General features: G+C 73.1%; 59 protein-coding genes (2 of these 59 cut by a window edge). 29 read left to right on the top strand and 30 right to left on the bottom strand.

From position 1 onward, the window contains the following. The 4 genes from N912_RS0119240 to N912_RS53075 form a co-directional block, all read left to right on the top strand. A protein-coding gene (locus N912_RS0119240) for an amino acid permease (RefSeq protein WP_051580476.1) crosses the window boundary here: on the top strand, positions 1 to 369 show its end. The gene continues 1188 nt to the left of window position 1, outside the view; only the last 369 of its 1557 coding nucleotides appear in the window; its start codon lies off the left edge, out of view; the stop codon is at positions 367 to 369. A 162-nt stretch (positions 370 to 531) separates the two neighbouring features. After that, positions 532 to 1902, top strand: a complete 1371-nt coding sequence (locus N912_RS0119245) for a glutamine synthetase family protein (RefSeq protein WP_028923692.1) — start codon at positions 532 to 534, stop codon at positions 1900 to 1902. Between the two features lie 69 nt (positions 1903 to 1971). Further along, complete coding sequence (locus tag N912_RS0119250) at positions 1972 to 2736, top strand: 3-oxoacyl-ACP reductase (protein ID WP_028923693.1); 765 nt, start codon at positions 1972 to 1974, stop codon at positions 2734 to 2736. Further along, on the top strand, positions 2733 to 3452 hold the full coding sequence (locus N912_RS53075; RefSeq protein WP_064745318.1) for a gamma-glutamyl-gamma-aminobutyrate hydrolase family protein: 720 nt from the start codon (positions 2733 to 2735) through the stop codon (positions 3450 to 3452). Before N912_RS0119250 ends, N912_RS53075 begins: the two co-directional genes overlap by 4 nt. 55 nt (positions 3453 to 3507) lie before the next feature. Here N912_RS53075 and N912_RS0119260 read toward each other — a convergent pair whose 3' ends face one another. Further along, complete coding sequence (locus N912_RS0119260; RefSeq protein WP_084211005.1) at positions 3508 to 3957, bottom strand: YybH family protein; 450 nt, start codon at positions 3955 to 3957, stop codon at positions 3508 to 3510. Positions 3958 to 4023: 66 nt separating this feature from the next. Here N912_RS0119260 and N912_RS53080 point away from each other — a divergent pair, with 66 nt between their 5' ends. Then, positions 4024 to 4452 (top strand): MarR family winged helix-turn-helix transcriptional regulator, encoded by a 429-nt coding sequence (locus tag N912_RS53080; protein ID WP_051580426.1) that lies wholly within the window; start codon positions 4024 to 4026, stop codon positions 4450 to 4452. A gap of 71 nt (positions 4453 to 4523) precedes the next feature. On the opposite strand, the gene N912_RS0119270 is transcribed toward N912_RS53080, so the two are convergent. Genes N912_RS0119270 through N912_RS53090 form a run of 6 tightly spaced genes read right to left on the bottom strand, consistent with a single transcriptional unit; the run spans position 4524 to position 10403 of the window. Further along, a complete protein-coding gene (locus tag N912_RS0119270; RefSeq protein WP_028923695.1) occupies positions 4524 to 5435 on the bottom strand; it encodes a cation diffusion facilitator family transporter in 912 nt (303 codons plus the stop codon). Positions 5436 to 5448: 13 nt separating this feature from the next. Then, positions 5449 to 6687 carry a mannose-6-phosphate isomerase, class I gene (gene manA / locus N912_RS0119275; RefSeq protein WP_028923696.1) on the bottom strand — a complete coding sequence of 413 codons (1239 nt, stop codon included), beginning with the start codon at positions 6685 to 6687 and terminating at the stop codon, positions 5449 to 5451. Between the two features lie 31 nt (positions 6688 to 6718). Continuing rightward, on the bottom strand, positions 6719 to 7876 hold the full coding sequence (locus tag N912_RS53085) for an SIS domain-containing protein (RefSeq protein WP_084211040.1): 1158 nt from the start codon (positions 7874 to 7876) through the stop codon (positions 6719 to 6721). Between the two features lie 5 nt (positions 7877 to 7881). Beyond that, the gene (locus N912_RS0119285; RefSeq protein ID WP_028923697.1) at positions 7882 to 8136 is read right to left on the bottom strand and encodes a Trm112 family protein; all 255 of its coding nucleotides are present in this window, start codon (positions 8134 to 8136) and stop codon (positions 7882 to 7884) included. A gap of 23 nt (positions 8137 to 8159) precedes the next feature. Continuing rightward, positions 8160 to 9533, bottom strand: coding sequence for a phosphomannomutase/phosphoglucomutase (locus tag N912_RS0119290; RefSeq protein WP_028923698.1), 1374 nt, complete (start codon positions 9531 to 9533; stop codon positions 8160 to 8162). Between the two features lie 9 nt (positions 9534 to 9542). Continuing rightward, positions 9543 to 10403 (bottom strand): alpha/beta fold hydrolase, encoded by an 861-nt coding sequence (locus N912_RS53090; protein ID WP_037065368.1) that lies wholly within the window; start codon positions 10401 to 10403, stop codon positions 9543 to 9545. Positions 10404 to 10464: 61 nt separating this feature from the next. On the opposite strand from N912_RS53090, the gene N912_RS0119300 reads away from it, so the two are divergent. Then, positions 10465 to 11058, top strand: coding sequence for a TetR/AcrR family transcriptional regulator (locus N912_RS0119300; RefSeq protein ID WP_028923699.1), 594 nt, complete (start codon positions 10465 to 10467; stop codon positions 11056 to 11058). Positions 11059 to 11081: 23 nt separating this feature from the next. On the opposite strand, the gene N912_RS0119305 is transcribed toward N912_RS0119300, so the two are convergent. Next, on the bottom strand, positions 11082 to 11423 hold the full coding sequence (locus N912_RS0119305) for a DUF3499 domain-containing protein (RefSeq protein WP_211261295.1): 342 nt from the start codon (positions 11421 to 11423) through the stop codon (positions 11082 to 11084). A gap of 59 nt (positions 11424 to 11482) precedes the next feature. On the opposite strand from N912_RS0119305, the gene N912_RS0119310 reads away from it, so the two are divergent. Beyond that, positions 11483 to 11965, top strand: coding sequence for a metallopeptidase family protein (locus N912_RS0119310; protein WP_084211007.1), 483 nt, complete (start codon positions 11483 to 11485; stop codon positions 11963 to 11965). A gap of 106 nt (positions 11966 to 12071) precedes the next feature. On the opposite strand, the gene N912_RS0119315 is transcribed toward N912_RS0119310, so the two are convergent. Continuing rightward, a complete protein-coding gene (locus N912_RS0119315) occupies positions 12072 to 12317 on the bottom strand; it encodes a WhiB family transcriptional regulator (protein WP_028923702.1) in 246 nt (81 codons plus the stop codon). Between the two features lie 321 nt (positions 12318 to 12638). Between N912_RS0119315 and N912_RS0119320 the strand changes: the two genes are divergently transcribed. Continuing rightward, positions 12639 to 13409, top strand: coding sequence for a site-2 protease family protein (locus N912_RS0119320; protein WP_245645333.1), 771 nt, complete (start codon positions 12639 to 12641; stop codon positions 13407 to 13409). Positions 13410 to 13512: 103 nt separating this feature from the next. Here N912_RS0119320 and N912_RS53095 read toward each other — a convergent pair whose 3' ends face one another. The 9 genes from N912_RS53095 to rfbB all read right to left on the bottom strand — a co-directional run bounded on the left by N912_RS53095 (position 13513) and on the right by rfbB (position 23100). After that, entirely contained in the window at positions 13513 to 14085 is a 573-nt protein-coding gene (locus tag N912_RS53095; protein ID WP_051580427.1) for an NUDIX hydrolase, read from the bottom strand. Between the two features lie 67 nt (positions 14086 to 14152). After that, positions 14153 to 15610 (bottom strand): coenzyme F420-0:L-glutamate ligase, encoded by a 1458-nt coding sequence (locus N912_RS0119330; RefSeq protein WP_245645351.1) that lies wholly within the window; start codon positions 15608 to 15610, stop codon positions 14153 to 14155. A 115-nt stretch (positions 15611 to 15725) separates the two neighbouring features. Further along, entirely contained in the window at positions 15726 to 16709 is a 984-nt protein-coding gene (gene cofD / locus N912_RS0119335) for a 2-phospho-L-lactate transferase (RefSeq protein WP_028923705.1), read from the bottom strand. Between the two features lie 73 nt (positions 16710 to 16782). Beyond that, positions 16783 to 17613, bottom strand: a complete 831-nt coding sequence (locus N912_RS0119340; RefSeq protein ID WP_245645334.1) for a DNA-3-methyladenine glycosylase family protein — start codon at positions 17611 to 17613, stop codon at positions 16783 to 16785. 221 nt (positions 17614 to 17834) lie between these two features. Beyond that, a complete protein-coding gene (gene manB / locus N912_RS0119345; RefSeq protein WP_028923707.1) occupies positions 17835 to 18905 on the bottom strand; it encodes a mannose-1-phosphate guanylyltransferase in 1071 nt (356 codons plus the stop codon). Positions 18906 to 18934: 29 nt separating this feature from the next. Then, complete coding sequence (locus N912_RS0119350; protein WP_028923708.1) at positions 18935 to 19810, bottom strand: glycosyltransferase family 2 protein; 876 nt, start codon at positions 19808 to 19810, stop codon at positions 18935 to 18937. A 23-nt stretch (positions 19811 to 19833) separates the two neighbouring features. Further along, on the bottom strand, positions 19834 to 20730 hold the full coding sequence (locus N912_RS53100; protein WP_051580428.1) for a tetratricopeptide repeat protein: 897 nt from the start codon (positions 20728 to 20730) through the stop codon (positions 19834 to 19836). 349 nt (positions 20731 to 21079) lie between these two features. Beyond that, positions 21080 to 22111, bottom strand: coding sequence for a dTDP-4-dehydrorhamnose reductase (gene rfbD, locus N912_RS53105; protein WP_051580429.1), 1032 nt, complete (start codon positions 22109 to 22111; stop codon positions 21080 to 21082). Next, positions 22108 to 23100: a dTDP-glucose 4,6-dehydratase gene (gene rfbB / locus N912_RS0119365; RefSeq protein WP_028923709.1), complete on the bottom strand. Its 993-nt coding sequence runs from the start codon at positions 23098 to 23100 to the stop codon at positions 22108 to 22110. The genes rfbD and rfbB overlap by 4 nt, the downstream gene beginning before the upstream one ends. A gap of 141 nt (positions 23101 to 23241) precedes the next feature. Between rfbB and N912_RS0119370 the strand changes: the two genes are divergently transcribed. Next, complete coding sequence (locus N912_RS0119370; protein WP_169747906.1) at positions 23242 to 24750, top strand: LCP family protein; 1509 nt, start codon at positions 23242 to 23244, stop codon at positions 24748 to 24750. Continuing rightward, entirely contained in the window at positions 24738 to 25514 is a 777-nt protein-coding gene (locus N912_RS0119375; protein ID WP_028923711.1) for a TIGR03089 family protein, read from the top strand. The genes N912_RS0119370 and N912_RS0119375 overlap by 13 nt, the downstream gene beginning before the upstream one ends. A gap of 51 nt (positions 25515 to 25565) precedes the next feature. Here the strand turns inward: N912_RS0119375 and N912_RS53110 are convergent, their stop codons facing one another. Next, positions 25566 to 26879, bottom strand: a complete 1314-nt coding sequence (locus tag N912_RS53110) for an HNH endonuclease signature motif containing protein (RefSeq protein ID WP_169747907.1) — start codon at positions 26877 to 26879, stop codon at positions 25566 to 25568. A 325-nt stretch (positions 26880 to 27204) separates the two neighbouring features. Here N912_RS53110 and N912_RS0119385 point away from each other — a divergent pair, with 325 nt between their 5' ends. Then, the gene (locus tag N912_RS0119385; RefSeq protein ID WP_028923712.1) at positions 27205 to 27651 is read left to right on the top strand and encodes a nitroreductase family deazaflavin-dependent oxidoreductase; all 447 of its coding nucleotides are present in this window, start codon (positions 27205 to 27207) and stop codon (positions 27649 to 27651) included. Positions 27652 to 27697: 46 nt separating this feature from the next. Here the strand turns inward: N912_RS0119385 and N912_RS0119390 are convergent, their stop codons facing one another. Next, the gene (locus tag N912_RS0119390; RefSeq protein ID WP_028923713.1) at positions 27698 to 28576 is read right to left on the bottom strand and encodes an NmrA family NAD(P)-binding protein; all 879 of its coding nucleotides are present in this window, start codon (positions 28574 to 28576) and stop codon (positions 27698 to 27700) included. Between the two features lie 282 nt (positions 28577 to 28858). Between N912_RS0119390 and N912_RS0119395 the strand changes: the two genes are divergently transcribed. The 3 genes from N912_RS0119395 to N912_RS0119405 all read left to right on the top strand — a co-directional run bounded on the left by N912_RS0119395 (position 28859) and on the right by N912_RS0119405 (position 31750). Further along, entirely contained in the window at positions 28859 to 29281 is a 423-nt protein-coding gene (locus N912_RS0119395; protein WP_064745320.1) for a hypothetical protein, read from the top strand. Continuing rightward, positions 29278 to 30213: an NAD-dependent epimerase/dehydratase family protein gene (locus tag N912_RS53115; RefSeq protein WP_037065373.1), complete on the top strand. Its 936-nt coding sequence runs from the start codon at positions 29278 to 29280 to the stop codon at positions 30211 to 30213. Before N912_RS0119395 ends, N912_RS53115 begins: the two co-directional genes overlap by 4 nt. A 73-nt stretch (positions 30214 to 30286) precedes the next feature. Then, positions 30287 to 31750: a carotenoid oxygenase family protein gene (locus N912_RS0119405; RefSeq protein ID WP_028923715.1), complete on the top strand. Its 1464-nt coding sequence runs from the start codon at positions 30287 to 30289 to the stop codon at positions 31748 to 31750. Positions 31751 to 31789: 39 nt separating this feature from the next. On the opposite strand, the gene N912_RS0119410 is transcribed toward N912_RS0119405, so the two are convergent. Further along, on the bottom strand, positions 31790 to 33001 hold the full coding sequence (locus tag N912_RS0119410; RefSeq protein ID WP_028923716.1) for an MFS transporter: 1212 nt from the start codon (positions 32999 to 33001) through the stop codon (positions 31790 to 31792). A 55-nt stretch (positions 33002 to 33056) separates the two neighbouring features. On the opposite strand from N912_RS0119410, the gene N912_RS0119415 reads away from it, so the two are divergent. Next, on the top strand, positions 33057 to 33830 hold the full coding sequence (locus tag N912_RS0119415; RefSeq protein ID WP_028923717.1) for an AraC family transcriptional regulator: 774 nt from the start codon (positions 33057 to 33059) through the stop codon (positions 33828 to 33830). A 40-nt stretch (positions 33831 to 33870) separates the two neighbouring features. Here N912_RS0119415 and N912_RS53120 read toward each other — a convergent pair whose 3' ends face one another. After that, positions 33871 to 35175 (bottom strand): oxygenase MpaB family protein, encoded by a 1305-nt coding sequence (locus tag N912_RS53120; RefSeq protein ID WP_245645335.1) that lies wholly within the window; start codon positions 35173 to 35175, stop codon positions 33871 to 33873. Between the two features lie 102 nt (positions 35176 to 35277). On the opposite strand from N912_RS53120, the gene N912_RS0119425 reads away from it, so the two are divergent. Then, positions 35278 to 35919 carry a TetR/AcrR family transcriptional regulator gene (locus N912_RS0119425; RefSeq protein WP_028923718.1) on the top strand — a complete coding sequence of 214 codons (642 nt, stop codon included), beginning with the start codon at positions 35278 to 35280 and terminating at the stop codon, positions 35917 to 35919. 172 nt (positions 35920 to 36091) lie between these two features. Here N912_RS0119425 and N912_RS53125 read toward each other — a convergent pair whose 3' ends face one another. After that, entirely contained in the window at positions 36092 to 37069 is a 978-nt protein-coding gene (locus N912_RS53125; protein WP_064745321.1) for a LysR family transcriptional regulator, read from the bottom strand. Positions 37070 to 37144: 75 nt separating this feature from the next. Between N912_RS53125 and N912_RS0119440 the strand changes: the two genes are divergently transcribed. Next, positions 37145 to 38428, top strand: a complete 1284-nt coding sequence (locus N912_RS0119440) for an MFS transporter (protein ID WP_051580432.1) — start codon at positions 37145 to 37147, stop codon at positions 38426 to 38428. Here the strand turns inward: N912_RS0119440 and N912_RS53130 are convergent. Next, positions 38409 to 38861 (bottom strand): MarR family winged helix-turn-helix transcriptional regulator, encoded by a 453-nt coding sequence (locus N912_RS53130; protein ID WP_051580433.1) that lies wholly within the window; start codon positions 38859 to 38861, stop codon positions 38409 to 38411. The two genes, N912_RS0119440 and N912_RS53130, sit on opposite strands and share 20 nt — an antisense overlap. A 102-nt stretch (positions 38862 to 38963) precedes the next feature. Between N912_RS53130 and N912_RS0119450 the strand changes: the two genes are divergently transcribed. The 5 genes from N912_RS0119450 (at position 38964) to N912_RS0119470 (ending at position 44366) form a co-directional block, all read left to right on the top strand. Beyond that, entirely contained in the window at positions 38964 to 40601 is a 1638-nt protein-coding gene (locus N912_RS0119450; RefSeq protein WP_028923720.1) for an FAD-dependent monooxygenase, read from the top strand. A 103-nt stretch (positions 40602 to 40704) separates the two neighbouring features. Continuing rightward, positions 40705 to 42834 carry a DEAD/DEAH box helicase gene (locus tag N912_RS61560; protein ID WP_156993766.1) on the top strand — a complete coding sequence of 710 codons (2130 nt, stop codon included), beginning with the start codon at positions 40705 to 40707 and terminating at the stop codon, positions 42832 to 42834. Then, positions 42831 to 43376, top strand: coding sequence for a hypothetical protein (locus tag N912_RS0119460; RefSeq protein ID WP_028923721.1), 546 nt, complete (start codon positions 42831 to 42833; stop codon positions 43374 to 43376). Before N912_RS61560 ends, N912_RS0119460 begins: the two co-directional genes overlap by 4 nt. A 67-nt stretch (positions 43377 to 43443) precedes the next feature. Further along, entirely contained in the window at positions 43444 to 43935 is a 492-nt protein-coding gene (locus N912_RS0119465) for an Hsp20/alpha crystallin family protein (RefSeq protein WP_028923722.1), read from the top strand. A 185-nt stretch (positions 43936 to 44120) separates the two neighbouring features. Further along, a complete protein-coding gene (locus tag N912_RS0119470) occupies positions 44121 to 44366 on the top strand; it encodes a helix-turn-helix domain-containing protein (RefSeq protein WP_028923723.1) in 246 nt (81 codons plus the stop codon). Positions 44367 to 44426: 60 nt separating this feature from the next. Here N912_RS0119470 and nicT read toward each other — a convergent pair whose 3' ends face one another. Next, positions 44427 to 45575, bottom strand: a complete 1149-nt coding sequence (nicT, locus tag N912_RS53140) for a Nickel transporter NicT (RefSeq protein ID WP_064745323.1) — start codon at positions 45573 to 45575, stop codon at positions 44427 to 44429. Between the two features lie 50 nt (positions 45576 to 45625). Beyond that, on the bottom strand, positions 45626 to 46903 hold the full coding sequence (locus N912_RS0119480) for an FAD-dependent oxidoreductase (protein ID WP_028923724.1): 1278 nt from the start codon (positions 46901 to 46903) through the stop codon (positions 45626 to 45628). Positions 46904 to 47005: 102 nt separating this feature from the next. Between N912_RS0119480 and N912_RS0119485 the strand changes: the two genes are divergently transcribed. Next, positions 47006 to 47626, top strand: a complete 621-nt coding sequence (locus N912_RS0119485) for a TetR/AcrR family transcriptional regulator (RefSeq protein WP_245645336.1) — start codon at positions 47006 to 47008, stop codon at positions 47624 to 47626. Between the two features lie 80 nt (positions 47627 to 47706). Here N912_RS0119485 and N912_RS0119490 read toward each other — a convergent pair whose 3' ends face one another. Both N912_RS0119490 and N912_RS0119495 read right to left on the bottom strand, forming a co-directional pair. Further along, entirely contained in the window at positions 47707 to 48237 is a 531-nt protein-coding gene (locus tag N912_RS0119490) for a hypothetical protein (RefSeq protein ID WP_156993768.1), read from the bottom strand. 105 nt (positions 48238 to 48342) lie between these two features. After that, the gene (locus tag N912_RS0119495; protein ID WP_037065377.1) at positions 48343 to 49110 is read right to left on the bottom strand and encodes a class I SAM-dependent methyltransferase; all 768 of its coding nucleotides are present in this window, start codon (positions 49108 to 49110) and stop codon (positions 48343 to 48345) included. 111 nt (positions 49111 to 49221) lie between these two features. Here N912_RS0119495 and N912_RS0119500 point away from each other — a divergent pair, with 111 nt between their 5' ends. The 4 genes from N912_RS0119500 to N912_RS53145 all read left to right on the top strand — a co-directional run bounded on the left by N912_RS0119500 (position 49222) and on the right by N912_RS53145 (position 52160). After that, entirely contained in the window at positions 49222 to 49830 is a 609-nt protein-coding gene (locus N912_RS0119500) for a TetR/AcrR family transcriptional regulator (RefSeq protein ID WP_028923728.1), read from the top strand. Then, entirely contained in the window at positions 49820 to 50689 is an 870-nt protein-coding gene (locus N912_RS0119505) for an SDR family oxidoreductase (RefSeq protein WP_028923729.1), read from the top strand. The genes N912_RS0119500 and N912_RS0119505 overlap by 11 nt, the downstream gene beginning before the upstream one ends. A 57-nt stretch (positions 50690 to 50746) precedes the next feature. Then, entirely contained in the window at positions 50747 to 51091 is a 345-nt protein-coding gene (locus tag N912_RS0119510) for a VOC family protein (RefSeq protein ID WP_037065379.1), read from the top strand. 70 nt (positions 51092 to 51161) lie between these two features. Beyond that, positions 51162 to 52160: an NAD-dependent epimerase/dehydratase family protein gene (locus N912_RS53145; protein ID WP_156993770.1), complete on the top strand. Its 999-nt coding sequence runs from the start codon at positions 51162 to 51164 to the stop codon at positions 52158 to 52160. Positions 52161 to 52162: 2 nt separating this feature from the next. Here the strand turns inward: N912_RS53145 and N912_RS0119520 are convergent, their stop codons facing one another. Then, a complete protein-coding gene (locus N912_RS0119520) occupies positions 52163 to 53164 on the bottom strand; it encodes a phosphotransferase enzyme family protein (protein WP_028923731.1) in 1002 nt (333 codons plus the stop codon). A gap of 108 nt (positions 53165 to 53272) precedes the next feature. Here N912_RS0119520 and N912_RS0119525 point away from each other — a divergent pair, with 108 nt between their 5' ends. Beyond that, positions 53273 to 54022 carry a hypothetical protein gene (locus N912_RS0119525; protein WP_028923732.1) on the top strand — a complete coding sequence of 250 codons (750 nt, stop codon included), beginning with the start codon at positions 53273 to 53275 and terminating at the stop codon, positions 54020 to 54022. A gap of 6 nt (positions 54023 to 54028) precedes the next feature. On the opposite strand, the gene N912_RS0119530 is transcribed toward N912_RS0119525, so the two are convergent. Beyond that, positions 54029 to 54922 (bottom strand): LysR family transcriptional regulator, encoded by an 894-nt coding sequence (locus N912_RS0119530; protein ID WP_028923733.1) that lies wholly within the window; start codon positions 54920 to 54922, stop codon positions 54029 to 54031. Positions 54923 to 55025: 103 nt separating this feature from the next. On the opposite strand from N912_RS0119530, the gene N912_RS0119535 reads away from it, so the two are divergent. After that, positions 55026 to 55096, top strand: the 5' end (the start) of a protein-coding gene (locus N912_RS0119535) for an inositol monophosphatase family protein (RefSeq protein ID WP_028923734.1). Its footprint extends 739 nt past the window's final position; the window shows 71 of its 810 coding nt (coding positions 1–71); it begins with the start codon at positions 55026 to 55028; its stop codon lies beyond the right edge, outside the window.

Here is a 55096-nt window from a genome sequence, read left to right on the forward strand (position 1 = left end):
ACGGCGTACGCGGCGGTCACCTCGATCGCGGTGATCGGGTTGTACATCGCCTACGTGATCCCGTCCTACCTGCGGCTGCGCGCGGGCGCGGGGTTCACGCCGGGGCCGTGGAACCTGGGCCGCCTCGGCCGCCCGGTCGCGGCGGTCGCGGTCTGCTGGGTCATGGTGATCAGCGTGCTGTTCATGCTGCCGACCAGCAGCCCGGTCACCGCGGAGACCTTCAACTACACCCCGCTGGCGGTGCTCGCGGTGCTGGGGTTCGCCGGCATCTGGTGGCTGGTCTCCGCGCGCAGGTGGTTCACCGGGCCACGCCGGCAGGGCAGTATCGAGGAGCTGATCCAGTTGGAAGCCCAGGAGGGGTATACATAGTGTCCGGCGAGCGACGGCGGGCCAGCGGTCCGCCCGAGCGCCGGACGCGCGCCGAACCGACGTGATCATGTGATCGACGCGACGGCGCGCGACCGCCGGCGGCGGTCTCGATGGATGACCCGACCCGAATAAGACGCAGGCCGGAGGAGACGGGTGAGTTCGATGCACCAGCGCGAGGGCATGCTCGGCGTCGGCGAGCTGCGCTCGGCGGTGGACACCGGCGCGATCGACACCGTGCTGCTGGTCCTCGTCGACATGCAGGGCCGGCTGCAGGGCAAGCGGTGCAGCGCCCGGTACTTCCTGGAGGAGGTGCTGCCGCACGGCGCCGAGGCGTGCAACTACCTGCTCGCGGTGGACGTGGACATGAACACAGTGGACGGCTACGCGCTGACCTCGTGGGAGCAGGGCTACGGCGACTTCGAGCTGGTCCCCGACCTGACCACGCTGCGCCGGGTGCCCTGGCAGCGGGGCACCGCGCTGGTCTTCGCCGACCTGCGGCTGCTCTCCGGCGAGCCGATCGAGCCGTCACCCCGCCAGGTGCTGCACCGGCAGCGCGAACGCCTGGCCGCCCGGGGCTGGCGCGCGCTGGCCGGCACCGAGCTGGAGTTCATCGTCTACCGGGAGTCCTTCGAGGAGGCCTGGCGCGCCGGCTACCGGAACCTGACGCCGGCCAACCAGTACAACGTGGACTACTCCATCCTGGGCACCTCCCGAGTGGAGCCGCTGCTACGCGCGATCCGCTCCGGGATGTCCGGCGCCGGCATGTACGTCGAGTCCGCGAAGGGCGAGTGCAACCTCGGCCAGCACGAGATCGCGTTCCGCTACGACGAGGCCCTGGTGACCGCCGACAACCACGCGCTCTACAAGAACGGCGCCAAGGAGATCGCCGCCGAGCACGGTTGCTCGCTGACGTTCATGTCCAAGGTCGACGAGCGCGAGGGCAACTCCTGTCACATGCACGTCTCGCTGCGCGACGGCGCCGGCAAGGCGGTGCTGGCCGGGCCCGAGTCCACGCCCGGTTCGCTGTCCCCGATCGGCGAGCACTTCCTGGCCGGCCAGCTGGCCGCGCTGCGCGAGTTCACCCTGCTGCTCGCGCCGAACATCAACTCCTACAAGCGGTTCGCCCCCGGCAGCTTCGCGCCCACCGCCGTGTCCTGGGGCCTGGACAACCGCACCTGCGCGCTGCGCCTGGTCGGGCGCGGCCCGTCGCTGCGGGTGGAGAACCGGGTGCCAGGCGGGGACGTCAACCCTCACCTCGGCCTGGCCGCCATCATTGCCGCCGGCCTGCACGGCATCGAGCACGAACTGCCGCTGCCACCTCCCTGCGAGGGCAACGCCTACACCTCGGGCGCGCCGAGCATCCCGCTCACGCTGCGCGAGGCGCTCACCGTCTGGGAGGAGTCCGAGCTGGCCAAGGACTGCTTCGGCGAGGACGTGGTAGCGCACTACGCGAACATGGCCCGCGTCGAGCTGGCCGCCTTCGACGCCGCCGTGACCGACTGGGAACGCGTACGCGGCTTCGAGCGCCTCTGAAGCGGTCCGGGGCGGTTCCGCGGAACCGCTTTTCGGTGCCGACGCCGGGCCGGAGGTAGGTTGACCGGCATGGGACGGCTGGATGATCGGGTAGCGGTGGTGACCGGGGCGGGCAGCGGGATCGGGCTGGCCGCCGCGCGCCGGCTCACCGCCGACGGTGCCCGGGTGGCGTGCGTGGACATCGACGGCGACGCGGCGAAGCGGGCCGCCGACGAGCTCGACGGGCTGGCGATCACGGCGGACGTGACCTCACCGGAGGACGTCACGCGGATCTACGCGAGCACCGACGAGCGCTACGGGCGCATCGACATCGCGCTGCACAACGCCGGCATCTCGCCGCCCGAGGACGACTCGATCCTGACCACCGGGCTGGACGCCTGGCGTCGCGTGCAGGAGGTCAACCTGACCTCGGTGTACCTGTGCTGCCAGGCGGTGCTGCCGTACATGCAACGCGCCGGTCGGGGCTCGATCGTCAACGTCGCGTCCTTCGTGGCCGTGATGGGCTCGGCCACCTCGCAGATCTCGTACACCGCGTCCAAGGGCGGGGTGCTGGCGCTGTCGCGCGAGCTGGGGGTGCAGTTCGCCCGGGAGGGAATCAGGGTGAACGCGCTGTGCCCGGGCCCGGTGAACACGCCGCTGCTCACCGAGCTGTTCGCCAAGGACCCGGAGCGGGCGCAGCGCCGGCTGGTGCACGTGCCGATGGGCCGGTTCGCCGAGGCCACCGAGATCGCCGCCGCCATCGCGTTCCTGGCCAGCGACGACGCCTCGTTCATCACCGCCTCGGAGTTCCTGGTGGACGGCGGCATCTCCGGCGCGTACGTGACGCCGCTGTGAACAGGCCGCTGATCGCACTGACCGGCTATCACGAGCCGGCGAGCTGGGGTGTCTGGCGGGACGTGCCGTGCGCGCTGCTGCCCTGGGACTACGTGCGGCAGGTCGCCGACGCGGGCGGGGCGCCGGTGCTGCTGCCCCCGGTTCCGGAGGCGGTCCCGGACGTGATGGCCCGGGTGGACGGCCTGCTGCTGGCCGGCGGCCCGGACATCGACCCGGCACGCTACGGCGAGGTCCGCGCGCCCGAGACCCAGCCGGCCCGCCCGGCGCGCGACGAGGCCGAGCTCGCCGCCCTGGCCGCCGCCGAACAGCGCGGCCTCCCCGTCCTGGCGATCTGCCGGGGCGCGCAGTTGGTCACCGTGGCGCGCGGCGGCACGCTGCGCCAGCACCTGCCCGAGCACACCCCGACCCGCCCCGGCCACTACGACCCCTACTCCGTACACATCACCGCCGACTCAAAACTGGCCACCGCCCTCGGCCCCGAGTTCACCGTGTCCTGCGCCCACCACCAGGGCATCGACAAGCTCGGATCCAACCTGACCGCCGTGGCCTGGGCCGAAGACGGCACCATCGAAGCCATCGAAGACCCCACCGCCCACTACCTCGTAGGCATCCAGTCCCACCCCGAGGTCGACCCCGCCACCGCCGCCCTGTTCCGCACCTTCGTCTCCGCCACGTGCCCCAAACCGGCCCGCGAGTCGGGCGTCTCAGCACACTGAGTCGGGCGCCTCAGCACACCAGGCCGCCGCCAGGGCAGGCGCGCGCCGAGGTCCCCTAAGCCCCGTAACCCGGCGGCGGCTCGAAACCGGCCGGGAAGTCCTTGTCCCGCCAGACGACCACGCGCCACTCGCCACCCTCGTCACGCCGCCACACCGTGGTATTCGTCCCCCGCCGGTCCGGCCACTCGACGCCGTCCACCGTGCCGCCGTGCTGGGTCCACGCCCAGTCCACCACCGCCACGTTCGCGCCGACCATCCGGACCGACTGCACCCGGCCGGTCGCCCGCGCGGACGCGAAGCTGGGGAACCCGGGCGGCGGATGCGGCGAGTACAGCTTCTCGTGCAGCGCCCGGATCTCCTCCCGCCCGCGCAACACCATGCCGATCGGGTTGTGGAAGTCGGCGTCCGCGCTGAAGTGACCGACGAAGCCGTCCACGTCCAGCCGGTCGGCCGCGGCCATCAAGCCCTGGACGCGCTCGCTCACGTCGCGTTCATTAGTCAACATGTTGACGATATTCCGCCTGTCCGTGCGCGTTAGTCAAGGGCTTGACGAATCGGCTAGCCTCCGTCCGTGACCAAACCGGTGCCGACCCACGACCTGATGGCCCAGGCGCAGCGCGAGCTGGCGGCGGCGTTCGACCGGCACCTGACCGCGGCCGGGTTCGCCGAGCTCTCGCTGCCACTGGGCGGGAACGTGCTGCGCTGGCTCGGCGACCACGGGCAACGGGTCGGCGACCTGTCGCGGCTGTCCGGAGTGTCCAAGCAGGCCATCAGCCAGCAGGTCCGCTACCTGGCCGAACACGGGTACGTGCGCCTCGCGTCGGACCCCGGCGATGCACGGGCCAAGGTCGTCAGCCTGACCGAGCGGGGCCATGCGTCACATCGCGCCGCGCTCGCGGCGTTCACGGCCATCGAGGAGGAGCTGGCTCGCCGGCTCGGTCACGGGCGGCTGGGCGACCTGCGCGCCGCGCTGACCGCGATCGGCGGCGCGCCCGGCTGACCGTGACCGTGTGCTGAAACGCCCGACTCAGTGTGCTCAGACGCCCGACTCGCGGGCGGTGAGTGCGGGCGCTAGCGGGAGCGGTCGAGGTCGGGTTCGAGGTAGATGATGCGCGCGGTGGGGACGGCGGTTCGGACGCGGTGTTCGGCGTCGTCGATGGTCTTGGCGACGTCCTCGACGGTCAGGCCGGCGGTGAGGGCGATCTTGGCGCCGATCAGGAGCTCGTCGGGGCTCAGGTACTGGGTCTTGATGTGGATCACGCGCTCGACCCGGTCCCGCTCCAGGGCGGCGGTGATGCGGGCGAGCGTCTCGGAGTCCGCGCCCTCGCCGATGAGCAGGCTCTTCATCTCGACGATCAGGATCGCGGCGATCACGGCGAGCAGCACGCCGATGCCCACCGTGCCGATGCCGTCCCAGACGCCGTTGCCGGTGGCCACGGCCAGGCCCACCCCGAGCAGGGCCAACACCAGGCCGAGCAGGGCGCCGAAGTCCTCCAGGAGCACCACCGGAAGCTCGGGCTCCTTGGCCTGCCGGATGAAGCCCCACCAGGACCGGGCGCCCTTGAGCGGGCGGGACTCGGCGATGGCGGTGCGGAAGCTGAACGCCTCCAGCACGATGGCCACCCCGAGGATCACGAACGCCACCACCGGGGTCTCCACCGGGTGCGGGTCGAGGATCTTGTGCACGCCCTCGTACAGCGAGAACACCGCGCCCAGGGAGAACAGCAGCAGCGCCACCACGAACGAGTAGAAGAACCTGTCCCGGCCGTAGCCGAACGGGTGCGTCGGCGTCGCCGCCCGCGACGCCCGCTTCTTGCCGAGCAGCAGCAGGCCCTGGTTCGAGGTGTCGGCCACCGAGTGCACGGACTCGGCGAGCATGGACGACGACCCGGTGACCAGGAACCCGACGAACTTGGCCAGCGCGATGCCCGCGTTGGCCACCAGCGCGGCGATGATCGCGCGCGTACCCCCACCAGCTGACACGCCCGGTATTCTCCTACAGCCCGTCGGTGGCCAGGAACAGCTGGGCCGGCTCGTCCAGCGAGGCGGCCTTGACCTCGCAGTCCGTCGCGTCCAGCCACAGCGACTCGCCCCGGCGCAGGGTCAGCGAACGCCCGGACCCGGCCGAGACCTTGGCCGCGCCGGAGGTGCACAGCAGGATCCGGGGGCCGCCGTCGGGCAGCGAGACGACATCGCCGACGTTCGCCTCCGCCCAGTCCAGCCGCCACAGCCGGAACTCCTCGGCGACGGTGTCGTACCTGGTCAGCGCGCCGTCGGTGATGCCGTGCACGATTGGCGGCCGGCACGAGCCGAAGTCGAGCAGCCGCAGCAGCTCGGGGACGTCGACGTGCTTGGGGGTCAGCCCGCCGCGCAGCACGTTGTCCGAGTTCGCCATCAGCTCGATACACGCCCCGGACAGGTAGGCGTGCAGCACCCCGTCGCCCTGGTACAGCGCCTCGCCCGGGGCCAGCGTGACCCGGTTGAGCAGCAGCGCGGCCAGCACGCCGGCGTCCCCGGGGTAGCGCTCGGAGAGCTCGAGCACGGTGCGCGCGACGTCGCGGTGTCCGGCCGGGTCGGGATCGGCGCGGCGCAGCAGCCGCACGCAGCCCTCCTGAACGGCCGGGACCAGCCGGTCCAGCACCTGTTGCGGCAGGGTGATCCAGGTGCTGAACAGCGCCCGCAGCCCGCGCTCGTCGGGCTGGCCGGCGAGCAGCTCGACGTGACCGGCCAGCTCGGGGACGGCCAGCTCGCGCAGCAGCGCCACGGTGGCCGCCGGCTCGCGGAACCCGGTCAGCGCGTGGAACTCGGTCAGCGCGCAGACCAGCTCGGGCTTGTGGTTGGGATCCTTGTAGTTGCGGCGGGCGTCGTCGAGCGCGATGCCCGCGTCGTTCTCCCTGGCGTAGCCCGCCTCGGCCAGCTCCGCGCTGGGGTGCGCCTGCAGGCTCAGCGGCTCGTCGGCGGCCAGCACCTTGAGCAGGAACGGCAGCCGTCCGCTCCAGCGGCCGGCGCACCGGGAGCCGAGCCGGGTCTCCGGGTCGCCGGTCAGCTCGTCGAGCAGGGACAGCCGCCGCTGCTCCTGCCCGTCACCGACCAGGTAGGAGGGGTCGCCCGGATGCGCGCCGAGCCACAGCTCTGCCTCGGGGTGCGGGGACGGCACCGGGCGGCCCTGCAGCCCGGCGATAACCGTCCGCGAGCCCCAGGCGTACCTGCGCACGGGGTTGTCCAGGAACTCCATCTTTCTCCGAAACTCGTCTCTAGGGAGAACGTCAGGCCGGGCCGGAGAGTTGCCGGGGTGTGCCCGGGCCGGCGTGTCGGTCGTCGGGGTGGTCCGGACCGAGCACCGCTCCGGCCAGCCCGAGGTAGAGGGCGGCCAGGTCGAACCGGGTGGCGAGCAGGGCCGCGCGCCGCAGCGACGCGTACGGCGTGCCCAGGGGGATCTCCTCCACCGGGTGCAGTGTGTCGGCCGAGGGCCATTCCCGTCCAGCTCGCCGCAGCACCGCCGCCGAGGGGTCGTCGTCCTCGGTGGCCAGCAGCACGACGCGAGGCGGCGCCGGCAGGGTGGTCGCGCCGGTGCTCGCCTCGATCGGGTCGTCGAACGGGTCGTGGAAGACGTCGTCCTGGCCGGTGGTGGCCAGCGCGCGCTGCAGGGCCGGCGCCCTGGCCGCCTCGGCGGCGTCGGCGGCGTGCGCGATCACGGCGGCGTGCGCGGCCAGGGTGGCCGCCGCGTACCTGGCCAGCGCCACGCCGGCCGGGTCGGTGCCCCACAGCAGCGGGGTGCGGTCGGCCAGCCGCAGCGCCAGCGCCTTGGCCGGGTTGACGAACGACTCGTGTGAGGGATGATCGCGCTCGGACTCGCGGTCCAGCTCGGTGGCCAGCACGTCCAGGTCGGGGGTGAGCAGGTCCAGGGCGGCGACGGCCACGAGCACGGCGGCCAGCGCGCGCGGGAAGTCCAGCCCGGGCGGTACCGGGACGCGCGGTTCGAGGATGCGGGCGGCACCGGCTCCGGCGGCCGCGATCGGGCCCTCCATCGGCGCGGACAGCACCACCTCGCAGCCCCGGCGGACGGCGCGGCCCACCGAGTCGGCCAGCTCGCGGTCGGTGGCGTCGGCGGTGTGCGCGACCAGCACGTCCAGCGGCCCGATCCAGCTCGGCGCGGCGTCCACGGCCACCACCGGGATCGGGCACTGCGGCCCGAGCAGCGCGCAGACCAGCGGCACCGCGTACACCGAGGCGCCCGGCCGGCGCAGCAGCACCAGCGCGCGCGGGCGGTGGCCGGCCAGCGCCCTGGGCGGGATCCCGGCCTCTTCGGCGGCCTGCGCGGCCGAGCGCAGCTGCGCCCCCGCGGTCGCCGCCGACCGGAGCAGGCCGCCGGTGTCCGCCTCGGCCAGCGCCGCCGGGTTCTCCAGCAGGCTGTCGTTGAGCACGGCGATCACTTCTCGCCCGGCGAACCGTCCGCGCCGGTCGCGTCGTCGGCCCGGTCATCGCCGGCGTCATCCGTGGCTGGCTGTGCCTCGTCCAGGAGCAGCACCGGCACGCCGTCCACCACCGGGAACCGGCGGCCGCAGGCGGTGCAGGTGAGCACGTCGGCGCCGGGGTCGTCCTGGGTGCCCGGGCGCAGCGGGGCATGGTCCGGTGACGGGCAGGCGAGGATCTCCAGCAGCCGCGGATCCAGCTCGACAACCATGGCCGACCTCTCTCTCATCCCTCTCACCGCCTGACCAGCGCGAGAACGTCGTCCCGCAACGCCGCCACCGTCTCGGCGTCGGCCGCCTCCACGTTGAGCCGCAGCAACGGCTCGGTGTTGGACGGACGGAGGTTGAACCAGGACCCGTCGGGCAGCTGGACCGTCAGCCCGTCCAGCTCGTCGAGGTGAACCCCGTCCCGCCCGCCGTAGTGCCCCCTGACCGCCGCCAACCGCGCCGCCGGGTCGGCCACCGACGAGTTGACCTCGCCGGACATCGCGTACCGACCATAGTGGGCCATCAGCTCGGACAGCGCCCGGTCCCTTTCCCCGAGCGCGGCCAGCACGTGCAGCGCGGCGAGCAGCCCGGAGTCCGCCCGCCAGAAGTCCCGGAAGTAGTAGTGCGCGGAGTGCTCGCCGCCGAAGATGGCACCGGTCTCGGCCATGGTCCGCTTGATGAACGAATGCCCCACCCGGGTCCGCACCGGCCGGCCGCCGTGCTCCCCGACGATCTCCGGCACGGCCTTCGACGTGATCAGGTTGTGGATCACCGTGCCGCCCGGCTCGCGCTCCAGCTCGCGCACCGCGACCAGCGCGGTGATCGCGCTCGGGCTGACCGGCCGGCCGCGCTCGTCCACCACGAAGCAGCGGTCCGCGTCGCCGTCGAAGGCCAGCCCGATATCGGCTTCCTCCGCGCGCACCCGCTCGCACAGGTCGACCAGGTTGGCCGGGTCCAGCGGGTTCGCCTCGTGGTTCGGGAAGCTGCCGTCCAGCTCGAAGTACAGCGGCACCAGCTCGACGGGCGGGACCAGCACCGATGGGACGGTGTGCCCGGCCATGCCGTTGCCGGCGTCCACCACCACCTTCAGCGGCCGCGACCCGGACAGGTCCACCAGCCCGCGCAGGTAGCGGGCGTAGTCGCCGAGCAGGTCGCGCTCGGTCACGGTGCCCGCCCGCTCGGCCGGCTTGACCGGCAGCCCGCGCTCGGCGTCGGCGCGCAGCCCGGCCAGCTCGTCGGCGATCGGGACGGCGCCCGCGCGGCAGAGCTTGAAGCCGTTGTAGCGGGCCGGGTTGTGGCTGGCGGTGACCATCGCGCCGGGCAGCTGGAGGGTGCCGGCCGCGAAGTACAGCAGGTCCGTGCTCGCCAGGCCGATGTCGATGACGTCGAGCCCCTGGCCGGTGACGCCCTCGGCGAACGCGGCGGCCAGCTCCGGCGAAGTGGCCCGCATGTCCCTGCCGACGGTCACGCCGTTCGCCCCTGTGCCGGTATCAGCGGCGACCAGCTTGGCGAACGCGGCGCCGAACCGGCGGGCCGCCTCGGCGGTGAGCTGGTCGCCGACCACGCCCCGAATGTCGTAGGCCTTGACGATCTCGGAGAGGTCAACTTCCAGCTCGGACACCCGGAGAGCCTATCGGCTCGCCGATGCCTCCCGCATAAAGTGCGCCACCAGCTCGGACAGCTGCTCCGGCGCATCCACCGGTACGAAGGTGGCCGACTCGACCCACTCCAGCCGGACGTCCCGCCACTCGTCGACCAGCCGCTGCGCGTGGGCGGGGGTGAAGAACCTGTCCTTGCGCCCCCAGGCCAGCAGGATCGGCCGGCCGAACCGGACCATGTCCCTGGCCGCCTGCAGCGTGTACCGGACGCGGATGCCACGCAGCACCTTGGCCAGGTCACGGCGCGCGCGCCGGTCGGACAGCGCGGGCGCCACCCAGCCGTCCAGCCGCTCCTGGCCGACCGGGGTGCTGGCCAACACCCCGAACCCGACCGGCGAGGCCAGCAGCGGCCGGATCCGGAACGCCTGGGCGATGAGCCACAGCGCGCCGGGCACCCAGGCCACCCACTGCATCGGCTTGAACGCCATCGGCAGGAAGTTCTTGTGGGTGTCGCAGTTGGTCAGCACCAGCCGGGCCAGCCGCTCCGGGTGCCGGGTGGCCACCAGCTGGCACATCGCCCCGCCGGTGTCGTTGCCGACCAGGGTGACCTCGCGCAGGTCCAGCGCCGCCATGAAGTCCGCGATCAGCCTGGCGATCCCGGGCGGGGACAGGTCGGCGTCCGCGCGCATCGGCACCCGGTGCGAGCCCAGCGGCAGCTCCGGGACGACCACCCGCGCGTGCTCGGCCAGCCCGGGCACCACGTCGCGCCACAGCGTGCCGTTCACCAGCAGCCCGTGCACCAGCACCACCACCGGCCTGTCCGCGCCCGCGCTCCCGCCGGGGTCGGTGTCCGTGTACCGGACGGTGCCCTGGGCGAGCTCCACCTCGTACATCGTGCCCCCATTTCACATACATACTGTCTGTATCTGAGTAGGACGTTAACATACAGCTTGTATGTCCGTCAGGGAAGAACGTTCCGAGGCCACCCGCGCCCAGCTCATCGCCACCGCCGCCGAGCTGTTCGCCGCGCGCGGCTACGCCGGCGTGGGCACCGAGGACGTGGTGCGCGGCGCCGGGTTGACCCGGGGCGCGCTCTACCACCACTTCGCCGACAAGCGCGAGCTGTTCGCCGCCGTGCACGAGCGGCTGGAGCAGGAGCTGATCACCGCGATCGGGAACCGGCTGGCCGAGCGCTCCGGGGACATCGACCCCGGCGAGCTGCTCGTGTTCGGCATGCACGCGTTCCTGGACGCCTGCCTGGAGCCGGCCGTGCTCCGCATCACCCTGCAGGACGCGCCGACCGTGCTCGGCTGGCCGCGCTGGCGGGAGGTGAGCGAGCGCTACGGCCTCGGCCTGACCATCAGCGTGCTTCAGACCGCCATGGACGCGGGCGCGCTGCGCCGCCAGGACCCCCGCCCGCTGGCACACCTGATCCTCGCCGCGCTGGCCGAGGCGGCGCAGCTGATCGCGCACGCCCCCGACCCCGTGACCGCTCGCGCCGAAGTCGAACCCGCCCTGCTCAGCCTCCTGGCCGGTCTACGCCCGTAGCCCGACCGGCGTGCGGTGGCCGGTCAGTCCTCCTTGCCGCGCAGGACGCGGAGGTGACGGGTGCCGCTCGTGATCGGGGCCGGCTCCGCCTGGACCGCGCGGCCGGCCTCGCGGACCGCCTCGGCCAGCGCGGTCAGCTCGTCCTGGGACGGCGGCGGGGGCAGCTCGCCCTCGTGGCGCACCACGTCCCACCCGCGCGGCACGGTGAGCCGCTGGGCGTGGTCGGTGCACAGGTCGTACGAGTGCGGCTCATGCTGGGTGGCCAGCGGGCCGAGCACCGCGGTCGACTCGGCATAGACGTAGGTCAAGGTGGCCACCGCGTGCTCGGTGCACCCGCTTCGTGAACAGCTCCGCACACTCCGCACGCAAATGACCATATCTCCTGCCGCACACCGGATGTGGCAGCGACGCGTACCCTCGCCGCGTGAGGTCTGTACGAAGCGATAGGCGGCGTCGGGCACCACGCCGGGACCGGCGCGGCAGGGGCCTGCGCGGGCTGCGGTATCCGGTCACCGCGCCGGTGTTCAAGAACCGGGCGCAACGTTTCGACGACATGGTGCTGGAGGCGCTCGAACCCATCGAGGAGCGCTGGGGTGACGAGCTGACCGAGCTCGACCTCGCGGTGGACATGGTGCCCGAGATCGAGCAGACCAACCCGGACGCCACGAGCTGGCCGCCGGAGGTCGTCGAGGACCTGGGCGTGCCGCTGGCGCAGTTGGTGCCGGCCGGGGTGGACCGCCGTGGCCTGCCCACCCGGGCCCGGATCGTGCTCTACCGTCGTCCGCTGGAGGCCCGCTCCCGCGACGGCATCGACCTGGTCGACCTGTTGCACGAGGTGCTCATCGAGCAGATCGCCACCTACCTGGGCGTCGAGCCCGACTCCCTGGAGACCGGCGAGAACAGCTAACTAGCTCGTCAAACCGGCCTGGGCGGTTCCGAGGGACCGCGGTTCCGCGGAACCGCCCAGGGCGGCACGCGAGCGAGGGCGACGCTTCGGGGCGCGTCGCCAGGGCTCACACCGCTCGACGTTTGAGACGGCGGCGCTCCCGCTCCGAGAGCCCGCCCCAGATTCCGAACCGTTCATCGTGCGCGAGCGCGTACTCCAGGCACTCCGCACGTACTTCACACCCACTACAGATCCGCTTGGCCTCCCGGGTGGAGCCCCCCTTCTCCGGGAAGAACGCCTCCGGATCCGTCTCCGCGCACAACGCTCGCTCCTGCCACTCCGGCTGCTCGCCGTCCCCGATGGCATCGAGCATCTCCCACGCGTCCAGCCGCGGCGACGAGTCGGATCGCTCCGGGCCGCCCCCGTCACCCTGCTCGCTGCGGCCTGCCGCCCCGACGATCACATTCACCTGCCCATCTTCCGCGTCGGTCATCTCACGACCGCCCCTCCCCCTTGGAGCACCCTGCGCGCCCTGGTCCGTGAATCCCCCACACGAGACCGTTGGCCTCGGGTTCAGCGCGGCCGTCGAATGACACCGCTGTGATTACACCGGGGAGATTCTAATAGGTCAAGCCAGAGCCCCGAATACCGAGGGCAATTCGCCCAGTCGATGGCCGATGGGCAGACTAGGCGGGTGCCAGATCGTCTTCGCCGCCGCCCACGCCAGAGCCCGGTCAGCCCGATCTTCCTCCTGCTGCTCGCGATCACCGTCGGTGGTGGCGTGCTCAGCACCGTGCCGAACGAGGTGTCGATCACGGCAGGCGTGATGCTGTTGGTGCTCGCGGGGTGGGCGGTGTCACTGTGTCTGCACGAGTTCGCACATGCCGCCGTCGCATACCGGGGCGGCGACACCTCGGTGGCGAACAAGGGGTACCTGACGCTGGACATCCGCCGCTACCTCAACCCGATGCTGTCGTTCGTGCTGCCGCTGTTCTTCGTGCTCGCCGGCGGCATCCCGCTGGTGGGCGGGGCCGTCTGGATCAACGACTGGGCCATCCGGTCGCGGTTCAACCGGAGCATGGTTTCGCTGGCAGGACCCATGATCAACCTGGTCCTTGGCGCACTGCTGGCGGTGGTGAGCACGTCGGTCCCGATGCCGATCGGGCTGTTCGCCGGGTTGTCCTACCTCGCACTGGTGCAAGTGCTGGCGTTCGTGCTGAACATCCTCCCGATCCCCGGGCTGGACGGGTTCGGGGTGCTCGAGCCGTACCTGTCCCCGGACAGCCGGGAGCTCGCGGCGAAGGTCCGGCCGTGGGCGCCGCTGGCCTTCTTCGTGTTGCTGCTCGGGGTGCCCGCGCTCGGCTCGGCGTTCTTCTGGGTCGGCGACTTGATCTTCTCGGCGTTCGGCGGGAGCTCACGGGGAGCTGGCCTCGGTCACTCTGCGTTTACCCCTTGGCTGCGCTGACACCCACTTGCGATCATGCGTCACCTTGATCGACTTATTTGCGCAACACAAAGCTGAGAATTAGTCATACATTCCACAAAAAAGACGGGAATCTGTCGCACTGTTATGGCAACGGACCGCGCACGGAGTCCGATGTGCGCAACACCCTCGAGTGTGCCAGGGCGAGCAACTCCGGCATGGTGTCGATCTCGGTCGGCAACCCGTCCACCGGCCACCAGCGCAGGTCGATCGACTCGTCGCTGATCCGGGCTCGTGCCCCCGCCGGCGCCCTGAGCAGGAACCGCACGTCGAAGTGCCGGGTGGGCCGGCCCAGCGAGCAAGTGATCGGGTGTACGTCCAGGTGCAGCGGCTCCGGGTCGATGACCAGGCCGTCGATGCCGGACTCCTCGACGGCCTCGCGCAGCGCGGCGGCGGACAGGCCGGCGTCCGCGGGCTCGCAGTGCCCGCCGAGCTGGATCCACCTGCCGACCTTCGGATGCAGCGTGAGCAGCACGTTTCGCGCCTCGTGGTCGAGCACGACGGCCGAGGCGGTCAGGTGGCCGGGCTCGCAGGAACGGCGACAGGCATCCGGGCGGGCAATCAGAAACGCCAGGAACGCCTCCCGCAGCGCGCGTTGCCCTTCGCTTTCCGGACGCCACTCGCGCAGCGCCGCCTCGGCCGATCTCGCGGTCACCATCCGTCGGACCCCGGTGTGGTGCCGTTCACCGCGCGGTCACCATCGAGCCACCGTTCGTGCCCCTCGATCACCACTTGAGCATCCCGGCCGCCGGGTCCAGCGGGGCGCGCGGGGCGGGCTCCACGGCCGGGTGTCCGACGGCGACGGCCCCGAGCGGACGCCAGTGCGCCGGCACCCCGAGCACCGCGCGCAGCTGCTCCGCCGCGAAGATCGTCGAGCCGACCCAGCACGAGCCCAGGCCCTCGGCGGCCAGCGCGACCAGCAGCGACTGCACCGCCGCCCCACCGGCCACGGTGAACATGGTCAGCTCGGCGGCGTTGCGGGCCTGGTCCGGGTACTCGTGCGCGCCGTCCGGGGCCAGCATCGGGATCAGCAGCTCGGGCGCCCGGCGCAGGATGTCGCCCCTGGCCAGCCGCCGCTCGATCTCGTCCTCCGGGCGGCCGTCCGAGGCGAGGTCCGCGCGCCAGCGGGTGGCCATGGCGTCCAGCAGCTCGGTGCGGCGGGCGGGGTCACGCAGCCAGCCGAACCGGAACGGGGTCGTGTGGTGCGGGGCGGGGGCGGTGAGTGCGGCGGCCACCGCGCGGCGGACCGCCTCCGGGTCGACGGGCTCGGCGGTGAACTCGCGCACCGAGCGCCGTGCCGGCACGGCGTCGCGGCGGCCCTGGGCCAGCGCCTCCTCGGTGCCGAGCGAGAACAGGTCCTCGTCCAGCGGGCGGATCAGGTCGGCGGCGGTGCTGCCGTCGTCGGGCAGCCTGGCTTTCCCGGCGTCGCCGTCGCTGTTGGCGTCGGTGTTGGCGACGGTGTTGGTGTCGGTGTTGGCGCCGGCGGTGGCGAGGCCGCGCAGGACGGCCACCGGGACGCCGCCCAGCTTGCCCTTGACCAGGTCGGCCGCGCCGGCGATCTCGTCGGCCACCGCTATCTCGCTGACCACCAGCACGTTGCCGTCGCGGTCGCGGGCGCCTGCGTAGCGATGCAGCACGGTCAGCCCGGCCGAGCCGATCGCCACGTCGGTCTGGCCGACCCGCCAGGTGCGGCCCATCGTGTCGGTGACCACCACCGCGACCTCCCGGCCGGTGCGCTCGGCCAGCGCGGCGCGCAGCCGGGCGGCGGAGGCGTCCGGGTCGACGGGGAGCAGCGCTATCTCGTTGGACGCCACGTTGGAGGCGTCCACCCCGGCGGCCGCCTGCACCAATCCGATCTTGTTGGCCACGATCTTGGTGCGGCCCTTGCGCGCCACCACCCGGTTCGTCTCGTCGTCGATCAGCTCGCGGCGCTGGGCGTCCCGTTCGTCCGGATCGGTGGACGCGGGCACCAGCCTGCCCTCCACCTTGGACACGACCTTGCTGGTCACCACGAGCACGTCGCCGTCCGCAAGCTCCGGCACGGCGGCGGCGATCGCGGCCGCCAGGTCGTCCCCGGGCCGAAACTCCGGCAACCCGAGCACCGGCCACAGCCGCAGCCCGGGCGCGGCGTGATCCCGAGGCGCCGGTGCGTCGCCCGACGCCGTGTCGACGTCCAGGTCCACGTCCGTTTCCACGTCCGCCGCTACGTCCGTGTCCGTGTCGTCCGTGTCCACGCCGTCCGTGCCCGCGCCGTCCGTGCCCGCGCCGTCCGTGTCCACGTCCGGCTGCACGCCGGCGTCAGGCACCGCCGACCCCGGCCAGTTCGAGCGCGTGGCTGGCCATCTTGGCCGTCGCCTCCACGTCGGTCATCAGCAACGGCACCGCGCGCACCGCCACCCCCGGCACGTCCGCCCAGTCCGAATCGTGCACCAGCCAGCCGTCCAGCACCCCGCCCGCGCCGCGCGCGCCGTAGTGCCGGCCGACCGCCTCGGCCGTGGTGGCCACGCCGATCGCGTCGAGGCAGGCGTCGGCCATTCCGCGCAGCGGCCGGCCGCCGACGATCGGCGACAGCCCGACCACCCGGGCCCGACCGGCGCGCAGCGCGTCGGCGATGCCGGGCACGGCGAGGATCGTGCCGATGCTCACCACCGGGTTGGACGGGGCGAGCAGCACCGCATCGGCCTCGGCCAGCGCGGCCAGCACCCCCGGCGCCGGCGTGGCCTCCTCAGCCCCGACCGAGGCGAACCGGTGCGCCTTGAGCGCGGCACGGTGGCGCACCCACCACTCCTGGAAGTGGATCGCCTTCTGTCCGCCCTGGTCACCGCCGTCCGGGTCGTCCACCACGACGTGCGTCTCCACCCGGTCGTCGCTGGCCGGCAATAGCCGCACCCCCGGCTGCCAGCGCGCGCACAACGCCTCGGTGACCGCCGAGAGCGGGTAGCCGGCGCGCAGCATCCGGGTCCGGATCAGGTGGGTGGCCACGTCCCGGTCGCCGAGCCCGAACCAGGTCGGCTCCGCGCCGTACTCGGCCAGCTCGTCGCGGATCGTCCAGGTCTCCCCGGCCCGACCCCAACCCCGCTCGCTGTCGATGCCGCCGCCCAGGGTGTACATGCAGGTATCCAGGTCCGGGCAGATCCGCAGCCCGTGCAACCAGATGTCGTCGCCCACGTTGACCAGCGCGGTGATCTCGTGCTCGCCGCTGCCCGGGACACCGAGCGCGGCCTTGAGCCCGAGCAGGAACCGAGCCCCGCCGACCCCGCCGACGAGCGCCACAATCTTCATGAGTCCCCAGCCTAGAGCGTGTCCGGTGGACCTAGGTCGAGCGCAGCCGGGCCAACGACCTACCGACCGCGCTCTAGATCTCGCGGTAGTCCTTGGCCGCGAACCGAGGGCCGAACCTCGGACGGCGGAACCCGGAGGCCTCGATGTAGCGCACCGCGCGCTGCCGCTGCGGCGCGTACGGCGCGAGCACCTCGAGCATGCCGGCGTCGTCCAGCGGCCGCCCGAGCAGCGCCCAACCCACCACCGACGGGATGTGGAAGTCGCCGACGCTGACCGCGTCCGGATCCCCCCAGGCCCGCTGCGCGACCTCGGCGGCCGTCCACACCCCGATCCCTGGCACCCGGCGCAGCAGCTCGCGTCCGCGCGCCCCACCGAGCGCGACCGCGCCCTCCAACCGGTGCGCCACGGTCGCCGCGGCTAGCAGCGCACGCCGGCGCGCGGAGTCCACCCCCGCGCGGTGCCACTCCCAGTCCGGGATCGCTCGCACCGCCTCGGGCGTCGGCGGCACCCGCAGCCCACGCGGGCCCTCGCCGGCAGGACCCGGCGCCCGCGTGCCGAACCGCCAGCACAGCTCGCGGAACGACCGCCGCGCCTCCACCCCCGTCACCTTCTGCTCCAACACCGCCGGCAGCAGCACGTCCCACACCCGTCCGGTGGCACCCAACCGCAGCCCAGGCATCCGCCGCCGAGCGTCCGCGACCAGCTCGTGATGCGCCACGAACCCCGTGTCGTCATCCTCCGCGCCGAGCAGCGCGGGCAACCCCTCCAGCAGCACCGCCGCGCCCGGCCCCCACGCGGTCGCCGTCACCGTGCCGTCACGCCGGTACCGCAGCGCCATCGCGCCCGGCCCCGCCGAGGTGGTCCCGGCTCGCCAACACGCGCCGTTGACCGGATCCATCCGCATCGTCGGATCGCCCCGCCCTCGCCACAACGGCGCCAACAACCCGGCCAGGTCCACCCGAAACCCCGGCCGCCAGGTCCGCTCGAGCGGTTCCGCGGGACCGCTTGCGGAGCCGCAACCCGGACCCGGCGGACCGTCCGCACTCGCCGAACCCGGTTCCGCGGAACCGCCTTCGCTGGCCCCGCCCCGCGACGCGACGCTGGCCACCGCGCTCACGTCGTCGGTCATACCCCGGCCGAGAACCGCACGCCGCCGGCCGGGAGCACCACGTCCGGCCAGATCCGCACCCCGTCGCGCAGCTCGCACCGCTCCCCGACCACCGCCCGGTCCCCGATCACCGCGTCCCGCACCGAGGCGCCGGCCTGGACGGTCGCGCCAACGCCGAGCACCGAATGGTCCACCACCGCGCCCGCACCGACCACCGCGCCGTCGAACAGCAGCGCCCCGTCCAACCGGGCACCGGCGCCAACCACCGCGCCCGCGCCGACCGTGGTACCTCCGGCGAGGACCGCGTCCGGGGCCACCTCGGCGTCCTTGCCCACCAACGCCTCCCCGGTCGGACCGGGCAGCGCCGCCGAGGGCGCCAACCCGCGCACCAGGTCGGCCGAGCCCCGTACCAGGTCGAACGGCGTACCCAGGTCACGCCAGTACGAGTCGTCCACGTGAGCGTGCACGCGCGCGCCGGCGGCCAGCAGCCCGGGGAAGGTCTCCCGCTCGACCGACACCGCGCGCCCGGCGGGGATCGAGTCGATCACGGACCGGCGGAACACGTAGCAGCCGGCGTTGATCTGGTCGGTCGGCGGGTCGTCGGTCTTCTCCAGGAAGGCGAGCACCCGGCCGTCCGGGTCGGTCGGTACGCAGCCGAACGCACGCGGGTTCGGCACCCGGACCAGGTGCAGCGTGACGTCCGCCTCGGCCGCGCGGTGGGTACGGACCACGGCGGTGAGGTCGGTGCCGGCCAGCACGTCGCCGTTGAACACGAGCACCTCGTCGGCGCGCAGGTACGGCGCCACGTTGCGGATCCCGCCGCCGGTGCCCAGGGGTTCGGTCTCGATCACGTAGTCCAGCTCGAGGCCGAGCTCGGCACCGTCGCCGAAGTGCTCGGTGAACGTCTCGGCCAGGTAGGACGTGCCGAGCACCACGTGCCGGACGCCGGCGGCCCGGATCCGGGACAGCAGGTGCGCCAGGAACGGCACCCCGGCGGTGGGCAACATCGGCTTCGGCGCGGACAGCGTGAGCGGGCGCAACCGGGTGCCCTGACCGCCGACCAGCACCACCGCGTCCACGTCGCGCATCGTCACGGCCGCACGGTATCGAAACGCGGTCAGCGGGGGGTGCGGGCGGTGGAGAGGGCGGAGCGGACGGCGAGGCCGGCGCGCAGGGCCAGGCGCAGCGGCGCGTACAGCGGTCCCGGGTAGTGGCCGGCGAGGTAGCGGTACGCGCTGCCGTGGTGCTCGGCGAGCATCCGCGCGGAGACGCGCGCGTTCGCGGTGGTGGCGTGCCCTCCGGTGTGCACCACCTCGGCCGAGGGGACGTACCTGTTGCGCCAGCCGGCCTTGCCGAGCCGTTCGCCCAGGTCGACGTCCTCGAAGTACATGAAGTAGCGGGAGTCGAAGCCGTCCACCGAGTCGAACGCGGTGCGCCGCAGCAGCAGGCAGGAGCCGGACAGCCAGCCGGCGTCGCGCTCGGCCACCGCCGTCTCGGACTGCCGGTACGCGCGCGTCCACGGGTTGCGCGGCCACACCGCGCCGAACAGCGCGTGCCCGGCGCCCCTGCCGAGCGAGGGCAACAGCCGGGCCGACGGGTACACGGTGCCGTCGGAGTCCCTGATCAGCGGTCCGAGCGCGCCCGCGCGGGGGGTGCGCTCGCCGGCCGCGACCAGCTCGTCGAGCGAGCCGGGCTGCCAGACCACGTCCGGGTTGGCCACCACCACCCAACCGACCTCGTCACCGAGGCCGGCGATGCCCCGGTTCGCCGCGGCGCCGTAGCCGATGTTCTCCCCGATCCGCAGCAGCTCGACGCCGTCGCGCTCGGCCGACGCGCGCTCGGGGGCGCCGTCCAGCGAGCCGTTGTCGGCCAGCACCACCGTGTACGGCCGGGTGGTGGCCTTCTCCAGCGAGTCGAGGAACTCGGCGAGCGCGTCGCCGGGTGAGTAGGTGACCGTCACCACAGCCAACCGGTCACCATAGGACTGCGGCATAGCGCGAGATCGTAGCCGGACGGCTAGTCGTCGCTCGGGTCGCCGTCGAGTTCCTCGAGCGCCTCGGATGCCGCCACGCTGCCCCAGTGCGCCGCGTGCTCCAGGTACGCCCGTGCCTCGGCCGGGCGGCCCATGTCGGCAAGGAACCGACCGAAGGCCAGCGCCCAGCCGGGCTCCTGCTCCTTCTCGGCCGCTTCGAACTCGCGCTCGGCGGCGTCCAGGTCCTCCCGGACCTCCTGCAGGAACAGCGCGTACTCGATGTGGCCCCGGTAGGCGCCCAGCTCGGCGGCGCGCTGGTAGATCCGTTCGGCCTCGTCGTAGTGCCGGGTGGCGGTCTTGATGAAGGCCAGTCCGAGCAGGGTGCTGGGTTGGCCCTCGTCGGCCCACTGCTCGGCGGTGCGCAGCGACAGGCGCGGGTCGCCGGAGACCTCCCACTGCAGCGCGACCAGGTTCATCGGGGCCAGCTCGTCGCCGGCCTCGGCGGCCCTGCGCAACATCATCTCGGCCTCACCGGGCCGGCCCCGGTGTCTCAGGAACACCCCGAAGGTGTTCATCGCTGCCACGTCGCCGCCGTTCACCGCCGTGCGGTAGGCGTCCTCGGCGCGCTCCACGTCGCCGATGCTGGCCAGCGCGTCGGCCAGCTGCAGCGCGAGGTCCGCGCGGCCGGCCCGCACCCGGGGGGTGAGCAGCTCGATCGCCTCGTACCGGAACCCGCGATCCAGGTACGCCCTGGTCAGCAGCGCCGCCGCGGACGGTTCCCTGGCCGCCACCGCCCGCCGCAGAACCTCGATCGCTTCGTCGTGACGGTCCTCAGGGTCGTCGAGGAGCGCACGGCCCCGCGCGCAGAGCGGCTCGTCATCTCCGAGCCGTCCGCCGGTGCCGCGCCGGTTGTCGACGCCGCGCACATCGTGGTGGTTCATTGCAGCCCATTGTGGCTCGAACGACCGACACTATGGTTACAACCGGGGACCGACTCTCAGGTCATCGCTGGCCGAGGTCGTCATCGGCCAGTAGGCCCAGTCCCCCTTCGAGGTGGCACCCGCACGGTCCGGACGCCGTATCTGCCCCCGGGACGGCCGGGCACGCAGCCGTTTGCTCTCCCGGCATGCATCCAACCCGAGCCAGAGTGCCACCACCGTCAGCAGGCTGAGCAGAACCCATTCCGGTCCCATGCCCCGGCCAACGACGACCACGACCGGCCGATATGCGACGAGCGACACTTCACCCGCTTGGGCTAGTGGAATCTGACGCTACGCGCAAGTAATCATGTTATAGCGGCGTGTCGAACGCCGAACGGCTGTTCTGGAACGCCAGACGGAGGCTTTCCCGCCAGTGCGGCAGAGGACGCAGCCCGGCCCGCTCCCAGGACCGCCCGGACAGCACCGAGTACGCCGGCCGCCGCGCCGGGCGCGGGAACCGCGTCGAGTCGCACGGACGGATCCGGTCCGGGTCGGCGTCGACCTCCGCGAACACCGCCCTGGCCAGTTCGTACCAGCTCGCCTCTCCCGCGCCCGCGCAGTGATAGGTGCCGTGCGGCGCGGCGGAGCCCACCAGCTCGACCACCCCGCGCGCCAGCTCGGCCGCCCAGGTCGGACAGCCCACCTGGTCGTCCACCACGTCCAGGGTGTCGTGCCGGTGCCGCAGCCCGACGATGGTCTTGACGAAGTTGCCGCCCACGGCGCCGTACAGCCACGCGGTGCGCACGATGTAATGGCGTTCCAGCGCCGCCCGGACGGCTCGTTCTCCGGCCGCCTTGGTCTCGCCGTAGACGGTGGCCGGCCGCACCGGGTCGTCCACCTCGTACGGCCGGGTGCCGGTGCCGTCGAACACGTAGTCGGTGGACACCTGCACCAGCGTGGCGCCCAGCTCGGCGCAGCAGGCGGCCAGCCGCGCCGGGCCGTCGGTGTTCACCGCCGCCGCGCCCGCCGGGTCCGCCTCGGCACCGTCCACGTCCGTCCAGGCCGCCGCGTTGACCACCACCAGCCGCCGGTCCGTCCCGCCCGTCCCGCCGCCAGGGCCGTCACCGCCGGCAGCCCCGTCGCGGTCGCCACTGGAGGCCCCGTGACCGCCACCGCCGGCGGCCGCGTCGCCGGCGCCATCGGCGGCCCCGTGAGCGTCACCACCGGAAGCCGCGTCGCCGTCGCCGTCCGCGAATGCCCACGCCCGCAGCACGTCGGCCACCCCGTCGGAGGTGACGTCCAGCTCGGCCCGCCCGGCCGCGGTGACGTCCTGCCCGCGCAGCGCGGCGACCAGCTCGCTGCCCAGCTGACCGCGCGCCCCCGTCACCAGCCAGCGGATCATCGAGCCAGGGCGGCGCGCGCGCGAAGCGGCTCCCACCAGTCGCGGCGGTCGCGGTACCACGCCACGGTGCGCGCGAGCCCGTCGGCGAACGGCACCTCCGGCCCGTACCCCAGCTCGCGGGCGATCTTCGTGTGGTCGACCGAGTAGCGGCGGTCGTGGCCCTTGCGGTCGGCCACCGGCTCGACCATCGACCAGTCGTGCCCGGTGGCTTCCAACAGCAGCCGCGTCAGCTCCCGGTTGGACAGCTCGGTGCCGCCGCCGATGTTGTAGATCTCGCCGGGGCGGCCGCGCTCGGCCACCAGCTCGATGCCCCGGCAGTGGTCGTCTACGTGCAGCCAGTCGCGCACGTTGAGGCCGTCGCCGTAGAGCGGCACCTTGCGCCCGTCCAGCAGGTTGGTCAGGAACAGCGGGATGACCTTCTCCGGGAACTGGTAGGGGCCGTAGTTGTTCGAGCAGCGGGTGATGCACACCGGCAGGCCGTGGGTGCGGTGGTACGACCTGGCGATGAGGTCGGACCCGGCCTTGGACGCGGCGTAGGGCGAGTTCGGCTCCAGCACGTGGTCCTCGGCCCACGAACCGTCCGGGATCGAGCCGTACACCTCGTCGGTGGACACGTGCACGAACTTCGACACGCCGTGTTCGAGCGCGGCCTGCAGCAGGATCTGGGTGCCGCCCACGTTGGTGGACACGAAGTCGGCCGCGCCGGTGATGGACCTGTCCACGTGTGACTCGGCGGCGAAGTGCACCACCAGGTCCACCCCCGCCATGAGCGCGGTCACCAGCTCGACGTCACGGATGTCGCCGCGCACGAACCGCAGCCGGGGCGAGTCCGCGACCTCGGCCAGGTTCGCCTCCGAACCGGCGTAGGTGAGCAGGTCCAGAACGACGACCTCGGCGGCGTCACCGTCACCCGGATAGGTCTCTCTCAGCATCCGGCGCACATAATGCGAACCGATAAAGCCGGCGCCGCCGGTGACCATGATGCGCATGGCCGAAGTCTGGCATGGCAGGCTTCGCGCGGACGTGAGTGCGTCATTGCCCGGCCGGCCGGGGCGGCGGCGGCACACATCGCGAGCACAGTTGATGTCAAGCTGTCAGTATCCGACCACCCGACCGAGCCGAGGAGGCGCGTGGATCAGCGGCCAGCCCCGCCCGCCCAGATGGCTCGACGCGGCCTCCGGGCGGTCATGGCGCTGCTCTCCACCGTGGTGCTGGTGGCCACCGGCATCGGCTGGCGCTACTACCAGGACCTCAGCGGCGGGATCAACACCTCGGACGTGATCACCGGCGGCACACAGGCCGCGCCCGGCACGGACATGAACATCCTGCTGGTCGGGGTGGACAGCCGCACGGACGCGCAGGGCCGGCCGTTGTCCAAGCAGGTGCTCGCGCAGCTGCGCAGCGGGGCCGAGGAGGGCGTGCTCAACTCCGACACGATCATCCTGTTGCACGTGCCGGCGAACGGCGGCAAGGCCACCGCGATCTCCATCCCCCGGGACAGCTACGTGGACATCCCCGGGTACGGCAAGAACAAGATCAACTCCGCGTACCCGCAGGCCCTCATGGCGGCGTCCGAGAAGCTGCGGAACCGGGGCGGCGACGAGGCCGCCGTGGACCGCGACAGCCGAACGGCCGGGCGCAGCGAGCTGATCAAGACCGTGGAGAAGCTGACCGGCGTGAAGATCGACCACTTCGCCGAGGTCAACCTGCTCGGCTTCTTCCAGCTGACCAACGCCATCGGCGGCGTCGAGGTCTGCCTGAAGGAGGCGGTCAAGGAGTTCCGGTCCGGCGCCAACTTCAAGGCCGGCCGCCAGGTCATCTCCGGCGGTGACGCCCTGGCGTTCGTGCGCCAGCGCTACAACCTTCCCCAGTCCGACTTCAGCCGGATCCGCCGCCAGCAGGTGTTCCTCGCCGCGGTCGCGCACAAGATCCTCTCCGCCGGCACGCTGACCAGTCCGTCCAAGCTGCAGGGCCTGATCGACACGGCCAAGGCGTCGGTGGTGCTGGACTCCGGCTGGGACATCCTCGGCTTCGCCCGCCAGGCCTCCAACCTGGCCGGCGGGAACCTGCAGTTCGTGACCATCCCGACCGCGGGCTCGGACAGCAACTCCGCCGGCGACGTCGTGCTGGTCGAGCCCGACGAGGTGCGCCGATTCGTACGCGAACAGACCGGCGCGGCACCCGACGCGAGCACCGCTCCCCGCCCGGGCGGGGCGAGCTCCGAGAAGGTACCCCCCGGCGACATCACCGTCGACGTGCGCAACGGCACCGGCCGTGGCGGCCTGGCCGGCCAGGTCGCGACCAAGCTGACCGCCCGCGGCTACCAGCGGGGCAAACTGGACAACATCGAGGAGCCGAGCACCTCCACCGTGCACTACCCGCCGGGGCACTCCGACGCCGGCGAACAGGTCGCCGAGCTGATGGGCGGCATGCGCACCGAGGAGGACTCGAAGGTCCCGGCCGACACCGTCCGGGTCTACCTGGCCTCGGACTTCTCGCTGTCCAGCATCCGCTCCGACGACTCGTCGTCCAGCTCATCGACGCGCTCGTCGGCCAGCAGCCGGGCATCCCGATCCAGCGCCGCGCCGGCGCCACCGACGCCGCCGATCACCGCCGACGGAGTGCCATGCGTGGACTAGATCCCGGCCCTACCCTCACCGATGCCCTGCTCACACCGGTGCTCGCCCGCGACCCGGCCCGCCCGCTGGTCACCTACTACGACGACGCCACCGGCGAGCGGATCGAGCTGTCCGGGACGACACTGGCCAACTGGGCGGCCAAGACCGCGAACCTGCTCCGCGACGAGTGCGACCTCGAGCCGGGCGGGCGGGTCGCGGTGCTGTTGCCGGCGCACTGGCAGACGCTGGCCGTGCTGCTCGGCGCCTGGTGGTGCGGCGCCGAAGTCGTCACCGGCGTCGACCTGGACGATCCGGTGGACGTGGCCTGCTGCGATGCCGACCGGCTCCAGTCCGCGTGCGCCGCCGACGTCCCGGTCGTGGTGGCGCTGTCCCTGCACGCCCTCGGCGCCGGGTTGGCCGACCTGCCCGCCGGCGTCGTCGACTTCGCCACCGAGGTGCGCGCGCACGGCGACGTGTTCACCCCGGACGGCGACGCGGGCGCGGCGGTGCTGGACGGCCGGGGCGCCGCCGAGGTGCTCGCCGACGCGCGGGCGGCCGCCGCCGAGGCCGGCCTCACCGTCACCTCGCGGGTGCTGACCGCCAGGGACTGGTCGGCGCCGGCCGACGGAACGGGCGGCGGGGCGGACGGACTGGTGGAGGTGCCGCTCGCGGTACTGGCCGCCGGTGGCTCACTGGTCCAGTGCCGCAACCTCGAGCCCGGGACCGCCGAAGCGACCCTCGACCGCCGTGCCACCACCGAGCGGGTCACCCACCGCCTCGGCTGACCCCGTTCTCCCGGTGGCCGTTCTCGCGGGCCGTTCTTGCGGTGGCCGTTCTCAGGCGGCCGCCAGGTCCGGGAGCACGGCGGCCAGGAACGCGTCCACATCCAGCCGTTCGCCCGTCCAGGATGGCACGATCGCCTCGTCGTCGACGTGCTGTTCGACCCACAGGTCGAGCGGCGTGAGCACCGCCGCGCCGACGCCGGGCATCGGTCTCTGCGCCGTGACCTCGGCACCGTCCGCGCGCCAGACCCGTAATCGGTTGCCCCGGCGTTCCAGGCGGTACGGATGGTCGTGCACCAGCCGATGATGGAACGAGCAGAGCAGCACCAGGTTGTCCAGGTCCGTTCGGCCGCCACGCCACCAGTGCACGATGTGATGGGCGTGCAGGAAACGCCTGTGGTCGCATCCTGGGAACTGGCATCTCCGCCGGTCACGGATGCGCAGCGCGGCGAGCTGGGTCCTGCTCACCAGGCGCTCGCCGCGACCGAGGTAAAGCGGGTTGCCGGTTCGATCCTTGATCAGGGTCCGTACCCGGGCGTCGCAGGCCAGCCGCTCGGCGGTGCTGCTCGCGACGGGCGGCCCGTCGTCCAGCATGGCCGCGCCGGTGGCCACCTCGACGTGGACGATCACCTCGTGCTGGCCGGAGTCGGGTGCCAGTAGCTCGAGCATCGCGTCGGCCCGGCGCGCGGCGAGGCGGTCGACGGCGGCGCCGGGCGCATGCTCCAGAGCGGCCCGCCGGCTTGCCGTCTCGTCGGCGGCGGGCGGTTCCGCGGAACCGCCCTCGGCGGTGGCCGGGTCATCGCTCGGCTCGGCACCTGGCACGGTGGGCCGCGCGGTGGGCCGGGCCCCCGACATCCGCGCTTCCAGGGCGGAGACCAACCGAGCGCCCTCCTCCGCCGGAAGCTTCGCGCGCAGCACCAGGTAGCCGTCCCGGTCCCAGCGCCAGGACACCGCTCGGGCGGCGGTACGGTCCGGCGCCGGGGTCGTTGCGGCGCGCGTGGCGCTGACCGCCCGTTCCACATGTGACGCCGTGCCGGCCAACGCCAGGTCGAGCAGCGCTCGCTCGGTGCCTGGCGTGGCGATCCGCGTGATCGCCCTGACCTTCGCGTAGGACAGCCGCCCGCCGCCGAACGCTTCGACGATCAACGGCAACGATCGCAGCGCCCTGGCCACCCGCAGTTGCTCCCGGCCGGTGCGGCGGCTCAACCCGACGCGCCAGGACAACCAGTGCGCGCACGAGCGGATGCCCGGGCCGGCCCACCCGTCCCGCGCGTCGAACTCCGCGAGCATCTGGAGGAACCGGCACTGAGCGGACGCGATGCGGCTGGACAGGGCGACCAGCTCTGTTTCCAGTTCAGCTGTATCCATCGACTCGAACATACGTTCGATAATATCCCTCGCCCAGCACTCCCGTCCGGGTTTCACAGTCAGACCGCACCGGTTGTCCCCAGCCCGGACGACGGACGGGTCGCCATGTGTCTGCGACGGATGTCGAGAACCTGTCGCCGGCTCCGTCCCAGGGACACGAGCGGCCACGCGATATGCGAGGAACGATGACGATCCAGCGGATGGGCGACGTCGGCCTCGTTGTCGACGACCTCGCGCGCGCTCGTGCCCCGTACCCGTGGCGCCGGACGGCAAGCTCGGCCGAAGCCACCGACCAGCACCGTCCACGCCGGAAAGGATCGCCGCCATGGCCATCGCCGATGATCTCGACCACGCCACCGACTCGAAGTGGGACTGGGTCGCCGAGCACGCCCGTAGGTACCTGGCCTCGGGCGGCACCGAGGGACACGAGTCGGACGGGATGTACACGCTCGTGCTCGCCACGACCGGACACAGGACCGGCGAGCCACGCCGCACCTGCCTGATCTACGGCAGGTCGGGTGACGACTTCGTCGTGGTCGCCTCCAAGGGAGGTGCCGATGATGATCCGGCGTGGTTCAAGAACCTCCAGGCGGACCCGGCCGTCGGAGTACAGGTCGGCACCCGCCGGTTCAACGGCCGCGCCCGGGTCGCATCCCCGGCCGAGCGCGAGCGGCTCTGGCCCCGGATGGCGCGCATCTTCCCGCTGTACGACGAGTACGCACGGAAGACCGACCGCGTCATCCCGATCGTCCTGCTCACCCCGATGGACTGACGTTCCGAGGTGCGCCGCGACGACGCACCACCGCGCCGGCACAGGTTCAGCCCAGCACGGCCGGCCTGAGCACCCGCTCGCACCACCGCCGGAAGCTGGTCGGAGTCGTGGACTCCTCGGTGCGCGGTTGGGCGTGGTAGATGCCCCGTTCGACCTGGGCCGCCATGTCGACGAAGCCCTGCGCCCAGGCCTCGCTCATCCCGTGCCGCACCAGGATGGTCCGGTATTCCTCGGGCGGCACGTGCTCGAAGCCGATCGGGCGCCGCAGCACCTCGGACATGATCCGGGCCATGTCGTTGTGCGAGAGGTCCTCGGGTCCGAGCACCGCCGCGCCGCCCTGCCCACTCCAGGAGTCGTCGAGCAGGAGCCGGGCCGCGGTCGCCGCGATGTCGCCGGTGGAGCAGGTCGGGAGCCTGAGATCCCCGGACAGCGGCGAGCGGAACACGCCCCGGCTCTTGATCAGCTCGACCTGGGCGAGCACGTTCTCCATGAAGCCGGGCACCCACAGCGCCCGGTAGCTCACGCCGGTGCCCTCGATCAGCTCGTCCATGGCCAGCACCGCCGAGATCTGCCCGGCGTTGCGGGCCACCCCCCGGCCCAGGCTCGAGACGCCGACCACTCGCCGAACGCCCTGGCTAACGATCGCCTCACAGGCCGGCCGGGTGAACCCCAGGATGTAGCCCTCGACGCTCTCGGCGGCCGAGTTCGGCGGCACCAGCCAGAACACTCTGCCGGCCCCCGCAAAGGCCTTGGTGACGACATCAGCTTCGGCGTGCGAACCGGGCACGACCTCGACCCGTTCGCGCACCCCCTCGGGCAGCCGGGCGGGATCGCGCACGATCACGCGGATCTGCTCACCGCTGTCGAGGACGGCGCCGAGGACCTGCCGGCCAATCTGCCCGGTCGGCGTGGTGACGACGATCATGGAGCCTCCATCTGATCAAAACGGAACCGGAGCTACGATTCCTATTAGTGGACGAACAGAATGCGGAACCGGCGTTCCGGTTGTCAAGCGGTTCCGATCCGAACAACCCCGACCGCGTCGATGCGCGCGCCGCCGCGTCCCCTCCTGGACCGCCGCGACCGTGACCCGGTTCCGCGGAACCGGGTACGAGCGGCGTCCGCCGGAACCGGCCGGGTCGAGCTGTCACGTTCCCGGCCCGCACCCGGTCTAGGCCGGTGACAACATCACTGCCCGGAGGGACCCATGGCGAACACGAAGGCGCGACGGCCGCTGCGCGCCGGCCTCGTTGTGATCACGGTGACGCAGGGCCTCGCCGGGGCCTGGCAACTGCTGTTGCCCCGCTCGTTCTACGACGACTTCCCGCTGCCGAGCCATCCGTGGGTGGCGATGCTGCCGCCGTACAACGCCCACCTGATGGTCGACACCGGCGCGCAGAACCTGGCCATGGCGGCGATGGCCGGGATGGCGGCGGTCGGGATGCAGCGAGCGCTGGTGCGCGCGGTGCTGGTCGGTTCGGTCATTTTCGGCGCCGCGCATCTGCTCTTCTATGTGTCACACCTGCAACACTTCCCTCCGGCCGACGCGGTCGCGCAGACGGCCGCGCTCGGTGCATGGCTGGCCCTGGTGGCGGCCATGCTGGTCCTCGCGGTCAGGAGATCGGAATGAAGGTGTTCGTCACCGGCGCGACCGGGGCGATCGGCCGGCACGTGGTGCCGGCGCTGATCCGGCACGGCCACACGGTCACCGCGCTCGCCCGCACCCCGGAGAAGGCGGCCGCGCTGAGCGCCCAGGGCGCCAGGGCCGTCGCGGTGTCGCTGTTCGAACGGTCCGCGCTCGCTGAGGCGTTCGCCGGCCACGACGCGGTCGCCAACCTGGCCACCGCCATCCCGCCGACGTCGCGGTTCATGAGCGCCAAGGCGTGGCGGAAGAACGACAGGGTGCGCACCGAGGGCTCTGCGGCGGTGGTGGACGCTGCGCTTGCCTCGGGCGTCGCGGGGCTGGTCCAGGAGTCGGTGAGCATGCTCTACGGCGACGGGGGCGCGGACTGGATCGACGAGGACGCGCCGGTCGACCCGTACCCCCTGGCGCGCTCCAACCTCACCGCCGAGGCGAACGCACGCCGGTTCACCGAGGCCGGCGGCACGGCGGTGGTGCTGCGCTTCGGCCTGTTCTACGGCCCGGGCGCGGCGCACAGCGACCAGATGTTCGCGCAGGCCCGCCGCCATGTCGGCCTGGTCGTCGGCCCGCCGGACGGCTACCTGTCCTCGATCCACCTCGCGGACGCGGCCTCGGCGGTGGTCTCGGCGCTGCGCGCGCCGGCGGGCACGTTCAACGTCGTGGACGACGAACCGCTGACCAAGCGCGAGCATGCCAGGGCGCTCGAGCGCGCCGCCGGCTCCGCCATGTGGCTACGGGTGCCCGGCCGGGCGGCGGCGCTGTTCGGCGAGCGACTCACGTCGCTGTCTCGGTCGCTGCGGGTCAGCAACGCCCGGTTCCGCGCCGCGACCGGCTGGGCACCCCGCTACCCCAGCGCCCGCGAGGGCTGGATGGCCACCGCGGCGACGCTGCGCACAGGGACCGCCCGCACCTCGGTGTAGGGTCTTGCCGTTCGCCCATAACGTCGTTACTATCATCTGTAACACTGTTACGGTGACGAGTGAGGAGACGGGCATGGGCAACACCTACCTCGAGGGCGCTTTCGCTCCGGTGCACGAGGAGCTCACCGTCACCGACCTGGCGGTGACCGGCACCATTCCCGAGTACCTGGACGGGCGCTACCTGCGCAACGGCCCGAACCCGATCTCCGAGGTGGACCCGGCCGTCTACCACTGGTTCGTGGGCGACGGCATGGTGCACGGCGTGCGGCTGCGCGACGGGCAGGCGAAGTGGTATCGCAACCGCTGGATCCGCAGCCCCGAGGCGGCCAGGGTGCTCGGCGAACCGCCCCTGACCGGCCGGCGCAGCGCCCCGCTGGACGCGCCCGGCGCGAACACCAACGTCATCCAGCACGCCGGCCGCACCCTGGCCCTGATCGAGGCCGGCCCGGCGAACTACGAGCTGTCCGACGAGCTGGACACGATCGGCTACTGCGACTTCGACGGCACCTTGCCCGGCGGCTTCACCGCGCACCCCAAGCACGACCCGGAGACCGGCGAGCTGCACGCGGTGTCGTACTACTTCGGGCACGGCAACAAGGTGCAGTACTCGGTGATCGGCACCGACGGCAAGGCCCGCCGGGCGGTGGACATCGAGGTCACCGGCAGCCCGATGATGCACGACTTCTCGCTCACCGAGAAGCACGTGATCTTCTACGACCTCCCGGTCACGTTCGACCCGAACCAGGCGGTGAGGATGTCCGTGCCGCGCCCCCTGCGCACCCCGGCCAAGCTGGTGATGTCCGCGCTGGTCGGCCGGGTGCGGGTGCCGGACCCGGTGAATGCGGCGCTGAACCGCTCGCTGCCGGGCAACAGCGCGATGCCGTACGCCTGGAACCCCCGCTACCCGGCGCGGGTCGGCGTGATGCCCAGGGAGGGCGGCAACGCCGACGTGCGCTGGTTCGACATCGAGCCGTGCTACGTGTTCCACCCGCTCAACGCCTTCGACAGCGACGACGGGGCCGGCGACACCGTGGTGCTCGACGTGGTGCGGCACCCGAAGATGTTCGCCACCGACTTCAACGGCCCCAACGAGGGTCAGCCGACCCTGGATCGCTGGACGGTCGACCTGGCCGACGGCAAGGTCCGCGAGTCCCGGCTGGACGACCACCCGCAGGAGTTCCCCCGGGTCGACGAGCGACTCACCGGCCGCCGGCACCGCTACGGCTACGCGGTGCAGATGAAGGCCGGCACCGGGGCGAACGCCGCCGGCACGCTGCTCAAGCACGACCTGACCGCCGGCCACGCCACCGAACGCTCCTTCGGCCCCGGCCACACCCTCAGCGAGTTCGTGTTCGTACCCAGCGCCCCGGACGCACCCGAGGACGACGGCGTGCTGATGGGCTTCGTGTACGACCGCGCCACCGACCGCAGCGACCTGGCCATCCTGGACGCCCAGACGCTGGAGACGGTGGCCGCCGTACACCTGCCCGCCCGAGTCCCGAACGGCTTCCACGGCAACTGGGCGCCGACCGAGTAGGCCGTGGGTGGCGAGTACGGCCCGGGCCGTACTCGCCACTCACAGGCGCGCCGGCGCGGACGGCTCGCGCAGCCGCAGGGCCAACGCCGCGCACAGCACCGGCAACACGATCAGGCAGCCGAGCATGACCTGGATCGAGCTGGCCTGGGCGATCGCTCCGAGCGCCGGCGCGAACGCCCCGCCCACGCTCACCGCGAGCCCCAGCGTCACCCCGCTGGCGGTGCCGATGCGGCTCGGCAGGTAGTCCTGGCCGAGCGTGATGTGCAGCGAGAACGGCGCGTAGAGCGCCAGCGACGCGAGCCCCACGAACGCGAGCAGCGCGGGGCCCGGCACGAACGCCACCCCGGCCAGCGCCACGGCGGACGCCGCGTACGACACCCGCATGGTGGGCAGCCGCCCCCAGGTCGCGGCCATCCTGCCGCCCAGCCAGGTGCCCACCGCGCCGCCCGCGTACAGCACGAACAGCGCGATCCCGCCCGCCGTGGCGTCCTGCGCCACGCGCTGCTGGACGAACAGCGCGAGGAACGTGCTCAGCCCGACGAACGCGATCGACCGCAGCACGATGACGCCGGTCAGCACGCCGAACGCCGGCCAGTCGTCCGCACCCCTCCGCGCGCCGCCGCGCCCGCCGACCGCCGCCCCCGCCGTAGCCGCGCTGCCCGCCGTGCCCGCTCGCGTTGCCCCGCCGGCCGGGGCCGCTCCCCCCGCGCGCCGGCGCAGCAGCGGCACCGTGACCAGCACCCCGAGCAGCGCCGGGGCCAGCAGCACCGGTGCGGCGGCCAGCCCGCCGAGGACCAGCACCGGCGTGGCGATCACCGGCGCGAACGCGAAGCCGACGTTGCCGCCGAGGGAGAACCAGCTCATCCGCACGTGGTCGCCGCCCGTCACCACTCGCGCCAGCCGCGCCCCCTCCGGGTGGTAGGCCGCGACGCCGATACCGGACAGCGCGATCGCGGCCAGCGCGAGCGGGTACGACCCGGCCGCCCCGACCAGCGCGACGCCGAGCCCGGTGCACACCATCGCGGCCGGCACCAGCCAGCGCATCACCCAGCGGTCCGTGAGCAGGCCGAACACCGGCTGCACCACCGAGGACAGCACGGTGGCCGCCAGCACGAACCCGGACACCGCCACGTAGTCGTAGTGCCGCTCGGCCACCAGGAACGGCACCATCACCGGCACGATCCCCTGGAAGATGTCGACGCATCCGTGGCCGACGGCGAGCAGCACTGTGGGCATGCGTCTGTCGCTCATACCGATCAGCTTCGAACGAGTCCGACGGCGCCGGCTTCCGATAAGCTGCCAACTAATGTCGATTTCCCGCCAGGCCCCGGTGGCCGACTCGGTCGAGCACAAGCCGGTCGCCCGCACCGCGCTGCAGCGGCTGGGCGCCGGGTCAGGGATCGACGCGCACTGGCACGACCAGAACCAGATCGTCTACGCCGCCCGGGGGGTGCTGTCCGTGGCCACCGACGGCGGCCACTGGATCGCCCCGGCGACCAGGGCGATCTGGGTGCCGGCCGGCACCGTGCACGAGCACCGCGCGTACGGCGAGACCGACCTGCACACGATCGGCCTGCCGGCCACCGAGAACCCGCTGCGCCTGGACGCGCCGGCGGTACTCGCGGTCGGCCCGCTGCTCCGCGAGCTGATCATCGGCTACACCCGCGACCCGGAGGACGACGGCCCCGAGCGCCGGCGGCTGCGCGCGGTGCTGCTCGACCAGCTGCGGCACTCCCCGCGCCAACAGATCCGGCTGCCCACGCCGCGCGATCCCCGGCTCGCCTCGGTGTGCGCGCTGCTCGCCGCCGATCCGGCCGACGGCCGCTCGCTGGCCGCGCTCGGCGCCGAGGTCGGGGCCAGCGAGCGCACCCTGTCCCGGCTGTTCGGCACCGAGCTGGGCATGACGTTCCCACGGTGGCGGACCCAGCTGCGGCTGCACCGGGCGCTGATCCTGCTCGCCGAGGGCACCCCGGTCACCACCGTCGCGCACCGCTGCGGGTGGGCCACCGCCAGCGCGTTCATCGACGTGTACCGCCGCACCCTCGGCCACACCCCCGGCCAGGCCCTGCGCGCGTCCTGACCGCCGGCGGGGCCCGCTCAGGGCGGTTCCGCGGAACCGCCTACGCGGACTTTGCGGTGGTCACGGCCTCGGCGGCGGCGGTTTTACCGGTGGCGGTGGCAGGGCGGGAGCGGGCGTGCAGGGTGTCGTGGCGGCTGTAGCCACGGTCGGCGCGCTGCTCGCGGACGATGCGCCGGATCATCCTGGCGCGCTGGGCGTGGCCGAGGCGTTCGGCGACGCGGGTCGCCCCCGGGATGAGCCGGCGGCCGGTCTCGAGCACGAGGTTGGCGGCGGCGGTGGCGACCACGGCGGCCTGGTACGGGCGACTGTCCGGCGCGCCGAGGTGATCGGCATTGGCCTTGCCGAGCACCAGACGGCTGAACGAGCCCAGGTAGTTGGTCAGCGCCTTCCCCGCCAGCGCGGAGCCCTTCCAGCGCGGCGGCAGCAGCACCTGCGGGGTGGCGGCCAGCAGCGCCTGGCCGAGCCGGTGGGAGTCCTGGTCCGGGCGGAACTCGGTGGCGCCCTCCAGCCAGAACAGCCGCCACGCGTCGACCTCGGTGACCGGCAGCAGCTCGGGGTCGACGCCCATCAGGTAGCCGACGTACCGCCAGAGGTGAAAGTTGGCGGCCTTGTCGGCGGCGGAGAACCGCAGCCCGAGCACCCGCGAGCCGAGCAGCAGGACCAGGGAGAACAGCAGCAGCGTGCCGACCAGCTGGACCTGGTTGACCGGCTCGTCCCACTCCTCGCGGTCCCAGTCCGCGCGCCGGGCCATCGCCGCCCGCACGTGCGCGTGCATGATCCGCACCCGCACGGTGTTCTTGAAGCCGTCGCCGTCGCGGTCCAACCCGCCGACGGTGGTGACGTCCACCCACCAGCTCGACGTCTCGGCCAGCCGGCGGGGCGCCATCGTCTCCAGCCCGCCCGTCCGCACCAGCACCTTGTCCGCCCGCGAGGCCAGGTACCCGCCGTAGAGCGCCATGCTCGGCATCACCATCAGCATGCCGACCAGCCCGGTGCGGGTGACCACCCGGCAACCGCGTTCCAGCAGCTCGCGGTCCAGCCAGTACGGCGCCGCGTCGACGTGCGCGAAGAAGTCGGCCAGCGCGCGCGGCGGGTCCGCGACGGTGTCGATGCCGTGCTCCAACGCCTGCTCGAACATCCGCCGCCCGCGACCGCCCGGCAGTTCGCGCATCATGGCGGCCACCGCGTCCGCGAGGGGGTCCCCTGCCGCCGCGAACCTGCGGAACCAGGCCAGCTGCGACGCGGTCGCGCGGACGTCCCCCGGCGCGAACAGCGGAAGCCCGAGCTTCCACGGGTGGCGGGTCATCCAGTCCGGGTGCGGTAGCCGCGGCTCGGTCGGGGTCACGTCGGCCTCCTTATCTGGTGAGAACTGTCACCAACAATTCTGGTGGCAATCATCACCAGATATTCGACCAACGTCAAGTACCGTGCGGCACAATCGCCTGGGATGACCGCGACCCGCCCGTACCGAGGGGCGTCCGCCGACCAGCGGCGGGCCCGGCGCCGGGCCGCGCTGCTCGAGGCAGGCCTGGAGCTGCTGGGCACGCAGGGCTGGGCGGGCACCACGGTGCGCGGGGTCTGCGCCCAGGCCGGGCTGAACGACAGGTACTTCTACGAGAGCTTCCCGGACCTGGACACGCTGCTGGTCGCCGTGTTCGACGACCTCACCGAACGCGGGCAGGCCGCGATCCTGGCCGCCACCGACGCGGTCCCGCCCGAGCTGCGGCTTCGGGTCGACGCGGCGGTCAGCGCCACCGTCGACTTCCTGACCGTCGACCCCCGCCACACCCAGGTTCTGGTGTACGAGATCCAGGCCAGCCCGGTTCTGCGGAACCGCCGCCGGGTGCTGATGCGCGCCCTGGTGGACATCTTCACCGGTCAGTTCCACGAGCTGATCGGTGACGTCACGCTGTCCGAGACCGAGGTCGAGATGACGGCGTTGAGCATGGTCGGCGGCGCCTGGGAGCTGGTGGCGACGTGGCTGCGCGGTGATCTCGAGGTGGACCGCGAGCGTCTGATCGACTTCATCGTGTCCCTGATGCTGACCGCCACCCCCCAGAACGGGCGCAACCCGTCACCCCGGGGATAGGGTCGGTCATCGGGAGTGATCGAGGGTCCCGGAATGCGCCTCGGCATCGGCGAGGGAGAACCCAATGAACGATGTCTCCGCCTGGCAGACGACGATCGGCCTGATCGGGATCGCGGTGTGGGGCGTCATGTGCGGGCTGCCTGCGCTGGTGCTCTACAGCCTGGCCGCCAGGTCAGACAGCGGCGTGATGGCGTGGATCGTCCTCATCGTCGTGTTCCTGGTGTGGTTTCCGCTGGTCACCGCGCTGTGCATCTGGGCGTTCGGCATGCTGATCGGGATCAAGCTGCTCTGACTCGAGCATGGCCAGCAGCGCGGCGGTGGCCGGGGCCGGCGGGCGTTCGGCGGCGGTGACGGCGAGCAGCTCGCGGGAGATGTCCGGCTCGGTACGGATGGCCACCACCCGGTCGGCGCGGCGCACCGACAGCGGCGGCAACAGCGCCGGCCCGAGCCCGTGGCCGACCAGCTCGACCAGTTGCGCGAGCGTGTCCACCTCGCAGCAGACCCGCCTGCGCAGGCCCACCTGGGCGCAGACCTGGTCGATCCGCGCGCGCAGCGCGGAGTCCGCCCGGTACTCCACGAACTCACGCTCCGCGAGCTCGTCGAGCCGGACAACGCGGCGCGCGGCCAGCGGGTCGCCGGCGGGCACCGCGAGCACCAGCGACTCGACGCCGAACGGGATCTCGCGCAGCCGCCTGCCGTCCAGCGGGCGGTCCACGAACGCCAGGTCCAGGTCGCCGTCCAGGGTCATCTGGACCAGGTCGCCGACGCTGGCGTTGCGCAGCCGCAGCGTGACGCCCGGGTAGCGCCCGCGGTACGCGGCCAGCAGCGCGGGCAGGTCCACGATGCCCACCGACTGGATCACGCCGATGTCCAGCCGCCCGCGCAGCACGCCGCGCACCGCGTCCACCGCGTCACGGCCGTCCTGGGTGGCGGCGAGCGCCCGGCGCGCGGCGGGCACCAGCGCGCGGCCCGCCTCGGTCAGCTCCACCCGCCGGCTGCTGCGGATCAGCAGCTCGCTGCCCAGCTCGCGCTCCAGCGCCCGGATCGAGCTGGACAGGCTCGACTGCGCGATGTGCACCCGGCGCGCGGCGCGGGTGAAGTGCCTCTCCTCCACCACCGCGAGGAAATGCTCGAACTGGCGCAGCTCCATAAATCGATGGTATCGATCGCAGCCATAGTTACAATCCGTTGGATAGATTGTCGGGCCGTCGGCACGCTGGTCTTCGTGGGTACTACAGACACGGTTCCCGGCCGGCGCGGGCTGAGCCGGCCGGTGGCGGTCGCGTTCGTCGGCTACACGTTCGGCGTCGCGATGCTGGGCAGCACGCTGCCCACCCCGCTGTACGGGCTCTACCAGCGACAGCTCGGCTTCTCCAACCTCACGACCACGGTCATCTACGCGGTGTACGCGGCCGGGGTGCTCGCCGCGCTGCTGCTGTTCGGCCGGGCCTCGGACGTGCTGGGGCGCCGGCGCGTGCTGCTGGTCGGGCTGGCGGCGGCCGCGCTGTCCGCGCTCGTGTTCACCACCGACGGCGGGCTGGCCACGCTGCTCGCCGGCCGGGTGCTGTCCGGGCTGTCCGCCGGCCTGGTCTCCGGAACCGGCACAGTCGCACTGGTCGAGCTGATCGAGCTCGGCGGGGACGGGCACGGCGGCCGCCACGCGCGGGCGACCATGCTGGCCACGGCGGTGAACATGTTCGGCCTCGGAGCCGGGCCGCTGCTGGCCGGCCTGCTCGCCGAGTACGCCCCCGCGCCGCTGCTGCTGCCGTTCGTGACGCACCTGCTGTTGCTCGTCCCGGCCGCGATCGGGGTGTGGCTCGCGCCGGAGACGGCGCCCGCCCGCGACAGCGGGCACGGAACTCGCGACGGCGGGCGCGGATCGCGCGGCGAGTGGGCACGGCCGCAGCGGCTGGGGGTGCCGGGGCAGGCTCGAGCGGCCTTCCTGCCCTGCGCGATCGCGGTGTTCGCCGCGTTCGCGGTGTTCGGCCTGGTCACCGCCGTCGAGCCGGGCTTCCTCTCGTCGCTGTTGGGGCTGCCCAACCGCGCGCTGGCCGGCGCCATGGTGTTCTCCATGTTCGCCGGATCGGTGCTCGGGCAGGCCGGCTCGACGCGGCTGCCGACGCGGGTGGCGCTGCCCACCGGCTGCCTGGTGCTGGTCGCCGGGCTGGCCGGCATCGCGGTGGCGCTCACGGCCGGGTCGCTGGCGCCGCTGGCGGCCGGCACCGTGGTGGTCGGCGTCGGCCAGGGCGTCTGCTTCCGGGCCGGGATGACGGCGGTCACCTCGGCCAGCCCGCCGGACCGCCGGGCGGAGACGGTGTCCAGCTTCTTCGTGGTGATCTACCTGGGCATCTCGGTGCCGGTGGTGCTGGTCGGGGTCGGCGCGCAGGTGTGGGGACTGCGCACCGCCGGCATCGTGTTCACCGCCGCGGTGGCGGCGCTCGCGCTCACCGCGCTGGCCATCGTGCTGCGCCTGACCGCCCGGCGCGCGGCTACTCCCGCTGCGTTGTGAGCATCCTGGTCAGCCGCTCGGCGCCGCTGTTGAGCCGGGTCAGGAACCCGGTGATCAGCGCCAGCTCGTCCTCGCTGTACTCCGCGAGCAACGCGCGCGTGTCCGCCTCGACCGTCGCGAAGATGCCGCCCAGCTCCTCGTCGTGCCGGCCGGTGGCGACGACCACCACCTTGCGGCGGTCGGCGGGGTCGCGGCGGCGCTCGACGAACCCTCGCCGCTCCAGCCGGTCCAGCACCGCGGTGGTCGCCGACGTGCTCAGCCCGGTGACCTGAGCCAGCCGTCCGGCGGTCAGGCGCGACTCGCTGCGCGCCAGGTCGAGCGCCTTCATGTCGGTCGGCCCGAGCCCGACCCGCTCGGTGACGGCCTGATGGAACATCAGGGTCCGGCCGGCGTGCTCGCGCATCAGGTCCACCAGCCGGTCAACCTGCGTCACACGAGAAACGGTTGACACCCGGCGACTCCTCTCGGTTATTATTTCGATGCATCAAGATATCCGATCAATCGAAGTAATGCTAGCTCCTGAGGGGACGTCACCATGGTGCGAGAAGAGACGGACGTCGTCGTGGTCGGGGCCGGCCTCGGCGGGCTGTCCACCGCGGTGTTCCTGGGCCTGCACGGGGTGCCCGCCCTGGTCGTGGACCGGCACCCGAGCACATCCGTGCAGCCCAAGGCCCGGGGCCAGAACCCCGTGGTCATGGAAGGACTCCGCGCCGCCGGCGTTGACCAGGCGATACTCGACGCGTCCCCGCCCGGCCGGGCCGCGATGACGATCGCGATCTCGCGGAGCATGGCCGGCCCGGTGCTGCACAGCTTCACCGAGGAGATGCCCGACATCACCGCGTACTCCCCGGCCCCGTTCGGCATGGCCAGCCAGGCCAAGGCGGAGGCGGCGCTCGCCGCGCGCGCCAGGGAGCTGGGCGCCCGGGTCAGCTTCAACACCCGCTGCGAGTCGGTCACGCAGGACGCCGACGGCGTGACCGTCACGCTGTGTGACGTCCAGAGCGGACGCGAGCGGGAGGTGCGCGCGCGGTACCTGGTGGCCGCCGACGGCCACAAGGGCGGCCTGCGCGAGCTGGCCGGCATCGGCGCGCACGGGCGGGGCACGTTCGAGCGGACCACCACGGTCCGCTTCCTCGCCGACCTGACCGCGTACGCCGGCCAGGACGCCGTGGTCCTGCACTACATGCAGAACCCCGAGCTCCCCGGCGGCACCGGCGTGATCGTCTCCACCGACAACCCCGGCGAGTGGGTGGCCGGCATGTCAGTCGATCCGGACCGGGACGACGCGGCCACCGCCGGGATCATCCGCACCCTGGTCGGCGTGCCGGACCTCGAACTCGACGTGCTCGACGGCGCGACCTGGGAGTACGCGCACCGGCTCGCCGACCGGTTCCGCACCGGGCGGGTGCTGCTGGTCGGCGACGCCGCGCACCTGATGCCCCCGACCGGGGGCCAGGGCGGCAACACCGCGGTGCTGGACGGCTACCACCTCGGCTGGAAGCTGGCCGCCGTGATCCGAGGCCAGGCCGGCCCCGCGCTGTTGGACAGCCACGACACCGAGCGCCGCCCGTTCGCCGAGGCGGTGTGCGAGTGGCAGGTGGCCAACCTGGTGGTCCGCCAGCGCCCCGACCTGGCCGACGACAGCATCGGCGAGCCGATGGACCCGATCGCGCTGCTGTTCGGCTACGCCTGCCCGGACGGCGCGTTCGTCAAGGAGACCGCACCGGGTGCGCCGGACTCCCTGTTCGACGACCCGAACGACCCGTCGGGCCGGCCGGGCACCCGGGTGCCGCACGCCTGGCTGCGCGGCCCGGGCGGGCCGGTGTCCCCCCGCCAGCTCCTCGGCCCGCACTTCCTGGTCCTCACCGGTGCGCCCGACGGGCTCTCTGCCGCCGAGAAGGCCGCCGCCGAGCTGGACGTCCCGCTGCGCGCGTACTCGGTGCGCGCGGGCGCGGGGGCCGACGCCGGCGCCGGCTCCGGCTCCGGGCCGGGGGCCGGCATCGATGCGGCGATCGGGCCGAACGAGCTGGTCGACCCGGACGGCGGGTGGGCGCGCCGGTCCGGGGTCGGAACGGGAGGCACCGTGCTGGTCCGCCCGGACGGCCTCGTCGCCTGGCGCGGACCGGACCCCGCCGAGCTGGGCGCGGCGCTGCGCGCGGTGCTGCGCCGGTAGCGCCCAAACGGTTCGGAAAACGGACTGGACATACGCACCGGGGAGGTTGCCAGGTAAGGGTTGTTACCTGGCAACCGCGTCCGCGCCCCGGATCATCGTGGAGATGAGCTCCCCGCACGTCCCCGAGCTGCCCGGCCGGCTACAGGCTTGCTACCTGGTCGAACGCGAGCTGTTCGCCTGGTGGGGGGTCGACGATCCTCGCTCGGCGGCCGCCGAGGTCGGGCTGCCCGCCGGCCGGCCGGAACCGCTCTCGATGGCGCTGCCCTCGGTTCCGCGGAACCGCCTCACCGCCCGGCCCGAACCACTCCCGGCGACCCCCGCCGCGGTTCCGCGGAACCGCCTTGACGGCGCCGTGGTCCCGGTCACGGTGCCCGCCGCGCTGGTCGACCCCGACGTGGCGGTGCCGGCGCTGGCGCGGTGGCGGGCGCCGGACGCGAGCGCCTCACTGCGAGCCTGGTCGCGCATTGCGGCCGCGCTCGACTCGGGCGACCCCGCCGGCGAGCTGCCCGGGCTCGCCGCCGCACTCCCGACCGCCGGCCACGCCGCGCTCGCGCTGGACGGGATGACCATCTGGTCCGCCTCGGCCACCGTGACCGCCGCGCGCACCGCCCACCGCGCCGAGCCTGCCCACACCGAAGCCGGCCGGATACACGCCGTGCTGCGGCCCTACCAACGCGCGGGCGTGAGCTGGCTCGCGGCGTCCTCGGCACACGGCGGCGGGGTGCTCGCCGACGAGATGGGCCTCGGCAAGACGGTGCAGGCCATCGCGGTGCTCGCCGGCCGGCGCGCCGATGCTCGTTCCGCTGACGCTGCTCTCGGTGCCGACGCTCGTTCCGCTGACGCTCCTCTCGGTGCCGACGCTCGTTCCGCTGACGCTCCTCTCGGTGCCGATGCTCGTTCCGCTGACGCTGCTCTCGGGAGGCCGCACCTGGTCGTCTGCCCGACCTCGTTGCTGGGCAACTGGGCGCGCGAGCTGGCCCGGTTCGCGCCGGAGCTCGACGTCGTGCGGTACGCCGGGCCGGAGCGCTCACGACTGCTGACCGCGGCGGGCGCCGGCACCGTGGTGCTGACCAGCTACGGCGTGCTCCGGGCCGACGCCAACGCGCTGGGCGGACGGGGCTGGGACGTGGTCGTGCTCGACGAGGCGCAGCAGATCAAGAACCCGGACGCGCGGGCAGCCCGGGCGGCGCGAGCCCTGGACGCGCGGCTGCGGGTGGCCATGACCGGCACCCCGGTGGAGAACCGGCTCGACGAGCTGTGGTCGCTCCTGGCGTTCACCAACCCGGGGCTGCTGGGCACCCGGTCCCGGTTCCGCGGCCGGTTCGCCGTCGCGGTCGAGCAGCGGCGCTCGTCGGCGGCGGCCGCGCGGCTGCACGAGATCGTCGGGCCGCACATCTTGCGCCGGCGCAAGCGCGACGTCGCCCCGGAGCTACCACCCAAGATCGAGACGACGGTGCTCTGCGCGATGACCGACGAGCAGCGGCGGCTGTACCTCGAGAGCCTGGACGAGGCGTTCGACGCCGGCCTCGGCACCGGCATCGGGCGGCGCGGACGGGTGCTGGCCCTGCTCACCCGGCTCAAGCAGATCTGCAACCACCCCGAGCAGGTACGGCCGACGGGCGCGCCGCTGGCCGGCCGCTCCGGCAAGCTGGACCGGGCCACCGAGATCCTCGCCGAGATCCGTGACAACGACCCGGACGACGCCGGCGAGGCCACCGGCGACCGGGCTCTGGTGTTCACCCAGTATCGCGCCACCGGCGAGCTGCTGGCCGGCCATCTCGCCGCCGAGGTCACCGGCCGGCCGGTGCCGTTCCTGCACGGCGGGCTCCCCCCGGCGGCGCGCGAGCGGATGGTCGCCGAGTTCTCCGACGACCCGGACGGCCCGCCGATCCTGGTGCTGAGCCTGCGGGCGGCCGGCTTCGGGCTCAACCTGACCAGGGCCACCCACGTGCTGCACTTCGACCGCTGGTGGAACCCGGCCGTGGAGGACCAGGCCAGCGACCGGGCGCACCGCATCGGCCAGACCTGCACGGTCACCGTGCACACCCTGCTCACCGAACACACCCTGGAGGAGACCATCGCCGAGCTGCACGCCGGCAAGCGCGACCTGGCCGGCGTCGCCACCGGCGAGGTCCGCGCGCCGGAGAACGACCTGGCCCGCCTGTCGGACGAACAGCTGCGCGCCGTGCTCACGAATGGCGAGCGCGGTACTCGCGGGATGCGGCCGCGATGACCGCCTGGGGTCACGACTGGGTGCGGCTGGCCGAGCCCACCAGGATCACCCGCCCGGATCCGAGCCTGCCCAGAGCCCGCTCGCTGACCAGGCGGGACCGGGTGCGCGACATGGAGCTCGGGGCGGGCACGGTGCGCGCCGTGGTGCACGACCGTACCGAGCGCCGGGTCCACATCACGGTGCCGACCTGGGACGACGCGCAGCTCACCGCCGCAAGGGCCGCGCTGGCCGCGTCCGCCGCCCCGGTCACCGGCGACGACCTGCCCGACGCGGTGCACGCCGCGCTCCGCTCCGCCGGCCTGCCGCTCGCGCCCGACCCGGCCACGCTCGGCACCGGCTGCGACTGCGCGCGCCCGAGGGGACGCCCCGACGGCCGTTGCGTACACCTGCTGGCCAGCTACTTCGAGGTGGCCCGCCGGTTGGACGAGCGGCCCCGGCTGGCGCTGCTGCTGCGCGGGCTTGCCGAGGCGCCGGCGGCCGGGACGGCGCGCATCCCGCTCGGACTGATCGATCCTGGAAATTTCTACGGCCCTGGGAATTGAGTCGGGTCGGCTCACGTTTTATGAGCGTGAGGCTCACCAGGAGAGCCGAGATGATCAGGAGGCAAGCATGAGCAACCTTTCCCTGTGGACCCGCCGCGACCCGTTCGCCGAGTTCGACGCCCTGGTACGGCGCGCCTTCACCGGCCCGTTCCCGAGCTGGCCGAACGGCACGAGCTCGTTCGTCCCGGCCGCCGAGGTGGCCAGGGAAGGCGCGGACGCGGTGGTCACCCTGGAGCTGCCCGGGGTCGACGCCGCCAAGGACGTCACCGTCGAGGTGGACGGCGACCAGCTGGTGGTCCGGGGCGAGCGCCGTGACCAGCGGTCCGAGCAGCGCGACGGGCGCAGCCTGCGCGAGGTGCGCTACGGGTCGTTCCGTCGGGCGTTCACGCTGCCGGCGCACGTCACGGCGGACGCGGTGAGCGCGTCCTACGACGCCGGCGTGCTGAGCGTCCGGGTGGCCGGTGCCTACGCGGAGGGCGCGGGCGCGCGCCAGATCCCGGTGGCCACCGACACCCCCGCGGTCGAGGCCGGCGAGCCCGACGGCGGCAAGGACGCCTGAGCCGCGGTCCGCGCGGACGGGGCCATCCCGTCCGCGCGGACACCCGCGTGACACCATGAGAACGGGTTACACAGTTGTGGGCGCAAACACCCATCCGTGCGAACGCTCCCACCCACCTCGGTGAACCCTTTGATTACTTTCCTCGCACTCGTAACACCGACACGCACGCGCGCGACGTCGATGACATGAATCTCGGTGAGCAGAGGGTCACGGGTGACCGCGGATCCGAGGCGGGCGAACGGCGACTTGCCAGCGGCAGCGAGCTGCTGACGGTCGCCGAGGTCTCCACCATGTTGCGAGTGTCGAAGATGACCATCTACCGGATGGTGCACTCCGGGGAGATCCCGCATGTCAGGGTCGGCCGCTCGTTTCGCATCCCGGCCGACGCCGTCCGCCAGATCCTGGGCAGTCGTGAGCTGGGTCAGCCTTGAGCTAGCCCCGAAGAAGAGCCAGTCCCCCGATATGGGCCGCCGGATCGGCCGCCACCCTGCCTAGTCGGCGGTCGATCCCGCGGCCCGGGACTCCACCGGCCCGCCCACCTGACCGCCGCCGTTCCAGCGCTCCTCGATGCGGCCGAACCGCCAGACCGCCAGCGCGACGACCCAGGTGAGCACGAACAACGCCACGATGACGTAGCCGACGTTCTCCAGGTCCAGCGAACCGACCAAGCCCAGCGGACCGCCCGAGTCCGGGTCGACGCCGAGCTTGTCGGCCAGCAACTGGAGCAGCTCGATCACCCCGACGACGAGCGCGACCAGGACGGACAGCGACGTCACCGTGAGGTTGTAGAAGACCTTGCGGACCGGACGCAGGAACGCCCAGCCGTAGGCGGCGGACATGAACACGCCGTCGGCGGTGTCGAGCAGGCACATGCCCGCCGCGAACAGCACCGGCAGGGTCAGGACGGCGTACCAGGGCAGCGAGAACGCGGCCGCGCCGCCGGCGAGCACCAACAGCGAGATCTCGGTGGCCGTGTCGAACCCGAGCCCGAACAGCAGCCCGACCGGGTACATGTGCCACGGCTTGGTGACCGCCCGCATCACCCGCCCCAACAGCACGGCCAGCAGGCCGCGCCCGTTCAGGTGCTTCTCCAGCTCGGCGTCGTCGAGCGGCTCGGTGCGCATCCGCCGGAACACCCGCGCGATGCCGACCAGCGCGTACAGGTTGATCAGCCCGATCAGCACCAGGAACACCCCGGACACCAGGGTGCCGATCAGGCCGGTGGTCTGCTGCAGCTCCGAGGCGCCGTCCTCGACCTGGCCGGCCAGCGCCCTGATGCCGATGCCGACCAGGAAACACAGGCCGAACACGACGCTGGAGTGCCCCAGCGAGAACCAGAACCCGACACCGCGCGCCGGCTTGCCCTCGCCGACCAGCTTCCGGGTGGTGTTGTCGATCGCCGCGATGTGGTCGGCGTCGAAGGCGTGCCGCATGCCCAGCAGGTACGCGGTCAGCCCGAGCCCGATGCCGAACACGCCCGCCGAGCCAAGCTCGTAGTTCATCGGCGCGACCAGGCCGGCAAGCACGCCCCACCCGACCACGTGCAGCAGCACGATGAAGCCCGCCATGCCCGCGATCGCCACCCGGTCCGCACGGTCGAAGCGGACATGCCGAGCGGCGGGCGCCGGAGAGTCGCTCATCCCGATATGGTGCGCCAGCCTCGGCACCGTTGCATAGTCCTGGCAACTGACTAACCGGTGCGATAGCCCGGCGACGAGCCGGCGGGAGCGGCGGCGCCCAGCGTAGGCCGCTCGACGAGCAGCCGCTGGATCGGGCGCAACGCGACCCCGAGCGGGACGAACCTGGCCGCGAGGTCGCGCGCGAACGCGAACGGGCGGCCGCCCCGGAACATCAGCCTGGCCAGCTGGCGGGAGTTCTCCTGGGCGGCCTCGACGCGCGGGCGCTGGTGCGCCTCGTAGTCCCGCAGCGCTACGGATATCCGCTCCCTGCCGGCGGCACTCGGGTGCCCGTCCAGGTGACCGCCCAGGTGACCGTCCAGCACCCACGCCGACTCCATCGCCATGCCCGCGCCGATGCCCGCCGTCGGCAGGAAACCGGCGGCGGCGTCACCGAGCAACGCCACCCGCCCGACCGACCAGGTGGCGGCCCGCCGGTCGACCAGCGACCAGAAGTAGCACTCGTCCGGCTCGGCCCGGTCCAGGACGTCGAGGGCATCACGAACCCGTTGGCCCGGCGAGGCGAACGCGGCGCGGGCGCGGCCGGCGAACCGCCGAGGCCCGACCCGGGTGTCCGCGCGCGGGCCGCACACGATGAACCCGAGCCGGTCCTCCACCGGGTAGGTGCCGATGAACGTCCCGTCGCCCCAGAGCTCCTCGCCGAGATCGTGGTCCCGGTCCGGCGGGAGCCAGCCCACCCAGCCGCCCCAGCCGCTGTCGAAACCGGACACCCCGTCGTCGCCGAGCACCAGGCCACGCGTCGCCGAGTGCAGCCCGTCGGCGGCCACCACCAGGTCGAACTCGCCCGTCACGGCGGCCCCCGAGCCGTCCTCGATCACGGCCCGAACCACGTCGGCGTCCTGCTCGATCGCGCTCACCGTGGCCCGATGGCTGACGGCCGGCCCCGGCGAGCCGAGCACCCCGAGCATGCCGCCGCGGCTGATCCCCCGGTAGTCGCCGAAGCGGGCCAGCAGCCGGCTCATCTGGTACTCCCGCAGCGTCGCACCGGTCCGCCCTCGGATCCGGTACCGGGCCAGGGGGACGCCGCGCCGGGCGTACTCCTCGGTCAGGTCGAGGGCGGCGAGCACCGGGTCGACCAGCGGCATCAGCGCCAGCATGTAACCGGCCCCCGCGTCCGGGCCGGAGCGCTCCAGCACCACCGGATGCAGCCCTCGCCGGCGCAGCAGCCCGGCCAGCGTCAGCCCCGCCACCCCGGCGCCGACGACCAGCACCCGCAGCGGGTCCTCCCGCACGGCTGCCAGCTGATCCGAGACGGGTGTCGACTCCAACACGTCCACTCCTCATACGTCCAACAACAGTGGACCACCCGGTCCACTACTCGACGCTAGCACGGAATTGGACCGGGCGGTCCACTGACGTGCTAGCGTCGGCCGGTGGGATCACGGACGGTGGGAGAGCTGCCGCCCCGGCGACGGCGCGCGCTGTTGGAGTCGGCGGCCAGGGAGTTCGCCGGCGCGGGCTACCAGCGCGCCTCGCTGAACCGGGTCATCCGGGCCAACGGCATGAGCAAGAGCTCCTTCTACCACTACTTCGACTCCAAGGAGGCGCTGTTCGACGCGGTGGTGACGGAGGCGGGCCGGGCGCTGGTCGAGGCCGTCGACCTGCCAGACGCCACCGAGCTGGCCGGCCCCGACTTCTGGGACCGGATCGCGCGGCTGCTGGACCAGCTGCTGGCGCTGGCCGAGCGCGGCGAGCTGTTCACCAGCCTGGGTCGGATGTTCTACCTGCCCGACGCGCCGGCCGGCGAGGACGGGGCGCTGAGCCGGGCCAGGGCCGGGGTGGACGACTGGCTGACCCGGGCGCTGGAGGCCGGGCGTTCGGCCGGGGCGGTGCGCGACGACCTTCCGCCGTCTCTGCAGGCCCGGCTCGCGCTGGCGGTGCTCTGGGCGATGGACGAGTGGTCGGTGACGCACCTGCCCGAGCTGGACGCCGACGAGCTCGGACGGCTGGCGGCCGCGCAGTTGGACGCGATCCGACGGCTGCTGTCCCCGTAACGGCCCCGCTCGACGCTCCGGCGGTGCCCCGGCGTGAGGCGGTTCCGCGGAACCGCCTTGACGGCGCTCCGGTGGCCGGGTCAGCGGCCGGCCACGTCCCGGGTCTGGTCGATCAGGGTGGCCAGGCCGGACCGGACGCGCTCCAGGTCGGCCGCGCAGGCCTGCGCGCTGGCCGGGCCGGTCGGGCTCAGGCGCGAGCCGCAGCCGTCCCGGTCGAAGGCGTCGGCGGCGGACAGCAGCGTCGCCGAGCTGACCCCGACCAGCTCGCCGTTGGGCAGCCCCGCGGCCCCCGCGCGCACCGTTCCCACCGCTGAACGCAGCTCGGCGAGGAACCTGTCACAGTCCGGGTAGACCTGCTCCGCCTTCCCGGTCTGGCACGGGTCCTGGCTGATCAGGTCCAGCTTGGTGACCGCGCTGGCGAGCGCGCCGGAGGCGGCGGCCCGGCTGGTCGGCGCCGGTTTCGAGGCCGGCGTGCTGGTCAGCTCGGGCGAACCGCACCCGGCCAGCACCAGAACCCCGAGCAGCCCGGCCACCACGCCCGGCCGGAGCCGAAGCCCGCGCCGACCGGCCGCCGCGCGCGCCGACGCCCCCGCCGACACTCGCGCCGACACGAGGCCCGCCGCACCCGCCCAGAGTCCCGCCAACACCGCCCCATGATGACCGCCCGCCCACCGGCCGGCACAACCGCCACCCCGAGGTGACCCGGACGGACGCCGTCAGTCCGCCATCCGGCGCGCGGCGGCCTTGAGCCGGACATACTCCACCGTCGGCTCCGGCAGCCGCGCGACCACCGCGTCGACCACCGACCGGTGCCGCTCGGCCGGCAGCCCGTCGAGGACCGCGCCGAGCACCACCGTGCCGAGGTAGGCCTCCAGCTCACCGCCGGGCGCCAACCGGACCGGGTCCGGCGTGAGCGTGACGTCCACGTCGGTGAACCCGGCGACGCAGAGCAGCTCGGCGGTCCGCTCCGCGGTGGCGAAGTTGCACGTCTGGCCGATCCGGGGCAGCCCGAGCCGGTCCAGCGCCGACTCGATGCCGGCCAACTGCCCGGCCCCACCCCACTCCGCGCGCAGCAGCCCTCCCGGGCGCAGCACGCCGGCGACCGAACGAAACACCGCGGCGTGGTCGGGCAGCCAGTGCAGGGTGGCCACCGAGAACACCGCGTCCACCGGCCGGTCGAGCACCAGCGGTTCGGTGAGGTCGGCGCGCAGCACCGTGAGCCGCTGCGGCCCGACCCCGGCCAGCCGGTCCCGCAGCTGGGCGAGCATGGCCGCCGACCCGTCCACCGCGACCACGTGCCCGGTGGGAAGCCGCTCCAGCAGCGCCTCGGTGTCCCGCCCGGTGCCGGCACCCAGGTCGAGCACCCGCTCGTCGCCGGCCAGCGGCAGCGCCGCCAGCACCCCGCGACCCCACCGCTCGTGCGGCAGCGGCTGCGCGTCGTACCGAACGGCATCCCATTCACGTGGACCTCGATGCACAGTCATGCCCCGCAGGCTAGTCCGTCCATCCCGACCCTTGGGCACATTGTCTTAGATACTGAGAAGACATCGGATCCACATTGACCGCGACCCAAGTGTGAGTGTTCAGTCACTCACATGGAACGAGCATTGTCCACGGCCGAGGAGCGGCGCCCCGCCGTGCTGGCGGCGGCGGTGCGGGCGTTCGCGGTGTCGGGCTACCGGGGCACCCCCGTCGCCCGGGTGGCCACCGAGGCCGGCATCTCGCCCGCGTACGTCTTCCGGCTGTTCCCGACCAAGCAGGGGCTGTTCATCGCCGCCGTGCACGCCTGTTTCGACAGGATCCTGGACGCCCTGGCGACGAGGGCGGACGCCCTGCCGTCGACGGCGCCCGCCCCGGAGGTCCTCTCGTCGATGGCCGACGCCTACGCCGCACTCATCGCCGACCGCACACTGCTCGCGCTACAGGTGCACGCGCTGGCGGCCGCCGACGAGCCGGAGATCCAACGCGCGCTGCGCGCCGAGCACGCACGCCTGGTGCGCTACGTCGCCGACCGGTCGCGTGCGCCGCTGCCGGCCGTCCAGAACTTCTTCGCCCGGGGCCAGCTCTGCCACCTGGTGACGGTGCTGGGCATCGAGTCCGTCGACGAGGAGTGGGCGGGCTACCTGAACGAGGGCATCCGCCACTACCCCGCCGAAGCCCGCGACAACGACGGCAACGACCGGGGAGGACACGATGACCGCTGACGACACGGTGCTGGTGACCGGCGCGACCGGCAACACCGGCCGCGAGCTGGTGGAGCTGCTGCACGGCCGTGACGTGCGGATACGCGTGATGGTGCGGTCCGAGGCGGCCCAGGGGCGGTTCCGCGGAACCGCGGTCGAGGCAGCGGTGGCCGACTTCGACGACCCGGACGCGGTGGCCGCCGCGCTGGCCGGCGTCTCGCGCGCGTACCTCGTCACGCCCTCCTCCGAGCGCGCCCAGGCCCAGCAGGAGCGGTTCGCCGAGCTCGCCGCGCGGGCCGGCGTGACGCACTTGGTCAAGCTCTCCCAACTGGCCGCCGACGAGGACTCGCCGGTGCGGTTCCTGCGCTACCACTCGGCCGTCGAGCGGCGGATCCGCGAGCTGGGCATCGGGTTCACCTTCCTGCGGCCCAACCTGTACTTCCAGGGGATGTTCGCGCTGGCCGGCCTGATCCGCGAGCAGGGGAAGATCTTCGCCCCGATCGGCGACGCCAGGGTCAGCGCGGTGGACGTCCGGGACATCGCGGCGGTGGCCGCCGCCGCGCTCACCGAGCCCGGGCACGAGGGCGCCACGTACACCATCACCGGACCGGCCGCGATCACGCACGCCGAGATCGCCGAGGCCATCGGCGCCGCCGTGGGCCGCGAGGTGAGCTTCGCCGACATCCCGCCGGACGCCTTCGCCGCCAGCCTGCGCGGCGCCGGCATGCCGGACTGGCAGGTCGACGGGCTGATCGAGGACTACGCGCACTACAGCCGTGGCGAGGCCGCCGCCGTGACCCCGGCCGTCGCCGAGGTGACCGGCCACGCCCCGCGAACGGTGGCCGAGTTCGCCCGTGACCACGCGGAGGTCTTCCGCTGATCGTCGGTGATGCTAGATTGCTAGCACCAACATGACGAGCACGAAAGGAATCCGGCCATGGCGATCACCGGCGTCCACGCCCTGATCTACTCCTCCGAGTTCGAGGCGCTCCGCGCGGTGCTGCGGGACACCCTGGGCTGGCGTCACGTCGAGGACGAACCGGGGTGGCTCATCTTCGCCATGCCGCCGGCCGAGGTCGCCGTGCACCCCGCCGACGGCCCCGGGTACCAGCTCTCGCTAATGTGCGACGACCTGGAGTCGACGGTGGACGAGCTGGCCGCCAAGGGCGTCCGCACCACGGGGCCGCCCGAGGAGGAGAGCTGGGGAAGGCTGGTCCGGCTGGCGCTGCCCGGCGACGTCGAGATGATGTTGTACCAGCCGAAGCACACCACCGCGGTCTGAGATCCGCCGGACCGTTCGCCGAGGGCTCAATCCGGCGGATCGGCGCCCCGGCGGCGGTAACGTCGCGCCGATGCGAGTTCTGGTTGTGGGCGGGACGTGGTTCGTGGGCCGGCGCATGGTGGAGCGGCTGCACGAACGCGGCGATCAGGTGCTGGCCGTGCACCGGGGCCGGTCGACCCCGGACGACTGGGTGCCGGTGCGGCACCTGATCACCGACCGGGCCCGGCTCGCCAACCACGCCGGCGAGATCGCGGACTTCGCCCCGGACTCCGTGGTGGACACCGCCCCGCTGACCGGCGCGCAGGTCGACGCCGTCACCCCGGCGCTGCCCGAGGTGCCCACGGTGGCGCTGTCCAGCCAGGACGTCTACGCCGCGTTCACCGGCCTGCGCACCGGCCGCGAGCTCTCCCCGCTGCCGATCACCGAGGACTCCGAGGTCAGGGCCGAGCGCTACCCGTACCGGGGCGCCGGGATCTCCACGCCGAAGCTCGACATACCCGACGACTACGAGAAGCTGGACGTCGAGGAGCGCTGGCTGGCCCGGGGCGCCGTGGTGCTGCGGCTGCCGGTGGTGTACGGGCCGCACGACTGGCAGCGCCGCGAGGAGCCGCTGTTGCGGCGGGTACGGGCGGGGCGGCGGCGCATCCCGGTCGGGGCCGCGAACCTCCTCTGGACCAGGGGGTACGTCGACGACATGGCCTCCGGCGTGCTCGCCGCGCTGGACAGCAGGGTCGCCGACGGCCAGGCGGTCAACCTCGGCGAGGCGCGCACCTGGTCGGTCCGGACCTGGTTCGAGCAGATCCTGCGGGCAGCCGGGTCGGACGCCGAGCTGGTCACCGTGCCGGACCGCGCGCTGCCCGCCGACCTTGCGCTGAGCGCCACGCCCGCGCAGCACCTGCTGGTGTCCTCGGCGCGGGCGCGGCGGCTGCTCGGCTGGCGGCCCGGCGACCCGGCGGAACGGGTGGCCGAGTCGGTGCGCTGGCACCTCGCGCACCCGCCGCCCGAGCCGACCTGGACCGACGTTGACGCGGCCGCCGACGACGACGCGCTCGCCCAGGTTGGTCAGTAGTCTCAGGCCTCGGACAGCGCCTGCCGGACCAGGCCCGTCGGCGACAGCACGCCCCTGACGATGGCCAGCGCGTCCGCCCGCTCCCGGTCGCCGTGCCGGTGGGCGTCCAGCACCTGCGCGGCCGGCACCGCGAGGTCCTCCAGCGCGCGCACGCACCGGTAGTAGGCCATCCGCTCGGGGTTGACCTCCACCGGTCCGTAACCGTCCATGAACCGGCCCAGCTCCTCGGGGCCGACCAGCGCGAAGTACAGCACGCCGCCGAAGACGAACATGAGGTCCCGCTCGCGCGGGGCGAGCACCGCGTCGTCCCAGTCGATCAGCCAGACCCGCCCGTGCGGCCCGAGCAGCAGGTTGCCCAGGTGCGGATCGCCGTGGCAGACCACGCCGGGCGCCCACCCCGCGCTCAGCCGCTCGCCCAGCGCGTCGGCCCGTTCCAGCACCGAGGACACCAAACCGGCCGCACCCCGCCACTCCCGGGCCAGGTCCGCGACGAGCCGGTCGCCGCCCCCAAGCCCGAGCCCGCCCAGCCGCGCGTCCAGCGACCGCACCGCGAACTCCCACCGCTCGTGATCGTGCTCCTCGCGCGGCAGGTCCGTGGCCATCGCGTCGGTCACCTTGGTCGCGTGCGCCCGCGCCAGCAGCCGCCCGAACGACACCCAGTGCTCGGCCGCCATCCCCGATTCGAGCGCCGGCCGGCCGGACACCCACGGCGACACGGACAGCCGCCGTCCCTCGCGCTCGCTGTACAACCGCCCGTCCCTGGTCCGCACCGGCCCCACCACGCCCGGCACGCCGTGCTCCGCGAGGTGCGCGGACACCACCAACCCGGCCGCCGTACCACCCCCGGTCAGCTTCACCGCGTACCGCGCGCCGTCCTCACCGTCCCCGCGCCACAGCAGCGCGGCCTCGTCCGCGCCGTCGCGCACCTCCGCGACCGAGCCCAGGTCGAGCCCGAAGTCCTCACCGACCCATCGGACCACCCGCGCCGCCAGCTCGTCGTTCACACATCACACGATGACAGCCCATCGGCTGATCTCCGTGCCATACCGCCCGCTCGCAAGCACACTGGGCAGCGTGAGCCCACAACGCGAAGCGGCGAGGCAGGTGTCACAGTGAGCTCTGACAGCCCAGCCAAGGACGCACCGAACGAGCAGCTCCCCGAGCCCCCCAAGGGCCTGACCGGCAAGGCGCTCAGGGCCGCGGTGGAGCGCGCGCTGCGGGTGCAGCAGCCCCTGGTCGCGTCCCACGTCGCCAAGATCCGGCGGGACAAGCCCAACGCCACGCCCGCCGAGGTGATCGCCGGCCTGGACAAGCAGTACCTGCTGGCCGCGGGCGGCCTCGGCGCGGCCGCCGGCGGGGCGGCGTTCCTGCCCGGCATCGGCACCGTCGCGTCGCTGGGCACCGCCGCGGCCGAGGCCGTCGCCGCGCTGGACGCCTCGGTGCTCTACACCCTCGCCGTGGCCGAGGTGCACGGACAACCGATGCGCGACGTGGAGCACCGCCGCGCGCTGGTGCTCGCGATCGTCCTTGGCGAGGGCGGTGCGCAGCTCATGCGCAAGGTCACCGGCCGCTCCACGAACTGGGCGCAGGGACTGGCCGACGCGGTGCCGCTGCCCAAGCTCGGGCCGGTGAACCAGATCCTGGTGCGCTGGTTCATCAAGCGGTTCGCCGTCCGCCAGGGCGCGCTGGCGCTGGGCAGGGCGCTGCCGCTGGGCGCGGGCGCGCTGATCGGCGCGACCGGCAACCTGGCCATCGCGAAGGGCGTCATCCGCTCGGCCGAACGGGCGTTCGGCCCGCCTCCGGCTCGCTGGCCGGATCCCGAGCCGGAGCCCGCGCCCGCCGACGCCGCGATCGAACCCTGACCGTCCTCAGGTCGCGTTCAGCGCCGCCCGGACCCGCGCGCGCAGCCAGGCGTGCGCGCGGTCACCGTCATAGCGCTGGTGCCAGGCCATGGTCGCCGGGATCGGGATGTGCTCGAGCGGGAGCTCCAGCGCGCGCAGCGGCAGCGTGTCCAGCACCGGCCTGGTCATCCGTTCGGGCACGGTGACGAACAGCTCGCCGTGCCGGATCGTGTGGAACGCGGCGGTCGCGGTGGCCACGGCGGCCACCACCCTGCGCTCCAGGCCGCGCGCCCGCAGCAGCTCGTCGATCGGGTCCCGCAGCCGCCCCCGCCGGGACACGATGATGTGCTCCCCGGCGGTGTAGCGCTCCAGGCTCAGCCCGGCCTCGACCGCCGGGTGGTCGTCCCGGACGACGACGGCCAGCCGGTCGTGCAGCACGGTGTCGTGCGAGATGTCCGGCGACGCCGGCGGCCCCGACGCGATCTCCAGGTCGACCCGGCCGTGGCGCAGGTCGCTGGTGTCGACGCTGGCCTCGGCGAGCAGGCGCAACCGCACCCCGGGCGCCTGCGCTCCGACCGAGGCCAGCAGCGCGGGCCCGATGGCCGTGGCGATGGTGTCGTGGCAGGTCAGCGTGAAGGTCCGGTCCAGCGTGGTCAGGTCGATGTCGCGCTCGGGCGCCAGCACCACCTGCGCCTGCTGCACCAGGGCATGCACCCGTTCCCGGACCGCGAGCGCGCGCGGCGTCGGCGTCATCGTCCGCCCGGTGCGCACCAGGATCTGGTCATCCATGGCGCGCCGGATCCGGCCCAGCGCCCTGCTCATGGCCGGCGCCGTCAGGTGCAGGCGCTGCGCGGCGCCGGCCACGCTGCCCTCCTCCAACAACGCGTCCAGCGCGACCAGCAGGTTCATATCCAGTTGCACACGAGTAATCCTAGACGTACCAAACATGCACTGGACGTCATGTTTTCCCGTTCCTAACCTCGAACTCGGTCCACCGATCCCCCTTCTACCTGGAAGGACAGCCATGTCCACGATGTTGACCGAGCTACTGACCGAGGTCACCACCGCCGTCCAGGCCGCCGGCGCCCTGGTGCG

The organism is Actinospineispora acaciae DSM 45401 (genome assembly GCF_000620785.1).
GTDB classification, from domain to species: Bacteria; Actinomycetota; Actinomycetes; order Mycobacteriales; family Pseudonocardiaceae; genus Pseudonocardia; species Pseudonocardia acaciae.

What these genes read in the sequence shown, in the direction of transcription:
- N912_RS0119500 (WP_028923728.1), top strand. Translation starts at nt 49,222, where the DNA reads ATGGAACGAGCATTGTCCACGGCCGAGGAGCGGCGCCCCGCCGTGCTG.
- N912_RS0119350 (WP_028923708.1), bottom strand. Translation starts at nt 19,810, where the DNA reads ATGCCGCAGTCCTATGGTGACCGGTTGGCTGTGGTGACGGTCACCTAC.
- N912_RS61560 (WP_156993766.1), top strand. Translation starts at nt 40,705, where the DNA reads ATGAGCTCCCCGCACGTCCCCGAGCTGCCCGGCCGGCTACAGGCTTGC.
- N912_RS53125 (WP_064745321.1), bottom strand. Translation starts at nt 37,069, where the DNA reads ATGGAGCTGCGCCAGTTCGAGCATTTCCTCGCGGTGGTGGAGGAGAGG.
- N912_RS0119260 (WP_084211005.1), bottom strand. Translation starts at nt 3,957, where the DNA reads ATGTTGACTAATGAACGCGACGTGAGCGAGCGCGTCCAGGGCTTGATG.
- manA (WP_028923696.1), bottom strand. Translation starts at nt 6,687, where the DNA reads ATGGAGTTCCTGGACAACCCCGTGCGCAGGTACGCCTGGGGCTCGCGG.
- N912_RS0119510 (WP_037065379.1), top strand. Translation starts at nt 50,747, where the DNA reads ATGGCGATCACCGGCGTCCACGCCCTGATCTACTCCTCCGAGTTCGAG.
- rfbB (WP_028923709.1), bottom strand. Translation starts at nt 23,100, where the DNA reads ATGCGCATCATGGTCACCGGCGGCGCCGGCTTTATCGGTTCGCATTAT.
- N912_RS0119250 (WP_028923693.1), top strand. Translation starts at nt 1,972, where the DNA reads ATGGGACGGCTGGATGATCGGGTAGCGGTGGTGACCGGGGCGGGCAGC.
- nicT (WP_064745323.1), bottom strand. Translation starts at nt 45,575, where the DNA reads ATGAGCGACTCTCCGGCGCCCGCCGCTCGGCATGTCCGCTTCGACCGT.
- N912_RS0119245 (WP_028923692.1), top strand. Translation starts at nt 532, where the DNA reads ATGCACCAGCGCGAGGGCATGCTCGGCGTCGGCGAGCTGCGCTCGGCG.
- N912_RS0119340 (WP_245645334.1), bottom strand. Translation starts at nt 17,613, where the DNA reads ATGCGGATGGATCCGGTCAACGGCGCGTGTTGGCGAGCCGGGACCACC.
- N912_RS0119465 (WP_028923722.1), top strand. Translation starts at nt 43,444, where the DNA reads ATGAGCAACCTTTCCCTGTGGACCCGCCGCGACCCGTTCGCCGAGTTC.
- N912_RS0119415 (WP_028923717.1), top strand. Translation starts at nt 33,057, where the DNA reads ATGTCGATTTCCCGCCAGGCCCCGGTGGCCGACTCGGTCGAGCACAAG.
- N912_RS0119405 (WP_028923715.1), top strand. Translation starts at nt 30,287, where the DNA reads ATGGGCAACACCTACCTCGAGGGCGCTTTCGCTCCGGTGCACGAGGAG.
- N912_RS0119385 (WP_028923712.1), top strand. Translation starts at nt 27,205, where the DNA reads ATGGCCATCGCCGATGATCTCGACCACGCCACCGACTCGAAGTGGGAC.
- rfbD (WP_051580429.1), bottom strand. Translation starts at nt 22,111, where the DNA reads ATGATCCGCTGGCTGGTGACGGGGGCGCGCGGTCAGCTGGGCAGCGAG.
- N912_RS0119300 (WP_028923699.1), top strand. Translation starts at nt 10,465, where the DNA reads ATGTCCGTCAGGGAAGAACGTTCCGAGGCCACCCGCGCCCAGCTCATC.
- N912_RS0119460 (WP_028923721.1), top strand. Translation starts at nt 42,831, where the DNA reads ATGACCGCCTGGGGTCACGACTGGGTGCGGCTGGCCGAGCCCACCAGG.
- N912_RS0119315 (WP_028923702.1), bottom strand. Translation starts at nt 12,317, where the DNA reads ATGCTCGATGCCATCGGGGACGGCGAGCAGCCGGAGTGGCAGGAGCGA.
- N912_RS0119285 (WP_028923697.1), bottom strand. Translation starts at nt 8,136, where the DNA reads ATGGTTGTCGAGCTGGATCCGCGGCTGCTGGAGATCCTCGCCTGCCCG.
- N912_RS0119470 (WP_028923723.1), top strand. Translation starts at nt 44,121, where the DNA reads ATGAATCTCGGTGAGCAGAGGGTCACGGGTGACCGCGGATCCGAGGCG.
- N912_RS0119450 (WP_028923720.1), top strand. Translation starts at nt 38,964, where the DNA reads ATGGTGCGAGAAGAGACGGACGTCGTCGTGGTCGGGGCCGGCCTCGGC.
- N912_RS53090 (WP_037065368.1), bottom strand. Translation starts at nt 10,403, where the DNA reads ATGTACGAGGTGGAGCTCGCCCAGGGCACCGTCCGGTACACGGACACC.
- N912_RS0119410 (WP_028923716.1), bottom strand. Translation starts at nt 33,001, where the DNA reads ATGAGCGACAGACGCATGCCCACAGTGCTGCTCGCCGTCGGCCACGGA.
- N912_RS53145 (WP_156993770.1), top strand. Translation starts at nt 51,162, where the DNA reads ATGCGAGTTCTGGTTGTGGGCGGGACGTGGTTCGTGGGCCGGCGCATG.
- N912_RS53115 (WP_037065373.1), top strand. Translation starts at nt 29,278, where the DNA reads ATGAAGGTGTTCGTCACCGGCGCGACCGGGGCGATCGGCCGGCACGTG.
- cofD (WP_028923705.1), bottom strand. Translation starts at nt 16,709, where the DNA reads ATGAAGATTGTGGCGCTCGTCGGCGGGGTCGGCGGGGCTCGGTTCCTG.
- N912_RS0119495 (WP_037065377.1), bottom strand. Translation starts at nt 49,110, where the DNA reads ATGACTGTGCATCGAGGTCCACGTGAATGGGATGCCGTTCGGTACGAC.
- N912_RS0119375 (WP_028923711.1), top strand. Translation starts at nt 24,738, where the DNA reads ATGCGTGGACTAGATCCCGGCCCTACCCTCACCGATGCCCTGCTCACA.
- N912_RS53100 (WP_051580428.1), bottom strand. Translation starts at nt 20,730, where the DNA reads ATGAACCACCACGATGTGCGCGGCGTCGACAACCGGCGCGGCACCGGC.
- N912_RS53095 (WP_051580427.1), bottom strand. Translation starts at nt 14,085, where the DNA reads ATGGTGACCGCGAGATCGGCCGAGGCGGCGCTGCGCGAGTGGCGTCCG.
- N912_RS0119505 (WP_028923729.1), top strand. Translation starts at nt 49,820, where the DNA reads ATGACCGCTGACGACACGGTGCTGGTGACCGGCGCGACCGGCAACACC.
- N912_RS0119395 (WP_064745320.1), top strand. Translation starts at nt 28,859, where the DNA reads ATGGCGAACACGAAGGCGCGACGGCCGCTGCGCGCCGGCCTCGTTGTG.
- N912_RS0119425 (WP_028923718.1), top strand. Translation starts at nt 35,278, where the DNA reads ATGACCGCGACCCGCCCGTACCGAGGGGCGTCCGCCGACCAGCGGCGG.
- N912_RS53110 (WP_169747907.1), bottom strand. Translation starts at nt 26,879, where the DNA reads ATGGATACAGCTGAACTGGAAACAGAGCTGGTCGCCCTGTCCAGCCGC.
- N912_RS0119390 (WP_028923713.1), bottom strand. Translation starts at nt 28,576, where the DNA reads ATGATCGTCGTCACCACGCCGACCGGGCAGATTGGCCGGCAGGTCCTC.
- manB (WP_028923707.1), bottom strand. Translation starts at nt 18,905, where the DNA reads ATGCGCGACGTGGACGCGGTGGTGCTGGTCGGCGGTCAGGGCACCCGG.